Source organism: Edaphobacter sp. 4G125 (assembly GCF_014274685.1).
Classification (GTDB): Bacteria; Acidobacteriota; Terriglobia; order Terriglobales; family Acidobacteriaceae; genus Edaphobacter.
On sequence record NZ_CP060393.1, the window covers coordinates 4,210,914 to 4,254,614 of the forward strand.

Below are 43,701 nucleotides of genomic sequence, written 5' to 3' on the forward strand. Positions count from 1 at the left end.
TCCAACGGACGGACCATACTTTCTTGAACTCGACTTCTTGTTCGCCTTCTTCGATGTAGATTTTCTCGCGGTAGATTTCTTTGCCGAGGTCTTCTTACTCGCACTCCTGCTCTTCTTACTTGTGCTTCTCGTACTCTTCTTGCTTGGAGATTTCTTCGAAGACTTCTTGCTTGCCTTTTTGGTTGCCATAACTATCCTCCCAATTCATTTCAGAAGGCAGAAAGCATCCCATCAGTTGCATCTCATGTTCGGAGATTTCTTCACTCAATGCGTAGCGCGTCTCCGTCTCCTCAGCACAAGCCCGACAAGAAACAGCAACGCGGCAGCACCAAAGAGACGCACCAACATCCTATGCATCCACGTTGGTGTGCGTTGAAGTGTGTCCTCCTGCCACGCAGCCTTTACTCGTGCAAGATCGTCTGAGAGCCCCGGGATCGTAATTGCGTTTAGATCATCCGTCGGTAACGAGCCAAAGATTCGCTCGGGCGATGGTAGCCCTCCATTAACATCCTTTGGAATCGCAGTCATCATCGCATTCACTTCAGCATCGCGAGGGTCGTCGAAGAGCGATACATCCGCCGTGTTCGGAAATAGCGTGTCGGTGCCGGTCATCTTCTTCTCGATGGCCGCCACACCATCCTGGCATACACCCAGCGGATAATAGCCGCCAAAGGGCAAGTCAGGCCGCCGCAGATGCTGATGCGCAAACGCGATCACCATTCTGGCTACAAGCCGGGTCACTTCGACGGCATCCTGATCGCGGTACGTGTGCGCATGACGACCCAACACCCAGGCCTGGTCCAGCGTATCCATCGTGCGAAACTCACTCTTGCCGTCGATGCCGAAGTACCAGCTCACATTTGCATTCACCTTTGGCCCGCGAATCTCCCACTCGTACTCCGCGTGGCTCACCGGCACCAGGAGTGGCCGCTTCTCGCCAGGAATCCGAATCTGCGAGTCGATCCAGAAGGGCATCATCACTTCCTGTCCCTTGTAGTGGAAGTGTCCGAAGTTCGCGAAGTAGCGCGCATCGTAGACCTGCACTGTGTGGCCAGTCGTCATCAATGCCGTCATCAGTTGCTCTGGCGTGGATACTGTATGTCCATCGATTGCTGCCAAAACCTGAGCCACCCCATTCAGCTCGTTCATGCTCAGCCGATTCAACACATCCGCCAGTCGCTGGCTTTCCGCATGCAGAGGTGCCAGTTGCGAATTCGGCCCATCTCCGCGCTGAACTCCAGCACCCAGATCGAAGACGATTCCCTCCATCGTGAATCCCGGCAATGTCGATGGCTTGTTCAGATCGACAGTCTCCGCCTTCTCCAGCGTGTACGGACCGAGATCGATGAAAGGTTTGATCCGCTCCGTCGTTACCGGTCCAGTCTCCAGCGCGGCATGCTCACTCGCACTCTCATGCATCGAAGCCGTTCCATCGTCCTTCTTCGCAAAGAACCTTCCCGCAATCTTGACCGTCGGATTGATGCCTTTGAGCGTCCACCCTGGAAAACGATCCAACCCGCGCCAATCTTTACCCAGAATCAATTCACGCAGCCGATGAATCAGCGCTGGCGACATCAGCGCCGGTCCTTGCTTTCCACCATTCAGCTGCGCCAATAGAGCGTCGGTGAATCCCGGCGTAGCCGAAAGCTCGCGCATCATCCCTGACAGCAGAATCGTGTTCGGCGGCATTGGCCCTTCCGGCACCACGTAGGTCGCGTCTCCCTTGCACCCAATCAGCGCCAACGATACTACAGAAGCCAACGTCCACATTCGCAGAAACGACACGCCCATCCGCATCCGCCTATTAAAACCTCAAGCGGCTTGCGGAGCAACAATCCCCCGCCTATTTTCTGAAGTGTCATCCTGAGCGGAGCCTCTCGCAGTTCTATCGCGAGAGGCGTAGTTGAAGGATCTGCGTCTGCTCTTTCTGCATGGCGCAGGTCCTAGCCATCCAGCTTCTTCGTCACTAGTTCATTCAACAGAGCTGGATTCGCCTGTCCCTTCGACACCCGCATCACCTGGCCCACGAAGAACGCCGCGACCGTCTTCTTTCCACCGCGATACTGCTCCACCTGTTTCGGATTCGCTGCAATCACCTCGTCGATCATCTTCTCGATCGCGCCCGCATCCGAGATCTGCTGCGGTTTATCGCGCTCGTAGATCTCCGGGAAGTCCTTGCCTTCAGCGAAGCTCGAATCCAGAAGCTGCTTCAGCTGCTTGGAGCTGATCGTCCCTGCCTCCATCAGATCAGCAGCCACTACGATGCCGTCCAGCGAAACCGGGGACTGATCGTCCTCAAGCTCTGCTGCGCGTAAACGCATCGTGATCTCCGATAGCAAAATCGAAGCTACGCGCTTCGGGGACTTCGCCTTCTTCGCCGCGACCTCAAAGCGATCGGCAAAGGCACGGGTCGCCGTAATGGTGGCGGCGTCCTGATCGTTCAGACCGTATTTCTCAATCATGCGTGCGCGCCGTGCTTCCGGAAGCTCCGGTAGCTGCTTCTCAATCTCGGCCTGCCACTCCTTGCCCACCACGAGTGGCGGAAGGTCCGGCTCCGGAAAGTAGCGATAGTCATGTGCCTGTTCCTTCGAGCGCATCGAGTAGGTGCGGCCCTCACCGCTATTCCACAGTCGAGACTCCTGCACCACGCGCCCGCCATCTTCAATTACACCGATCTGGCGCTCGATCTCGTATTCCACTGCGGCGCGAATATAGCGGAAGCTGTTGACGTTCTTGACCTCGGCCTTGGTGCCGAACTCCTTCGCACCCTTCAGCATCACGCTCACGTTCGCGTCGCACCGCAGCGATCCTTCTTCCATGTTGCAATCGCTCACGCCGGTGTACAGCAGAATCTCCTTCAGCTTCGTTAAGTACTCGAAAACCTCGTCGGGAGTGCGCAGATCCGGCTCGCTCACGATCTCTATCAGAGGCGTTCCGCAACGATTCAGGTCGATATACGTCCGATTAATCGAATCCGCAAAGCCGTCATGAATGCTCTTACCTGCGTCCTCTTCCATATGCAGACGGGTAACACCAATGCGCTTGGTGATCGGAGCACCGCTCGCGTCAAAGGCCGGAATTTCAATCGCCCCATGCTCGGCAATCGGCTTGTCGAACTGCGAGATCTGGTAACCCTTCGGCAGGTCGGGATAGAAGTAGTTCTTCCGCGCAAAGATGCTCGTCTCGCGAATCTCGCAGTTGATCGCACGGGCAGCCAGCACCGCAAACTCCACTGCCTGGCGATTCAGCACTGGCAGCGCTCCCGGAAGCCCCAGGCAAGTGGGGCACACATGAGTGTTCGGCTCACCGCCGTACTGGTTCACGCAGCCACAGAAAGCCTTGGTCTCCGTAAGGAGCTGGACGTGAACCTCCAACCCGATCACAGGCTGGTACTTGGCAAGAATCTCTGGCGAAAGCGCAGTAGCGGTGGACATGATTACCACCGATTTTATCAAGTATGCCGTTCAGCCATCCGTCCTCACGCATACGGCAGAACTGGAGCTCCTCAAAAACCGCATAGCCTTCTCACTTTGGTCAGGATCTACTTACTCAAGCAGATATTTCTATCTTCTTTTGCATCACAGTCCTCATCATGGCTTTTCGACTTCGTCGCCGCCGATCGCCTGCTCCAGCTCCGCCTGGCTCAGATGCACCAGCTCATTTGAATGCATTCCACTGCCCTTCAGAGACGACCTCGACGGCACCGCCTTCCACTCGAATTGCCGTTTGATCGTCGATGACATACATCGGAACAGGCAGCTTCGCAGCCCACTTCTCTGCGCTCACAAAGGAGGCATCAGGACGATCTTCGTGGTTCGCGTGCGGAAGAATGGCGAAGTCTGCAAATCCCGCACCTTTGGCCGTGATGAAGTTCATTCTGACCTCACCCTCCGATGCTGCGAAGGTCATCTCCTCCAGCGTGAGTGGAGTACCAGTGCCTTTATAGGGCCTATGGTAGGTCTCGGCGAAGATGGGAGCTGCAATCATGCTGCCTGCGCTTACTCCGACATAGACCAGGTTTTGCAGCGACGGCAGGAATTCTGCCAGCCCGGACTGGCTCATCCAGTAGCTCAGATAAAGCGGGTCGCCGCCCCACACCAGCAGAGCGTCGGACTGCTCGAGCGACGAGACCCAGACATCTTTCGCAATACTAGGCAGCGCGGTAAGTTCAAGGACTCCAAGCGACTTCCAGCCTAATTCGCATAACGGAGTCGGTACTTTTCCGCATATCGCCTTATAGGCCATACCCGCGCCAACGGCAAAAGGATAGATCCCCGTGGGAATGAAGAGCGCGTTGGACTCTGCGATCGGTTTTCCGAGAAGGCCGATCAAAGCGCCACGGATGCTGGGATTACTGATGCCAGAAGAAGTCAGAAGAAGCTTCATCATGCCTGCCCTTTGGTATGGTTGGCCTGCATTACGAGTCTATCTTTGAATATGCCTTCTTCCGGTGCTAAGCGAACACGATCAGTTTTCGTAAAGAACACGCTTCGCTTTACTGAATGCGGTTCCAATGCGGTAGAAGCGTCCGTTGTCACTAACTCTTGCTTCGCTTGCCGTAAACTCCGAGCGCCAACAGCGGAAAGTAGTTCCGGTACAGGTGGTAGCTGATGTAGAACACGCCTGGGAAACCCGTCCCTGTCGTGATCGTCTCGTCCCATGTTCCATCCGGACGCTGATTCTCGCAGAGCCAGCGGACTCCATCCTGGACCGAATTGCTGCGGACTCCGCCCGCCGCCATCAGTCCTAGTAATGCCCACGCCGTCTGCGATGGCGTGCTCACAGCCCGTTCGAACCGCTCTGTGTCATATCCCAGGCAGCTCTCACCCCATCCGCCATCGGGATTCTGAATCTCGCGCAGCCAGTGTGCTCCACGAGCAATCGCCTCGACCGCACCGGGAGCTCCGGATGCAACCAAGCCACGTAGAGCCAGGAAGGTCCCGTAGATGTAGTTCACTCCCCAGCGGCCATACCAGCTTCCGTTCTCCTCCTGATGAGACAGCAGATAATGAACACCGCGGATAATCGCCGGATGCGTACAATCGAACCCACGTTTACATAGCGACTCGATCACGCGCCCCGTGATATCTGGGCAGGTTGGATCCAGCATGGCATTGTGATCGGCAAAAGGGACCTTGTTCAGGATCTGCCAGTTGTTATCCACATCGAAGGCGGCCCATCCACCATCGGAACTTTGCATCCCCAGCAGCCAGTCCACTGCTCTCCGCTCGGCGCGCTTCTGCCGCTCCGGATCACTTGCCTTGGCATGCAGCAGCGTCAATAACACCATCGCCGTGTCGTCTATATCGGGATAGAACTCATTGGCAAACTCAAACACCCAGCCCGAAGGTGTCAGGTTCGGACGCTTGGTCGCCCAATCTCCTCTGCGCCGAATCTCCTTGCTCAACAGCCAGTCCGCAGCAGCAGTCATCTGTTCCGGGTTCCCCTGCCCCGCCTCGCCCAGCGCAAAGGCCCCAATCGCCGTGTCCCACACTGGAGACTTCGCCGGCTGGAAGACCATCCCCTCTTCACTCTCCAGCATCAGGCCGTCGAAGTGACCAATCGCCTCCATCAGGTCTGGATGGTCGCGCTCGTATCCCAGAACATCCATTGCCATGATGGAGTACATGATTGAGGGATAGATCGCCCCCAACCCCTCGCTATAGTGCAGCCGGTCCAGCATCCAGTGCTCGGCCTCGCGAATCGCGCGATCGCGAATCTTCTTCACGCTCTGCCGCTCCCAGCGCTTGAACAGCTTATCGGCGCGGATAAACAGGTTGGCGATGCGGTCCTTGCGATGCAGCGCGATGCGCTTGTTCGGGTGGAACAGCTCTTCGATGCGCAGCCCTCCTGGCGTAGGCCGCGTGCCTCCCAGCGCCTGCACAATCGAAAGTGGAACAATGATCGTCCGAGTCCACGACGACATCTCGTACAGCACGCTGCCCGGAATAATCATGATCTCCGGAGGAATCGTCGGGCAATACTTCTTCGGAAACAGGTCGAAGAAGCTGTAGTTGATCCGCGTGTAGCTGTTGCAGGCCTGAATCCCTCCCATCTTCAGGATCAACGTACGGGCTTTTTGCATGCGCGGGTCCTCGGGACTCAGGCCCGTCATCTTCAGCATCGTGTAGGCCCGCACCGTAGCGTTGATCTCCGATGGGCCGGGCTCATAGATGTTCCACCCGCCGTCTGGACGCTGCGTCTCAAGCAGCGACTTCGCCGCTTTGCGAATCTTCGGCATCGTCGGCGGATCCCAGCTTCCATTCGCCGCCGGGGGATAGAGCCACATCTGCAACAGAATGTAGTCCGACAGCAGAGTCGTGTCCGCCGTAAGGTCGCCCACCCAATAGCCTTCAGGATTTTGCTGCGCCTGAAGCGTTGTAGCTGCACGGGCCGCGGTTTCCCTGGCCTCATGAACCGAGGTGTTGCGTACCGCTGCCTGCACAAAGGGTGCTAGCGCCTGGAGGTTATACGACGCCTGTCCGCCATCAAAAACAATTCCGGGCACTTCCTTCATTCCACCCTGCTCCTTCTCTAAAACCGTCATTTGAATACAGGTTTTCGCAAATATGAAAGTAGCAGAGATCCAGACAGAAATCCACCAAACCCGTCGCTGAATGACAGGTTTTCGCAAAATATCGAATTTCCATCTCAGTCTTGGGGGCAGACAGCACCGCAACCCGGTGTCGCGTTTCTGTGGCGACACATTTTTGGCAATAATGAAAAAACGCTATGTCTAAACGTGAATTTCAGACTGAAGTCTCCCAGCTCCTCCACCTCATCGTTCATTCCCTTTACTCGCATCCCGAGATCTTCCTTCGCGAGCTGATCTCCAACTCCTCCGACGCGCTCGACAAACTGCGCCACCTCACCCTCACCGACGACAAAATCAAGGCGCTCATTGGTAATGGCATCGACTCTCCGCGCATCGACCTTGAGCTGAACGAAGAGGCCAAGACCCTTTCCATCTCCGATACCGGCATCGGCATGAACGAGGAAGACCTCGTCTCGCACCTCGGCACCATCGCCCGCTCCGGTACCAAGAACTTCCTCTCGCAGCTCTCCGGCGACGCCCGCAAGGACTCCAACCTCATCGGACAGTTTGGCGTCGGCTTCTACTCTGTCTTCATGGTCGCCGACAAGGTTGAGGTCGTCTCGCGCAAGGCCGGAGAAGACAAGACCTGGAAGTGGACCTCCGACGGCAAGACCGGCTTCGACCTCGAAGAGGTGACTGGTGATGCCGCACGTAAAGTCGCAGGCACTACCGTCCACATCCACTTCAACGACGAGGGCGCGCAGTACGCCAACGGTTACCGCCTTACCGAGATCGTCAAGAAGTACTCCAATCACATCGCCTTCCCCATCTTCCTCACCCACGACAAGAGCGAGTGGAACGCCGAAAAGAAGGAATCCATCAAGACCCGCACCACTGAGCAGGTCAATGCGGCCTCCGCGATGTGGCAGCGTTCGAAGTCCGAGTTGAAGGACGACGACTACACCGGGCTCTACAAATCCCTCACCGGCAGCTGGGAGGATCCGCTCTTCTGGTTCCACACCCGCGCCGAGGGCACGCTCGAGTACACCACCCTCTTCTACATCCCGGCCAAGGCTCCGCTCGATCTCTACCAGGCTGACTACAAGACCGGCGTCAAGCTCTATGTGAAGCGCGTCTTCATCATGGATGATTCCAAGGAGTTGCTTCCGCCATACCTCCGTTTCGTGCGCGGCATCATCGACTCTGAGGATCTGCCGCTCAACGTCTCGCGTGAGATTCTGCAGCAGAACAAGGTGCTCACCGCTATCAAGACGGCGAGCGTCAAGAAAATCCTCTCCGAGCTGAAGGCCATCGCTACCAACGACCCCGAGAAGTACTCGACCTTCATCGCCGAATACAACCGCCCACTCAAGGAAGGGCTCTACGGCGACTATGCCAACCGTGAAACATTGCTCGACCTCATCCGCTTCAAGTCCACCAAGGTCGAAGGGCTCACCTCGCTCGCCGAGGCTAAGTCGCGTATGCAGCCCGAGCAGAAGGCTCTCTATTACATCACCGGCGGCAACGAGAGCATCCTGCGCAACTCGCCGCTGCTTGAGATCTACAAGAAGAAGGGCATCGAAGTTCTTCTCCTCGACGACGACATCGACGAGATCGTCTTCTCCACTGTCGACAAGTACGACGGCATCGATCTGAAGGCGGTCAACAAAGGCGCCGCCAGTGAAGATCTCAAGGACGAGAACGAACCCGCTAAAACCGCCGAACAGGCCGAAGCTCTGAAGCCGCTGCTCGAAAAGATCAAGGCCACGCTTGGCGCCGCCGTCAAAGAGGTCCGTGCCTCCACGCGCCTCGCCGACAGCCCCTCCGTCATCGTCTCCGACGAAGACGAGCCCTCTGCCCGCATGCGTCACATGATGCGAGCCATGGGACAGACAGAGATGCCTGAACCTCAGCCCACGCTCGAGATCAACCCCGATCACGAGATCATCAAGAAGCTCCTGGCCGACACCGCCAATGCAGGAGACGTCATCAAAAACGCAAAGATCGAAGATGCCGCATGGCTTCTCTTCGACCAGGCCCTGCTGCTCGAGGGCGTGCCACTCAAAGATCCGGCCACCTTCGTCCAACGCCTCAACCGCGTGTTGAATCAATCCATCTGAATGCGATAACAACTTCACAAACGTACAACGCCTTCCACTTGGAAGGCGTTGTACGTTTCATGCATTCCATTTGAATCCATGAAGAGGAAGCGCTTGTCAGCTAGCATCGGGCCGATCATGGGTGAGCCAGGCATAGAGGGTGAGGAACATTATGACTATGCGACCAACCATCGAGAAATAAGAACCCTAACAAAGATGCGGATTTGCTTACTCTCAAGTTGAATCTCCGCACCCAGCTTCAACAAATCTGCCAAACACATAAATCGGTAAACCAAAAGCATCGTCCTGTCTAAGCGACCGCTGTAGACTGGTGCCAACACTTTCGAGACCCGACGATCAGCATGAGCGTTACACTCAAACGAATGAGAATGAAGACTCTGTTTGCATCTATCCTGGCGACCGCGCTCATCTCGACCGCTGCCGCGCAAGACGTCAAAGAGTTTCTGGGCCGTTGGGATATGACCGTGACCCCCGCGACCGGCAAACCCTATCCCCAGTGGATCGAGCTGACCGATAACGGCGGCAAAATTGAGGGGAAGGTTCAGCCGAGAGGTGGTGCATGGCATCCTATCGTCGGCGCCCACGTGGACTCGGGCAAGCTGATCGTGGATTTGGGAGAAGCGCGACCCGGCACGGACATCAGTTGGGAGCTCACCTCCCCTAGTGCAGGCAAACTGACCGGCATCGAGAAACGTGGCGGCGACACCGGCCCGACGCTCGCTGGCATGAAGGCACCTTCGCTCGATCGACCCATGCCGAAGAAGTGGACCAAACCCCGGCCTCTCTTCAACGGCAAAGATCTTACCGGTTGGGAGCCGATCGGAAATGTCGAGAACAACAAATGGGTGGCACGCAACGGCGAGCTGGTGAATGACAATCCCGAGGTGCTCGGTCAAAAGATGCGCCCGGCCGCCAACATCATGACTACGGAGAAGTTCCAGGACTTCAAGCTGCACATCGAAGTGAACTGCCCGGAAGGTGGCAACAGCGGCATCTACATGCGCGGTCGTTATGAGCTGCAGATAGGCACCGAGGGTGGCAAGCTCCCGTCCCATGAGATGGGCGCGATCTACAGCTGGTACCCACCACCAGCAGGCGCAGAAAATAACCTCGGAAAGTGGACGAGCTACGATGTCACCCTCGTCGGCAGACATATAACGGTCTACCGAGACGGTAAGCTATACCACGACAATGTTGAGCTTCCCGGTCCGACCGGCGGCGCTCTTGACAGCAACGAAGCCGAACCAGGCCCCTTCTATCTGCAGGGGGACCACCATGGCGTCATCGCTTACCGCAACATCACTATCTCCGTTCCGAAGAAGTAAAGCTGTCTAGAAAGGTGAACATGACGAGCAGCAAGAACAAGCAGCCAGTCATGTTCGCCTGATAAGCAACCACGCAAAAAAACGGTCGATGTTGAGGTACATCCGGGCGTTGATTCTCCCCTTATCCAACCTAAATAACACAAAATAAATAGCATTTGGATTGTTGGATCCCCCAAAAATCGAGCAATTCATTGACCTGTCAACAGAAACAAGCTAAACTCATTAAGTTTGGCGCCGCAGCCAGCGTGTCTCCACTTCAGGGACGGCAGGTTTGGGCCAGGAGATTTCAGGTTCAGGGAAGCCGACTGGAATCACCACCCTGCAAGCGCCCCATGCAGCACAATTCATGAAGAAAGCGGAACGTTCTTCGGAGCGCGCTTAGAGGTTCTAACCATGTATGCAGTCATCCGCACCGGCGGCAAGCAGTACAAAGTCGCTCCCGGCGATACCCTGAAGATCGAGACCACGGCCCACCAGGACGGAGCCGTCGAGTTCGCCGACGTTCTCGCCGTCTCCGGCGCCGAGGGCAAGTTTGAGAGCGACCTGAAGGGCGCCAAGGTGACCGCATCGGTCGTAGGCGAAGGCCGCGGCGACAAGATCCTTGTCTTCAAGCTGAAGCGCAAGAAGCAGTACAAGAAGATGCAGGGCCACCGCCAGAACTTCGTCGAGGTCAAGATCAACGAGATCCTCGTAGGCGGAAAGTCGCTGAAGTAAACAAGTTAGATTTCAAGCGCCACGCTCGGTCCTGATCGACCCAGAACGGCGCGAAATGAGGCAATAGGAAATGGCACATAAAAAAGGTTTAGGTTCTTCCAAAAACGGCCGCGACTCAAATGCACAGCGCCTTGGCGTCAAGCGCTTTGCCGGCCAGACGGTTACCGGTGGCTCCATCCTCGTCCGCCAGCGCGGAACCCCGCTGAAGGCAGGCACGAACGTGGGCCGCGGTAAAGACGACACCCTCTTCGCCAAGATCGACGGCGTGGTCCGCTTCCAGGACCGTGGTCAGCATGGCCGCTTCGTCTCGATCGACCCGATCGCGACGGCATAAATCTTCCAGGCTCTCCTGGAACAAAAGCCCTGCCTGTGCAGGGCTTTTGTCGTTGTTTCAACAGAATCGTCACCGCATCGAGGGCAACTTTTAAACGGAAGAGCCTGGGATCTTTCCCAGGCTCTTCTTGTTGAGAGAACCTTTCAGGCTCGTGCTGCGGGTGCAAACCCATCGCATCCGCTGATTGGAGTCACTTTCAGGTGCAGCGTTGCATGTTTGGGGTGACCGCACTCGTCCACCATGTTCAAGGGAGCCTCATGGCTCTTCATGATCGTAATCAGCGCCGGTGCCGTACCGTGGCCCTCGCCAAAGTGGGTACAGAGTCCGCACTGTCCATTCTGAATATGTTCCATCGCCGCATCCTCCTTCTCTGTTGGAGTACAGAAACACAATGCCTGTTGCCCACCCAGGCCAAGGAACTTCCTTGCAGGACACAGTAGATTAGCGCCTCTTCCGCTGTAAAGCGCGGCCAGGCTGGTCCGTGCCGGAAAACAAAATGCGATCAATTAAGTCGCGTATGTACAAGACTCCCACTGATAATCGTGTTTCTGGAACAGAACGAGAAGTCGGACGTATCCTTATCAGCAATTGGAGGTCAGGCAGCTGTGGACTATACCGATCCTCTTTATACCGCCGGAATGACGGACCATCAGCGCGCGTGGTTCTACGCCGAATATGAACAGGCCCGCCGCGATGAGGTCATAGGAGTGCTTCTTGCCATCTTTCTCGGCAGCTTCGGACTCCATCACTTCTATTTACGTCGCAATGGAATCGGCGTTCTTTATCTTCTCTTCAGTTGGACAGGGATTCCAGCGATTCTCGGTTTTATCGAAGCCTTCTTTATGCCCGGTCGAGTGCGCGCATACAACGCGATACAAGCCAACTATATCGCCGGACAAATCCGTGCGACCAGCCCAACCGGCGCTCCTCTCGCAGCCTCACGAACGAACATTGTCTGCCCTGCCTGTGGAAACCCGCTTGCAGCGAGCGCTGGCTTTTGTTCGCGATGCGGTGCGCGGACTGCTTGAGACATCATGCCGCGCTTTCTTCAGGGAGAACGTAAATAAAACGCAGGAACGAATGGCGTGCTAATCCAAAAGATGGTGCGCCATTTGTTTTACGGGAGGAAGTTCAAAAGATGGCAGGGAACTATATGACTGAGTCTGCGGTCTAATATAACGAGTGAAGAAGAGGGGGATTGGATGACTCTGCTGAATGCGCCGAAGTACGACGCGAGCCGTGAAAAGCGCAGGACATTCTTGATTTTCGGAAGCATCGCATTGGTTCTGCTAGCCGCAGTGATTGGGGTTGGAGGGTACTTGTTCGGGCATGGATGGTTCTTCACGAACCTGCATGCGGAGCACAAAGTGAGCCAGTTCTTCGATGCGCTGGAAGCCAAAGACTATGACAAAGCCTATGCGATCTGGATGAACGATCCGGACTGGCAGCAGCATCCGCAGAAGTACGACTACAGCCTGAAGCGGTTTACTGAAGACTGGACGACGGAGAGTCCTGTCGGACCCATCACGTCGCACCATGTGGATATCTCCAAAACGGATGGGACCGGCACCTTCGGAACGGGGATCATCGTCGCCGTACGGGTGAACGGCGATCATAAGATCTTTATGTGGTATGAGAAGAAGGACGGAACACTAACTTATCCCGCACCGCATGAGCTGCAATATCAGTGAGACGATCTGGCGATCGCATTTTGAATCAGAGTTCAATTTTGAAAGAGATTGCAATGGTGGGCCCGGAGGGATTTGAACCCCCAACCAAGGGATTATGAGTCCCCTGCTCTAACCGTTGAGCTACAGGCCCGTGAGGTGCGATCCACAAGCCTGAGAGGCTGGAAGATTCAGGCGGTTGTCCTCAGTCTTTTAAGTTTCGCATAGTAAAGGCAATTTCGCTGCGCTCAGAATCAGGAACACACGAAACATCGTGATCTTCGCTGACTGTATCTCTACAGAGAAAGCCCCGCGCGTTTCGCATGCGCGGAAATTGCTTGGTTGATTTCGAGCGCCAGTTTGAGTGCCGCTCGTCCATCCTCGCCGGAGACCTCCGGCTTTGTCCTGTTGCGAACTGCGTTGAGAAAAGATGAAATTTCCAGCCGCAGCGGCTCTCCCGGTTCAACTGCAACTTTGTTGAGCGAGAGCCCGGGCGAAGGATGTCCGCCGTGCTGTTGCAGCATCTCAGCCATGGCGGCGAGTTTTGCGAGATCCATTCCCGCAGCCGCGGTCACGTCAATCATTAGCAGGTCCTGGCGAGCGAAGTCGAGCGAGAGATACTGGTGCGGCTGGAAGAAACGCAGCTTGCGCACGCGTTCGGTACTGACACGACTGGCAGTAAAGTTGGCGACGCATCCGCTTTCGAACTCTACGCGAACGTTGGCGATATCAACTTTGGGTGAGAGCACCGGCAAACCCACGGCCCGCACCTCGCGGACAGGCGAGCCGGTTAAGCTCAGCACAATATCAAGATCGTGAATCATCAGATCGAGCACAACATCGACGTCAAGCGAGCGCGGCGTAAAGACGCTGAGGCGATGCGATTCGAAGAACATCGGCTGGTTCAGAAAACGCTTCGCCGCGGTAACCGCTGGATTGAAGCGCTCCAGGTGTCCCACTTGCACGATGCGGTCATGTTTCCAGGCGAGTAATAAGATACTGTCCGCATCCTCCAGGGTTGGAGCCAGAGGTTTTTCGATCAGTACATCGACGTTCGAGACGATGAGCTGTTCCGCAGCGCCACGGTGATGGACCGTCGGAACACAAACCGATGCAGCGTCAATCTTTTCGATCTTCGCTAAACACTCTTCGATCGAGGAAAACGCCGGAATGCCGAACTTCGCGCCCGCCTCAGCAGCTGCGCTGGCGTTCTGATCGACAACAGCAGCAAGCTGTACAGCTTCGCCCGCAAGCTCAAGTTCGCGATAGACACGAAGGTGATTGCGGCCGAAGGCTCCGGCTCCAATGACCGCAACGCGGAGTGGATTAGCGATGGACACTATTTGACGGGGACTTCGACTGCCTGACGGCAGCGTGCGTACAGCTCCAGCAGCTGTGTGACCTGATCTTCGGGCTTGGCTGAAGTAGCCGCGACAAATCCGGTTGTGGAACCGGTGCTTTTGCTGCCGAGATTCGCATGCGAAGCGACGAACTTCAACAGGTCAAGAGCGATATCTTCTGTGCGGCGCGCGGAGGTTGCGTTGACTTCCATGAAGGGGGTTCCTCTCGTTTCTCTTAGTCTGAATCTTAATGTCCGCACATGGGCCTGCGCAAATCATCACAGATTTAGCTCAGTATGCGGGGCGATTTCACGCCGCAAAGAATCTCGTAGGGGATCGTTCTGGCAATGCAGGCATGATCGTCGGCGGTGATGCCTTCGCCAAGAAGGATTGCCTCATCGCCAACCTTGATCGAGGGAATGGCAGTTACATCGACAGTCGTCAGGTTCATCGAAACGCGTCCAACAATAGGAGCGCGCTCCTTGCCGAACATGACCCATCCGGCCGGACTTGTATTGGTGGCTGACAGGTCGCGCCTGAGCCCATCGGCATAGCCTGCGGGAAGCAGCGCCAGCCTCATGCGGCGCTCCGCCATGAAGATTCCGTTATAACCGATCCTTGCGCCAGGCTCGATCTCGCGCAGGCCGGTCACGCGGGTCTTCCACGTCATCACGGGTTTGAGGCTGGGTCGAATGCGAGCTTCGTGAACTCCTGCATATCCCTGTTGGACTTCGATGGGAAGACTGTAACCGTAGAGCGCAAGACCGCTTCGCACCATGCAGCGTGCGGACACATCCTTCGCTACATTCCTCAGCCAGCAGAATGTTCCCCCATCTTCTGGAAACGGATTGTCGACCGTGGAGGAGTTGCCTGCGTGGATCCACGCGGGTCTCAGCCCGGCGTCCTGCACCTGGTGCAATGCCTGCTCAAAGCAACGCTGTTGCTGAAGAGTCTGGTGCGATCCGGCGATCTCGGCAGAGGCGAAATGCGTCATCACGCCTTCCAGGTGAATTCTGTTTTGCAGATTCAGCCATCGCAAAACCTCATCCAGACTGGCGCCTATGGCGACTCCCTGTCGCGACATACCCGTGTCAATCTCAAGATGCACGGCAAACGAGCGCGCGGAATCGCCATCGTTCAGAGCGTGGGCCAGGGCTTCCATCTGAGAGATCGTCGAGACAACAGGAGTCAGTTCGGAAGCGACCAGAACGTCGGCATCTTCATCGAGTGACTCGCTCATCACCAGAATGCGCGGCTGTTGGGCTGATGCAATCCCGGCCCTCTGAAGAGCGGTTCTTACGGCCGCGCCCTCACCAGCATCAGTAACTCCCAGCCACTCGGCTCCTGCTGCGGCCAGCACAGGAGCGCACAGCTCTGCGCCGTGGCCGTAAGCATCAGCCTTAACCACGGCCAATACGGTGATGTCTGCACCTGCAGCTTCTTTAAGGCAACGATAATTGGCGGTTAGCCGCTCTTCTGAGATCTCCACCCAGCTCTTCACTCTTCTATCCTACGGCCCGATGCGTCTTCTCTTGATGGAGCCATGTTGACTGAGAGGCTACAGCGAGCTGGAAGCGGGGGCCATCAGTTCGCGGCGCTCTTCGGCCGAGGGCACAACCTTCTTGATGTGATCTTCGAGCCGCTGACCTTTTTTCGGTGTAAAGGTTCGCTCGAGGATGGCTACCTCGTCCATGCGATCCAGGCGGAAGTCGCGAAAATCATTCCGCAGTTCGCACCATGAGGTCAGGGTCCACACTCCGCTCCAGAAAACGAGCGCCAGCGGCCATACACAACGCTCGCTCACTTCGCCGTCTTCGCGAATGTATCGGAAGCTGGCGACGCGGCGCATCTTGCAGGCCATGTGCAGCGAATCAAGCCGGGCGCGCAGATGCGGCTTCATCCTGTAGCCCGGAGCGTAGAGCAGAATGGAGTCGAACTCGTTGCGCAGATCGGCGGGCAGGACGGCCTCGATGCGTTGCAGGGCCTGAGCGGCCCCAAGCACATTCTCCTCGCCTCCCCAGGCCCGCACCAGGCGAGCGCCAAGGACCAGTGCGGTCAATTCTCCACGGGTGAACATCAACGGTGGCAGGTCCATATCGCGGCGCAGCGTGTAACCGACGCCGGCCTCACCTTCGATGGGGGTTCCGGCAAGTTGAAGGTCCTGAATATCGCGATAGATGGTCCGTTGCGAAACCTGCAACTTCGTAGCGAGCGTCTGCGCTGTCTGTAGCCGTCCCTGACGCAGGAACTGCACAATCCGAAAGAGGCGGTCTGCACGTCGCATGTGGAAAATTCTCAGCTAACGCTGTCAGTTACAGGTTGATTCTACTGACATCTCAAATCTGTAACTGACAATACGCTTTTTCAGTACGAGTGCAATCCGATGTGATTCCCTTCGGAATCACGCAGGCAGGCGAAGTGGCCGTGGCCGCCCGGGACGGGGGTTTTGGGCATCAGCACCAGGCCTCCGGCCTTGCGAACACGCGCCAGGACGTTGTCCAGTTCGCCATTGCAGTTCAGGTAGACCATCGCGCCGCCGCGGCCGGGTTTCTGGAACGTCCTTTTGACCAGAGTGCCGCCAGTTCCGGTCTGTTCAGAAGCGAACAACGCCATCGGACTTCCTTCGTTATAGCGCTCCATCTTGACGCCCAGCAGGGTTTCATAAAAACCGGTGGCCCTGTCCAGGTCTTCGCAGGGAATCTCAAACCAGTTGATAGCATTCTGTTTTACGGTCATTTGTTCGCTCATGGGGGCGCTCCTTGGTCCCTCTCGGGAAACACTCTTAGGCGACTACATTACGGAGCATAACGAACCCCTACTGACAGCATCATGTCAGTAGGAATGTCGGCAGGAAACATTGTGACGAACACCCGCATGAATCCCTCGAGATGAAGCTGCGAGCCGAGTGGGCCGCCGGTTCTGTCCCGAGTTACTTGCCGGAAGAAGTTGTCGCCGCGGGGGTTGAAGTTGCGGCAGGCGCGGCGGGGGTTGTGCTGGCGCTATCACTCGACGAAGATGGGGCGCTCGCCTTGGTCTCGGAAGACTTCGGCTTAGCATTGCCATAACCGTCGGCATACCATCCACCCCCCTTGAAGGCGACTGCGGGAGCCGAAAGAACACGCTCAAGGTGTCCATCGCAAAACGGGCAAACCGTAATCTCCGGATCAGAGAATTTCTGGATCTTTTCGGTTCGTTTGTGGCACTGAGTGCATTCGTATTCGTAGAGCGGCATAGAGGCTGGCGTTCCTGATCGTAACTTCCGGACAGATCTGGAGTGGGTTCTGTCGCATCTTCCATTCTAATCGAGCCTAAAAGTAAAAGCTCCTGCGGGGACGCCGCAGGAGCCAATCAGTGCAAGGCATAGAAGTTACAGCTTGCCCAGTTCGATCAGCCGAACGCTGGCGATTGCCTCCACCTTACGGAGCGCCTCGACGGCAGCGTTGGCTGTAGTTGCATTGGGGACGTCGATCTGGACGACGGCCAGGGCCTGTCCCTGTGGAACGCGCTGCGAGCGGGTGGAGCGTCCGAGAGCGAAATTGGCGATATTGACCGAGTGCTCGCCCAGGATAGTTCCGATGCGTCCGATCACACCGGGAACATCGTGGTTGCGAATCGCCACCAGGGTTCCGGTCAACGGAGCTTCGATATCAATGCCATCGTAGGACAGCAGACGTGGCGAGTTGCCGTGCAGAACGGTGGCGGAAGCCGAAGCGTCTCCTGCGGAGGAATGCAGCGTCAGCTTAAGGACCGACCCCGCGCCTCCAGTAGTGAACTCCTTCTTGTCCTCCTGCACCCGGATTCCGCGCTCTTCTGCGATGGCCGCCGCGTTGATGCGATTGGCGGTTCCCTTCGATTCGCCATTGCCTTCCGAGCCTGAGAAGATCCCGGCCAGGGCGGCGTTACGTACCAGATCGGTCTTTCCGGTTGCGAGGCGGCCGGTGTAGCTGATCTGGATGTTCTCCAGGTTTCCCGGCGTGGCGTGCGAGAGAAAGTGGCCAAGACGCTCGGCCATCTCGATATAAGGAGCGACCTCGGTGTACTCCTCGTGGGTGAGCGAAGGCAGATTGACCGCATTCTGCACGACACCCAGCTTGAGATAGTCGCTTACCTGACGGGCAAGCTGGATGCCGATAGCTTCCTGGGCCTCATCGGTGGAACCAGCAATGTGCGGTGAGAGGATCACGTTGTCGAGTCCGAAGAAAGCGGAATCCTTGAGCGGTTCCGAATGGAAGACGTCGAGGGCAGCTCCGCCGACGTGGCCGCTCTTGAGGGCATCGGCCAGCGCCTGCTCAACGATCAGCTCACCGCGGGCACAGTTGATGATGCGGACGCCTTTCTTCATGATGGCGAGCGAAGTAGCGTTGATCATGCCCTCGGTCTGCGCAGTGAGGCCGACATGCAAGGTGAGGTAGTCGGAGCGACGGAAAATCTCATCGATAGGAACAAGGGTGACGTCGTTTTCGCGGGCGATCACCGGCGCGATAAAGGGGTCGTAGCCGATCAGCTCCATTCCGAAGGCACGGGCGCGGCGAGCGACCTCGAGACCGATACGGCCCAAGCCGACGATGCCGAACGTCTTTCCGCGCAGTTCGCGGCCCTGTAGGGTCTTCTTTTCCCACTTGCCCTGGTGCATGGTGGAATTGGCACGAGGAATGGCACGGGCGAGCGACACCATCAGGCCGAGGGTCAACTCAGCGACGGCGATCGCGTTGGCTCCGGGAGTATTCATCACAACGATGCCGCGGCGGGTGGCAGCGTCGGTATCGATGTTATCCACGCCTACGCCAGCGCGGCCGATGACGCGAAGCTTCGGGGCGGACTCCAGCAGCTTGGCATCAGCCTGAACTGCGGAGCGCACGACCAGGGCGTCCGCGTCGGCAAGCTCGGCGGCAAGGCCGTTCTTGATCTGGTCGGCGGTAACGACCTGCCAGCCTGGTTCCTGCTGGAAGATGGCAAGGGTGGCGGGAGAGACTTTTTCAGCGAGAACGATCTTCAAGGATGACCTCAGGGGTTACAGGTGGTTTGGTTTTAATTTTAATAGACAGAGAACAAGGAGTGCTTTGAAAGAAGGGTCGTTGGTCTCATGAGCGCTTGCGCCGGCCCTCCCAGAGAAAGAAAAAGAGTGCTGCAAAAGCGACAACACCAACAACAGGCCAGGCTTGCCGTATCCGGTCGCGCCCGTTGACGGAGGCAACAGCATAGGTATGGCCGGCGTCTGGAACATAGGCGCCACCGCTGGCGATGGTTCCAGGTTCCGCGCTTCCCGTACCGCCGTAGTAGTAGCGGTAGGCTGTACTCTCCAGAGGCTTCTCTCCAAGAATGCGCTGCTCGCCACGGGCATGACATAGATCGTCGTCAACAACGACATGGTCCTGGTCAACACACCGTTTCATCTCGGGCTTGCTGCAACCGGTTGTGGTGGCAAACGAAGCCGCTGTAAGAAGGAAGGCTGCGAGTTGGAGAGAGCGTTTCATTTCGCTCGTTTCCATCCATAGGCTAGGCAATCTTCCTGCTGTTTCTCAGGAAGATTGCCTAGCCAGGTTGACTTGCTACTTTGTTCGCTCGGCGAAGACCTTCTGGGCAGCAATGAGGCCGTTACCGAAGGCGAAGCCGGGCAGTGGGAGTTTGGCTGCGATGGCGACCTGCTCAAGAGCGCCAATGATGGCGATCGTGTCCAGGTAGTCGAAGAAGCCGATGTGCGCGATGCGGAAGAGGTGTCCCTTCATCTCGCCCTGTCCGTCGGTGACGATAGCGGCGAACTTCGACTTGAGGCCCTTGACGATGACGCCGGAGTCCGTACCCTCGGGTGGCAGAATTGCAGTTGCGGCGGCAGCCTCATAACCGGCAGGCGCGAAAAGCTTTAGGCCCATCGCGGTTGCGGCTGCGCGAGTCATGGCGGCGCAGGTCTCGGCATTGTCGACCAGCTTCTTGCGGCCTTCTGCGAGATTTCCATCCGCCTGGCTGGCGATATAGTCGAGCGAGGCTCCAAGAGCTGCGATCAGAGCAACGGGAGGCGTATACGCGCTCTCACCCTTGGCAGCATTCTTGCGCTCCTTGCGGAGATCGAAGTAGTAACGCGGATTGTAGGTCGACTCCATGCGGTCCCATGCACGCTGGCTCAACGCGATATAGCTGAGACCGGGCGAGATCATGACGGCCTTCTGCGAACCACCAATCAACACGTCGATTCCCCAACCGTCCATGTCGAGGTGCGTAGTACCGAGTCCGGTGATCGCATCGACGATCAACAGTGCCTCGGACTTGGCATCTTTCAGCAGCTTCGCAATCCCTTCCACATCGTGGCGGACGCCGGTCGAGGACTCGGTCGCCTGTACGAAGACGGCGCGGGTCTCAAGCTTGAGCGCTGCCTTGACTTCATCGAGCGAGAAGGTCTGGCCATAGGGCTTTTCAATCACATCGACATGGCAGCCGAAGGCCTTGGTCAGCGCGCTCCAGCGCTCACCGAACTTACCGGCGGTCAGGACAAGGACACGGTCACCGGGCGAAGTCAGATTGGAAACCGCAGCCTCCATGGCTCCAGTACCGCCGCTCGAAAGAACCAGAACGTCGTTCTTGGTACCGACGAAGTCCTTCAGCTGCGACAGAACACGGGAAAACAGGGCGCGGAACTCAGGGGTGCGGTGGTGGATATCGGCGGCCGCCATGGCGAACTGGGCGGCGGGAAGCAGGGGCGTAGGCCCAGGAGTAAAGAGGCGCGTTTTGCGGATCATACCTCTATTGTAGAGGCGGCGACCGGACCGCCCGGCGTTTTATGATGGAGAGTCAGGGTTTAACGGTTGAACAACTGTGAAGGAGCATTCAATGACGATCGCCAGGAAGATCGATGTCGATATTGTCACCGCGATGAAGGCGAAAGACGAACACAGGCTGACAACGCTGCGTATGGTGAAGTCGGCATTGAAAAATAAGGCCATCGACAAGCGAGCGGAGCTCACCGACGCGGAAGAATCGCAGATCCTCTCGACGCTGATCAAGCAGCGGCGGGAATCAGTGGAGAGTTTTACCAAGGGCAATCGCCCAGAACTCGCCGAAAAAGAACGCATCGAAATCACGATGATTGAGGGCTATCTGCCCCAGGAGGCCAGCGAAGACGATATCCGCTCGGTCGTCCAGGCGGCGATTGCGCAGCTTGCAGAGGCAGGCGCAAAGCCCGGTCCGAAGGACATGGGAGCTGCGATGAAGATCGTCCAGCAACAAACCATGGCGAAGGGCTGGCGCGTAGATAACAAGCGGGTTAGCGAAATCGTCAAGACAGAACTGGCGAAGTAAACAGGCTCAGAGTCTCGCTCACCTGAGCACAGCCCTCATGCCGGAGCAGCCATGCCTTTCGCTCCATACCGCCACCATAGCCGGTCAATGAGCCATTCGCTCCGATCACGCGGTGACAAGGCACAACGACGCCAATAGGGTTTGCACCGTTGGCCGTTCCAACAGCCCGGACAGTATTCGAGCGCCCGATCCGCTTCGCAAGTTCCGCGTAAGAGATCGTTTTGCCACATTCGATAGCGCGAAGCGCACGCCAGACCTCCCTTTGGAAAGAGGTTCCCGCAGTCTTTACAGGTAAGGTGTCGATCACGGAGAGTTCACCCGCAAAGTACCGGGCCATCGTTTCGGAGAGACCATGAGGATTGCGAACTGGTTCAAGCCGGAAACCATCCTGACCGTAATGGAGCCGGAGCAGACGATGCATTCGCGCCTCATAGTCCGACCAGTCGATCGCACGAAGACTTCCTTCTTCGTCAGCAACAAGGAGCATCTCTCCGATTGGAGTAGCAAGCCGATCCAACGACAAATGCATGATTTGGCTCATTTAGGGCTCTCCAAAACAAGGATATGCTGCAAAAACCGGTACCGCTATGTGACGCGCGGGCGGGCGCAGGTGATTCATAGGACGGGCATAAAATCAGGACTGACGAGGACATCGGATCAATGATCAGGAATTATCAGGGAAAGACGCCGGCGATTCCAGCAAGCTGCTATGTGGATGTCTCGGCCCAGGTGATCGGTGATGTGGAGCTGGGAGAACAGGCCAGCGTATGGATGAATGCGGTGGTGCGAGGCGATGTAAACTCCATCCGGATCGGCGCCAAGAGCAATGTGCAGGACTGTGCCGTGCTACACGGAATGCGCTATGTATACCCCGTGATTGTGGGCGAAATGGTGACCATCGGACACAACGCTACGGTACACGGCTGCGTGATTGAAGATGCGGTTCTGGTGGGAATTGGCGCGGTGATTCTGAATAATGCGCGGATCGGTGAGGGCTCGATTATCGCAGCAGGAGCCGTGATCCCGGAGCAGGCAGTGATTCCTCCGCGATCGCTGGTGGTCGGCATACCCGGCAAGGTGAAGAAGTCGCTCGGTGAAGAGGACCACAAATTGATTCTTAAATATGCCCAGAACTACCTGGACTATACGGCAATCTACTTGGCAGAGATGAAGTCGGGTTCGATGTCTGCTGGCCAGTAAAAGTGCCGACGTTATCCATCCAGATGCGTCACTCTATAGCCTTTGAATCCACACCGTTTCCACACTCGAATCTGCGTAGAATCGCACTACTCCATGCAAGTTCCTACTCTCACTCGCCGCTCTGCCCTGGCCGTCATGACAGCCGCAGCACTCTCACCTCGCGCACTGCTGGCCACCTCCACACCTGACCTCTCCTCGACCCTCGCTGCTCTGGAAAAGAAGAGCGGAGGCCGCCTTGGTTGCGCCATCCTCTTTCCTTCGGGGAGACGCGTTACGCATCGCGCCGACGAACGATTCCCCATGTGCAGCACCTTCAAGTTTCTTGCTGCTGCATTGGTGCTTCAACGCGTCGATCAGGAAAAGGAACATCTGGATCGCTCCGTTGGCTTCTCGAAGAGCGACCTTGTCGCGTACTCACCCGTGACCGAAAAACACGTAGGCAGCAGCATGACAGTTGCCGAGCTTTGTAAGGCAGCGCTGACCTTCAGCGATAACACTGCCGCCAATCTCCTGTTGGCCAGTTTCGGAGGCCCACCTGCCATCACGGCCTTTGCTCGTTCCTTGGGCGACACGATGACAAGGCTCGACCGCACCGAAACTTCGCTTAACGAAGGCACTCCCGGCGACCCGCGCGACACAACGACTCCCACCGCGATGCTGGGGAATTTGCAACGCATTCTCTTCGGCAACGTTCTCAAGCCATCGTCACGTCAACAGCTTACGGACTGGATGCTCGCTAACACCACCGGAAAACTAAAGTTCGTTGCCGGGCTGCCGACAGACTGGAAGGTTGCGGATAAGACGGGCGCGGGCGACCACGGCTCAAATAACGACGTCGGCGTCCTCTATCCACCTGTGGGTAAACCGATCCTCATTACCTCGTACCTGACCGAGACCACAGTCCCCACCGAGGAGCGCAACGCGATCCACGCCGAGATTGCCCGTGCCATAGCCGCATCTTATCGATCATGAAAGCTGCCATTCTTCATGCCTCCGCCAGTTCGCTCTTAATCGAAGACGTCCCTTGTCCCGTCGTTACACCAGGCCACACTCTTCTGCGTGTCCTCGCCTGCGGAGTTTGTCGCACCGACCTGCACATCTTCGAGCGCGACTTGCCCACGATGCGCGATCCACTCATCCCGGGCCACCAGATAGTAGGTGAAGTTATTGATGGCGCAACCAAGGAGTTACCACTAGGCTCGCGCGCAGGTGTGTCATGGATCGGTGGCATCGATGGTACATGCCCTTTCTGCAAGCGTAGTGAAGAGAACCTCTGCGATGCTCTTAGCTTCACTGGCTACACAATCGATGGTGGCTATGCGGAATACGCTCTGGTACGTTCCGACTTCGCTTATCCCCTGCCCGATAACGTCGCTCCGCAGCACCTTGCACCTCTGCTCTGCGCTGGTATTATCGGCTTTCGCAGCCTTCGCGTTGCGGAGACCCGACCCGGCGAGCGCGTAGGGCTCTTCGGCTTCGGGGCCTCGGCCTCGCTCGCAATCCAAGTGCTGCGTCATTGGGGCTGCGAGGTCTACGTCTCTACGCGAGGCGAACAGCACCAGCACCAGGCTCAACAACTTGGAGCCGTGTGGGTCGGCTCGGAGATTGATAAGCCTCCCGTCGCGCTGGATTGTGCCGTCACCTTCGCTCCGGCAGGAGCCGTAGTGATTGCTGCATTGTCGAGTCTGCGTAAAGGCGGCATCGTCGCTATCAACGCGATTCATCTCGACCAGATGCCCGCCTTCGACTATGACAAGCTGCTATGGGGGGAACGACAAATTCGCAGCGTCGCCAATATGACCCGTCAGGACGCCCGCGACTTCCTCACGCTTGCACAGGAGATTGGCATTCGCCCACATGTACGCACCTTTCCACTCGATCAGGCGAACAATGCGTTGCAGGCCGTAAAACACGAGACAGCCGACGGCCCTGTCGTCATCCTTCCATAAGATCAATGCTCGCTGGCTCTGCTATCGTTTTCATGCGATGAAAACTTTTCCGGGAATGCGTTTTTATTCGGTGTGGCCTGTCCTGCGTAACATTCTGGGACTCTCTGTTCTGGTTACATCTCTCACCATGGCCTCGTCTGCACAGCCGCAGGATGCTGTCTCGTGGGTAAATCCGTACATCGGCACAGGCGACGGACCGATCGGTTATGGCGGCACCATGCCTTTTGTGACTCCGCCGTTCGGGATGACGAACTGGACCGCTCAGACACGGCAGAATCGCCTCAGCGTGGTCAGCTACGAGTACTCAGACACAGCGATTCAGGGGTTCATGGGAACACATCAGCCCGCGATCTGGATGGGGGACTACGGCTACGTGACAGTAGTTCCGCAGGTGGGTGAGTTGGAGACGACTCCCGAGGCGCGGCAAATGCGCTTTACCCACACTGACGAGATTGCGCGGCCCGACTACTACTCCGTATGGATGACCGCAAAAGACGGTGGACGTATCCGCGCCGAGATGACTGCAACGGAGCGTTGCGCTTACATGCGGTTCACCTTCCCGAAAGGCTCAAATGGGCGCGTTCTGGTGGAGGCCTCGCGACCTGGTATTGCAGGCGAGGCAAAGTTTGATGCGACCAAGCATGAGATTACGGGCTACAACCCGGACCGCATCGACCGCAACCTGGGGCCTTTTGCTCTGCCCAACTTCAAAGGTTACTTCGTCGTCGAGTTTCGCAAGGCATGGCACGATGCCAAGACCTATGGAATGGATAGTGCTGGCGCGCACGGAGCCTATGCCGATTTCGCTTCGGGCGAGGTCGTCGAAGTGCGTGTAGGCACATCGTTCCTGAGCATCGATCAGGCACGCAAAAACCTGCGGCACGAGATTCCCTCCTGGGACTTCGATGCCGTACAGAAAAAGTTGCGTTCCACCTGGAACGATAAGCTGAGCCGCGTGAGCGTAGAGGGTGCAACCGACGACCAGAAGAAGATCGTGTACACCGGGCTGTACCACGCGTTGCTGTATCCGCGCATCTTCTCTGAGTATGGTCGTTACTACTCGGCCTTTGACGACAAGATTCACGAAGGTGAGTCCTACACGGCTTACTCGATCTGGGACACCTTCCGCGCCGAGAATAGCCTGCTGACCCTGCTGGCTCCGGAACGCATCCCCGGCATGATCACGGCGCTGCTCCAGAACTACAAAGAAGGCGGATGGATGCCGAAGTGGCCGAACCCCTCCTACACGAACATCATGATCGGCACGCATGCCGACTCTCTGGTAGCCGAAGCGATCAACAAAGGGTTTACCGGCTTCGATCGCAAGACCGCGTGGGACGCTGTCTACAAAGATGCGATGGTTCCTCCTGATGGCGACACGACACGACGCTGGCTCGACCGCGAGCCGCACACACCTTATGAGGCGCGCGGCGGACTGACCTACTACAAACAACTTGGCTATATCCCCACGGACAAGACCGACGAGGCTTCTTCACGCACCATCGAAGACAGCTACGATGATTGGTGCGTTGCACAGGTTGCTAAAGCGTTGGGGCGCGAGAAAGATTACGAGTTCTTCCTGAAGCGCTCTCTGAACTATAAGAATCTCTACAATCCCGCGTTGGGGCTAATGAACGGCAGGACCTCCGACGGCAAGTGGGCTCCCATTGGAGGTACGCGAGACACACCAGGGAATCGCTCTGTCTCTGGATGGACAGAAGGCGATGCGTGGGTCTACACCTGGGCTTCGTTGCACGATCTCGGCGGGCTGAAGAATCTGATGGGCGGCGCAGAAAAATACAACGCAAAGCTCGATCAGCACTTCGCAGGCGGTCACAACAAGCATTCCAACGAACCCAGTCATCACTATGGTTATCTGTACGACTACAGTGGACAACCATGGAAGACACAGGCCAAGGTGCGCGAGATCGCCAACGCTGAGTACGCAAACAAGCCCTCGGGCATCGATGGCGACGACGATTGCGGGCAGATGTCGGCCTGGTATCTCTTTACTGCGATGGGCTTCTACCCTGTGAACCCTGCGAGCGGGGATTACATGATTGGTAGCCCAATGTTTGGAAAGATGTCGTTGCGGCTGGCGAATGGAAAGACCTTCACAGTAATCGCAAAGAATAATAGCTCTACAAATCTCTATATTCAGTCCGCAACACTCAATGGAAAATCGTTGGACAAACCAGTCCTGACCTACAACCAGATTATGCAGGGATCGACCGTTGAGTTCGTAATGGGACCACAACCTTCCAAATGGGCCAGCCAGTGGGAGCCGAAAGCGATCGCAGTCAAATAGATGATTTAAATACCTTCACTCCGCACGGTACAATTTCGCCAGCTTCACGGGCCTGAATCTCGAACCTTGGAAGGCGAGGTCTCTCGATGAACGGTGTGCGTCACTATCCTCTGGCGATTATTGTTGCGACACTCTGCTACTTCGGTCTAGGCGCGGTGTGGTTCACGATGTTCCGTAACGCCTGGCTTGAAGGAATCGGCAAGACAATGGAGCAGCTTCAGGCCAGTGGCGTGAGTCCTGCTCTTGCCTACGGAGTCGCTCTGCTGCTGACGCTGGCTCTGGCGCTGTTTCTTTCGTGGCTCATCCAGACGACCGGCCCGGCGACTGTTGCCCGTGGGATCCAGGTCGCCATCATTTTGTGGTTCTGCACGGTCTTCGCGACCTTCGCGACGGAGTACATCTTTGAAGGCCGCGGCGTGAAGATTCTCGCAATTACTTCAGGCTACTGCCTGATCGGCATGGTGCTGATGGGCGCAGTACTGGGTGGATGGACGAAGAAACTGGAGTAATTCCGGTTCAAGTTCAAAATTGACTACTTCATAAACTGTCATTTCGACCGAAGCGGCGTTAGCCGCGGAGCGGAGAAATGACAGCGCATCAACTTGATGCTTTATCGCAACTCAATCTAAAGCGGCAACTACTTCTCCGATGCTTTTCGCGCTGCCTCGAACTCATCTCCCTTGAGCCATTCGATCGGCTTCGGTGCAGACACAGCTTGCCAACCTAGTTCCATACCGAAGCGAACGAGCTTCGCGTTCCCAGCAAAGTCCCACTCCGGGTGATAGTTGTCGGAGAAATTGTGATAGTCGTGATCCACAAAGTCTTTGCTCTTCGCTTCTCCCCAAGCCAAATCGTGTCCCTCGAATAACTCTCCCTGATCGATTGAGAAGGCTGGGATTCCCACGCGAGAGAGCGAGAAATGATCGGAGCGATAGTAGGTACCTGCCTCTGGATGCGCGTCCGGAACAATCGCAAGATCAAAGCGCTTCGCCGTGGCTTCCACAGCAGAATTGAAGGTAGTGCGTTGTGCTCCGTTCACACTTACCTGTCGCGGTATTCCGAGCGGCAGAATCATGTCGTAGTTGATGTCGAGCGCGATCTGGCCTGCCGGCACAGGAGGATGCTGGCCAAGGTATTCCGAGCCGAGCAGCCCCTGCTCCTCTGCAGCAACCGCTGCAAAGATCATCGAATGTGGAGGATGAATACCGGAGGAAGCCCAGGCCCGAGCCATCTCCAATAACATGCCGCAGCCTGTAGCATTGTCGGCGGCTCCGTTGTAGATGTTGTCGCCCTCTTTGCCCGGCACCATACCCAGATGATCGTAATGGGCCGTGTACAGAACTGCTTGATCAGGCTTGTGTTCTGCGACGTTTGCACCCGGCAGAATACCAATCACATTCGGCGACTGGAAGTTGCGCACCGTGCTTTCAATATGAGCTTCGAGTCGCACCGGGAGTTCCGCTGCTTTGAAGCCTCGCTTGCCTGCGGCAGTCATCTCGGTATCGAGATCGAGGTTCGCAGCCTTGAAGAGCTGCCGGGCCACATCAAGCTGAATCCAGCTGGCGGCTGCAAGCTGTGGGTCTTTGTTGTCGCGCAGATAAGTCTTCTCGCCGGTGTTCGAGTTCTTCACAACGTCCCATCCGTAGCTGGCGAGATCGGTGCGATGAATGATGAGCGCGCCTACTGCTCCCTGGCGGGCAGCTTCCTCAAATTTGTAAGTCCACCGGCCGTAGTAAGTCAGCGCCTTACCGCCAAAGAATTTCGGGTCGTCCGAGGGCGGATCGCCCACGATGCAGAGGACGACCTTGCCTTTCACGTCTACCCCCGCATAGTCGTTCCACCCGAACTCAGGCGCTACAACACCGTAGCCAACGAAAACAATGGGTGCGTTGATATCAACCGAAGGCGTCAGCGTGCGATTGTTGACTGTGTAATCGTCACCGAACTTCAGGTCGTAGGAATAAAGCATAATCCCCATGCCGCCTTCGGGCCGCTTCGGCACCAGGGAGAAATGCGTCTTGTCTCCGAGTGTCTTGGTTCCGACAAAGTTGACCTGCTGAAGGTAGGTTCCGTTATCGCCACCGGGCTTCAGGCCATAGAGCGCAAACTGCGTAGCGATGTACTGTGCGGCGATCTCACCACCGCGAGTACCGGGAGCGCGCCCTTCCAGCAAGTCATCAGAAAGAAACTTGACGTGTGCTCGAATCTTCTCTGCGTTGACGCTGGCTTCGGCAGACTTCACTGCCGGAGGAATGGTTTGCGCGAAGACGGCGCTGGAAAGCGCCAGAAGCGGAAGTATGGCAATACGAATAGTTCTCACCTGCGGACTCCTCGAGAACGGGACGATGGCTTCAGTTTAGCTTTTTTGCGTGGCGGATCAGGCTTCTTCTCGTCCTCGGGCAGTTGGATCGAACGGACCTCCATGATGTCGAGCCGTTGAAGGGTTTTTCGGGCCAGCCCTGTCAACGGAAGCGAGCTCAGCCGACCGGTGCGTACCCAATGAAGATCAGCGTTGGCCGCAGGAATCGCCTTTCGCAGAGCACGATCATTGCGACCCTGCGGTGTATAAACCTGAACATAGTAGTTCGTGTTTGTAATGGAGTGGCGAAGACGAAGGACCGGCTCACGGTCCTGAACGGCGTCGACAGGGAGTGGCGGCAGTTCATACATCCCCGCCATCAATGTAGCGTCCTCGGCGCGCCTCTCAAGTTGCACCTCCGTGACCGGGCCGCGCTTCCTCAGCAGCAACAGATAGGCGGCTGGGCGGCTCACCTGTGCCGCGCTTGGTAAGGTGATGTGTTCTCCTCGGGTTTTGCACATGGAGAAGACAGGACAGTTAGAACAAAGCGGGGCGCGAGGAACACAGAGAGTGGCTCCCAACTCCATCATCGCCTGGTTGTGATCGCCGGCAGCATTGGACCACTCGTCAACGCGGCGTCGCGGAACCAACTCAGCAGCCTGCTTCTGCAATGTGTTTCGCGTTGCGGCGGTTCCGTCATTGTTGAGCCCTAGCAGGCGAAGCAGGACGCGTTCGACATTGCCGTCGATGACCGGGATGCTCTCGCCGAAGGCGATGCTGGCGATCGCCGCGCAGGTGTACTCGCCGATTCCCGGCAACTTTCGCAGTTCGACCGAGTTCTTGGGCAAAGCGCCTGCATGTTCCTGGACGATAAACTTCGCGGCATGATGGAGCATGCGGGCGCGACGATAGTATCCCAATCCAGACCACGCCGCGAGAACCTCCTCTTCGGAGGCCAACGCGAGCGAAAAGATGGTAGGGAATCGTTGCAGGAAGGCCTGATAGTGCTCAATCACGGCCGCGACGCGCGTCTGTTGCAACATCACTTCGGAGACCCACGTATGGTACGGGTCCGATACGCCGCGCCAGGGAAGCTCGCGGGCGTGTTCGCGATACCAGTTCATCAGCAAGCGACGGAAGGCGGATGGCTCAAGTCGCTCGATAGGAATGGCACCGGCAGTCATATTCTGCTCAACGTTTGGCTGGGGGTGCTTTCGACCTTGCATGTGGAGGACAGTCTATCGTCCTTCGCAACCAACGTACTATGGAGAATATGGCATCGGCTCCTTTTTCATCACCGAAGGTAACCAGGCGACATCTTCTGAGGCTCTCAGCCGCAGTAGCTGGAGCGAAGGTTGCAGAGCCTTTTGTACATGCGATGCAGGCAGAACCGATGCCCTCACCTTCGAACACAGAGGTTCAATGGCAGGAGACGTGGAAGGCGGCCCTGACCTGCCTCTCCGGCAATGTGCGTATGGTTCCGCGATATGACCGCCCTGTTTTGTTTGAAGGCGCCGTATACCCAGGCATCTGGCAGGAGTGCGGACCCCACGAGGGATTAGTCTACGGAACATTGTCAAAATATGTCAGCGAAAGCGATCCCGCAAAAGTTCCTCTTGCCGTAGCCAGAAACAACCACATGGCCTTCTTTGCTCTGCAGCGTGAAGACGGCCAGCTTCCTGCTTCGGTCAAAACCTCCGAGACGGGATATGGGCAAATCCAGATGGTGGTTCCTATTGCAGCGACCGCGTGGGAGCTTGTACAGCTTACGAACGACGATGAGCTGCTGGTGACCGCCTACAAAGCATGCAGTCAATGGGATGCGTGGTTACGTCGCTATCGCAATACACGAGGCACAGGCCTGGTAGAGGGCTTCTGCACCTACGACACAGGACACGACAACAGTCCGCGCTGGAAGGGCGTTCCCAATCGCTGTCCGGATGCCGATGCAAAGAAGTTTCCCACGGGGGTAGGAGTTCCCAGGCTATGCCCCGATCTTTCGGCAACCGTATACGGCGGTCGCGTTGCACTGGCAGCGATGGCCAGGACTCTGGGAAAGCACGATGAAGCAGCCCGGTGGGAGTCTGATGCGGAAGAGTTGCGCCTGCTGATTCTGTCGAAGCTCTACGATGAGAAGGACGCAGCCTTCTACGATCTGGATATCGATAACAAGTTCGTGCGCGTGCGATCGGATGTAATCAGCCGCGTGCTGGGCGAGCATGTGCTGAAGCTGAGCGAAGCGCGCGACCGCGCCATCTTCGACGCAGTGTGGACGAAGCAGATCCACAACCCGAAGGCCTTCTGGGCTCCTTACCCGCTGACGTCGGTGGCCATGGATGATCCCGCCTTTGTGAAGCCGATCCCCCGAAATAGTTGGGGCGGTGCGACCCAGGCTCTGACGGCTCTGCGAACGCCGCGTTGGATGGAGCACTACGGCAAAGGCGCTGAGATGAAACAGATGATGCAGAAGTGGTGCGAGGCCATCATGCGCCATATTGAGTTTCGCCAGCAGATGGATCCGTGGACAGGAGACTTTACGCAAATCGATCCTAGCGGATACTCTCCTGCAGCCTTGGTATTTCTGGAGTTTGCCCGCAGATTAGGGAAAGCGCCAAAGGCTTAATCCTTACCGCAGACTGCGAAGACGCTTGCAAGCTTCTGCAAGATCCTCGTCTTTTTTGGCAAAGCAAAACCGCAACAGATCTTCGCCCTTGCCTGCGCGGAAGAAGGCCGAACCAGCTACCGCAGCAACGCCAGTCTTTGCCAACAGCGATCGCGCACGTTGCGCGGCTGTCTCTCCGCTAAGTACGCTCTCCAGTCCTTTCGTTGAAGCCAGGATGTAGTACGCACCATCGGGCACGTGCGGAGACAAACCAGCATCACGCAAAGCACTGACCAGCATCTCGCGCTTGGCCTCATGATCCAATGCCAGGCGTGCATAAAAAGTCGGTCCTAGTTGTTCGATTCCCGCTGCTACGCCATGTTGGAACGGCGCGGGAGCACAGACATAGAGCAGATCATGGAAGTAGGCGATTGCAGGAAGCCATTTGGCATCAGCGATCACGTAGCCGATACGCCATCCTGTAACCGAGAATGTCTTCGAGAAGCCCGACATTACGATCGTCCGTTCGCGCATACCGTGAAGCGTTGCCGGACTGATATGCTTCGCGTCGCCATACAGAAAGTGCTCATAGATCTCGTCCGTCAGCACAAAGAGGTCATGCTCACGTGCGATCTCGGCTAGCCCTTCCAGCTCTTCGCGTGTGAAGACCTTGCCTGCGGGATTTGAGGGAGTATTCACCACGACTGCCCGCGTCTTTGGAGTGATTGCAGCGCGCACTCTGTCCAGATCGAGCTTCCACTCCGCCCCCTCCAATTCCACTGCGACCGGAGTCACACGTAGCGAACGCAACGTCCCAACGTGATACCCATAGAACGGCTCGAAGAGCAACACCTCGTCGCCGGGATTGAACAAGGCCATAGCTACTGCATGGAACGCCCCCGTTGCTCCGCTGGCCACCAGGATCTCTCGCTCCGGATCGGCCACCAGCCCCAGCGTGCTCTCAACCTTACCTGCAATCGCACGCCGTAGTCGCTGAATACCGTCAAGACGGGTATAGATATTGTGGCCGTCACGAATGGCGGCGATCGCTCCTTCGGTTACAACCTGCGGAACCTCGGTGTCACAGACTCCCTGGGCCAGATTCACGCCTCCCACGCGGTCGCTCTCCACCGACATGGCGCGAATCTCCGACTGCGCCACCCGCGGAGCCAGTTCACTCAATCCCAACCCACGTCCCTTAGCGACCTCAGCCTGTACCATCCCTGCTCCTCCGTTCCTGAGTGCTTCTATCTTACGTCCGTTGTCCAAAACGCTTACGAAAAGGAGCTGCATTGAATTGAGAGGTCTCGCATCTTCAATCCAAATAGACTCTTACCAACTCCGGGTTCGCTTGTTATCCTCACTCCACACCGACATGCGCTCTATATTTTTCATTGCGGTTCTTGCTCTCTCTGCCTCCGCAAACGCACAGTTCCAGATCCAGGACTCCCACACCACCGCAAGCCTGCGCGGTATTCATAGCCTTGGAGATGGAGTCGCATGGGCTAGCGGGACCGAAGGCACGATCCTTCGCACCATCGACGATGGCGCCACCTGGCAGCATTGCTCCATTCCATCCGGAGCCGAAAAACTCGACTTCCGCGGCGTTCAAGCTTTTGACCCGGACACCGCCATCGCCATGTCTTCGGGTAAAGGCGACCTCTCGCGGCTCTATAAGACGACGGATGGCTGTAAGACATGGAAGCTCGTCTTCACCAACCCGGATAAAGATGGCTTTTGGGATAGCATCGATCTTTCTAGCAATGGAGCGTATTGGTCAAAGGATTCTCGTTATGTTGCAGGCGTTGTTTTAGGCGATCCGGTAAATGGTTTTTTTTCTATCTTTGCGACTCAGGACGGCGGCGAGACATGGCATCGAAGGGTCATCTCTAAGACGCGAACGAAGGACTTCGATTGCAAGACTGATCCATTTCCCTCCCAAGAAAATGAGAGCGCATTTGCTGCCAGCAATCAGTCTCTCCTGTATTACAACTACTATTCATTCTTATTCGTAACTGGAGGCTCTCATGCACGCTTAGGATATCTGGATCATTTCGATCTCGACTTTTCTTTCTGCCACGACTATGCAAAGTTCATTGAGCTTCCACTTGCACAAGGAAGCGACGCGGCTGGTGCATTCGCTGTAGCAACCAAACAGTTTCCAATTAGCTCACCTTTTCAACTGATGATTGTTGGTGGAAACTACAAACGTCCCGATGACCCTAACGGCACGGCAGTTTTCCTTTCTTATCGTGACGGATTTAAACTTCCGCTTACTCCCGACTTCGACGTAGTGAAACCTCAAACCCCACCCCACGGTTATCGAAGCTCCGTCGCCTATGACGCCTCCACAAAAACATGGATCACCGTAGGCCCCAACGGTACCGACATCTCCCGCGACGACGGCAAAAACTGGCAAGCCCTCAAACCCAGCCCCACGGATGCCCCAGACGCTGACAAGAACTGGAATGCGCTCTCACTTCCCTTCGTCGTCGGGCCCAAGGGTCGCATCGGAAAACTGCGCCCGGATGCGCTCAAGCCTACGAAGTAGCGAGTGATGATTAGTAGCCGCTGTAATCGCCTGTGCTCAGGTTTTCGAAGCGCGTGTAATCCGAAAGATACGCCAACTGCACGCTGCCCGTCGGACCATTACGCTGCTTGGCGATGATGATCTCGGCCTTGCCCTTCGACTCCGGATCTTCGTCACCGTTCTCATCCTTGTTGTAGTAGCTGTCGCGATGGATGAAGCAGACAACGTCGGCATCCTGCTCGATCGAACCCGATTCACGAAGGTCCGAGAGCATGGGCTTCTTATCGCCGCCACGTTGTTCGCTCGCACGCGAAAGCTGCGAGAGCGCGATCACCGGAACCTTCATCTCCTTGGCCAGCGCCTTCAAACCGCGCGAGACCGCCGCAACCTCCTGGTTACGGTTCTCGAAGCCCTTCTTGCCCGGCCCGCCGGAAGCGGTCATCAGCTGCAGGTAGTCGATCATGATCAGATCGAGCCGGCCTTCCTGCTGCCGAAGGCGACGAGCCTTGGCTCGCATCTCTGCCAGCGTGATACCGGGAGTATCGTCGATAAACATTTTTGATTCGATCAGACGTTCAAGCGCAGAGATCAGTTTGCCTTTATCTTCCTTGCCCAGAAAGCCCGTCTGAATCTTGCGCGAGTTGACCATCGCTTCGCTGGCGAGCATACGACGCAACAGACTCTCCTTCGACATTTCGAGCGAGAAGACAGCAACAACCTTGCCGTCTCTTACCGCAGAGTTCTGCGCGATATTGATCGCCCAGGCAGTCTTTCCCATCGAGGGACGCGCCGCAATGATGATCAACTCGGAGTCCTGCAAACCGCTGGTCATGCGGTCGAACTCGATGTAATGCGTGGCCAGACCCGTGACTTCGCGGCCCTGTTCATAAAGCGCATCGATAGAACCGAAGGAAGACTTTACAATCTCGCCGACATCGGAGAAACCGCCCGTAACGGCGTGATCGGAGATCTCCATCAGACGCGTGCTGACGTTGTTGAGGACGTCGATCGCCTCCTGGCTCTGATCGGCAGCATCAACCATGCCCATATCGCAAACGGTCATCAGCTGTCGCATCAGGCTCTTGTCGCGCACAATGCGAACGTAGCTCTCGACGCTCAGTTTGCGCGGAAGCCCCTCGCTCAACGAAGCGAGATACGGGACTCCACCAATGGAATCCAGCTCCTTCTGTTTCTTGAGCTCCTCAGCAACCGTGACGATATCGACCGCATGGCCCGCCTCAGAGAGCCGTAGCATCGCTGCAAAGATGCGCCGGTGCGAATCGAGCGCGAAGTCTTCGGCAGTAAGCAGCATCGTGGCGTCGGTGATCGCCAGGGGCTCGACCAGCATTGCACCGAGAATGGTCATCTCAGCGTGAACAGACGCCGGACGTTCCTGCTGATCGCCGACTAGATGGGGAATTGCTGCCATGAACTACTTACCTTAGCGAAGAGCGGACTGTGGATACTCTTCGCTCTTGTGGACGCCGTGGAAATCTAGGCTAAGTTTATAACTTTCAAGGCTTCCGCTACTAAGAGGCGTGCCTCTGTTGGTACTAGAGGTTTACCTTGGATATCAATCAAACCCATTCGATCAGTCTCAATACCCTTGAGGTAGTTGGCTATTTCTTCAACGCTTGCATTGCCCTTTAGAAGCAACAGTATGTCACCGAGGTAGCTATCATACTCATCAGCAGCATTTGGTTCGTCTTTGACACCGATTGGATCCCATTGATCCATCAGGATGCGACGAACCTCTACCCGCAGCTCTCGGGATTTCTGCTTATCGATCACTCGCTTACTTGTGTTTGTACTCCTGGAACAGATCCGGGAATTGCTGTTTCAGCGCGGCGATTTTGGGCACATCGCAGACCTGAATATAGGGATTATCCGGGTTCTTCTCGGCGTAGTCCTGGTGATAATCTTCTCCGTCATAGAAGGCTTCAAGAGGCACAAGCTGGGTCACGATCTTCCTGGGGAAGACGTGCTCGGCATCGAGTTGTGCAATGTAAGCTGCGGCAACCTTCTGCTGCTCCGGCGTGGTGTAGAAGATCGCCGAACGGTACGAAGTGCCTACGTCCGGTCCCTGACGGTTGAGTTGCGTCGGGTCGTGGACAACAGAGAAGAAGATACGCAGCAGAGTCCCGTAGCTGACCTTCAAAGGATCGAAGACGACCTTGACGGATTCGGCATGGGTCGTGCGCTCCGAGGAAACATCGCGATAATTTGCCGTGTCCTTCGTGCCACCGGAATAGCCCGCCGTCGTTGCGGTAACTCCCTTAATGCGTTGAAAGACACCCTGCACTCCCCAGAAGCAGCCTCCGGCAAAGACTGCCGTCTCGTTGCGCGGGCTTTGCACATGTTCATCGACGATCGGGGCCGGAATCGGTCCTCGTCCTGCTTCTGCTGCAATTGCCATCCTTCGTCCTCCCATCCACAGAACAATAGTCAGTACGGCGATAAATACCAGACTAAGGCCAACCCAGTAGGGCGCACTTTTCATTGGATCACCTGCTTCAACAGAGAATTAGATAGAGATGGCGGCAGGAAGGTCACAAGGGGACGGAGCATCGATGGATGCTTCCTCGGCTGCGCTCAGAATGAGCCAATCCTCCCGCCCGCTTGAAATCCTGTCAAGCCCCAGTAAATCGCAACTCGAACAATCTAAAAAAGATAAATCCAGAAAAAACTGCAAAAACATCCTACCCAATCTGCTACTCTTAAAATACAGATCGTAAAACACCCTTGCCCCTCATTGAGGGGCTAACTCTTTTGGAATCTATATTTTTAGGCTTAAACCATCTGGTTTCAATATTTTACCCTGTCTAAATCTCGTAAATTACTGAAATCAGACTTGTTGCGCTCCGCTCTCTAAGGGGGTGGGGTTAGGCCACACTCTGCTGTCTCGCCTGGATCTCGATATAGATATGGATCAGGCTGATCGCCGCAGGCGTAACTCCGGCGATGCGGCTGGCCTGGCCCAGAGTCTGCGGACGAACGCGGCCCAGCTTCTCCTTCATCTCACGCGAGAGGCCGGAGACAGCCGTGTAATCGAACCACTCCGGAATCACCTTCTGCTCGGAGGTGCGCAGTTTCTCCATCGACTTTCGCTGCTGGTTCAGGTAGCCCTCGTACTTGATCTCGGTCTCAACCGTCTTGATCTCGTTGCGCACCCAGACCGGGAGCTTGCTGCCCTCGTGAGAGGCGACGGCTTCTGTCCACGCTGAAAGCTCGGGCTTTGTAGCGATGATGGGAAGCAGCGCAGGCCAGATCGCCTCAATGGTGATAGCAGGCCGCTTGAGGAGTTGTGCAAAAGTGATGCCCTCGACGCTGGGACCGGTGAGATCGGACTGTAGCTCTTCAGGCAGCGCCTTAATGTCGGCCTTCACGGAACGCAGCATCTGTGCGAGCGCTACGGCACGCGCCTGCTTCGCCTCGTACTCAACCCAGGCATCGTCGGGGATCAGACCCAGCCGGCGTCCGTATGGAGTCAATCGCTTGTCTGCATTATCGATACGCAGGTGCAGGCGGAACTCCGCCCGCGAAGTAAACATGCGATACGGCTCGTTGGTGCCCTTCGAAATCAGGTCGTCAATCAGGATGCCTGTATAGGCCTCGGTGCGGTCGAGCGTAAAGGCAGGTTCACCTTTAACCCAGAGCGCGGCATTGATCCCGGCCATCAGACCCTGGCAGGCGGCCTCTTCATATCCGCTGGTGCCGTTGATCTGTCCGCCAAGATAGAGTCCTTCAAAGCTCTTCACCTTCAGCGCGCGATCAAGCTCCGTGGGATCGATGGCGTCGTACTCAATCGCATAGCCGGGGCGCAGCATCTCGGCGTTCTCAAGGCCGGGGATCGAGCGCACCATCGCAGCCTGCACGTCCATCGGAAGCGAAGTACTCATGCCATTGATGTAAACCTCGTGCGTGTTCAATCCTTCAGGCTCGAGGAAAAATTGGTGCTGTGTCTTATCCGGGAAGCGTACGATCTTGTCTTCGATCGACGGGCAATAACGTGGTCCGATGGCTTCAATCTGGCCGGTGTACATCGGCGAGCGATGCACGTTATCGCGGATTAGCTGCAACGTCTCCGGTGTTGTGAACGCGATATGGCAGTTGATCTGGCGCAGCGGAGGTACACCGGTACGCGTGAACGGCGAACGAAAGCTGAACGGCGTGGGCTCGGCATCGCCCGGCTGCTCTTCAAAGCGCTCCCAGTCGATGGTGCGGCCATCGAGCCGCGGCGGTGTCCCGGTCTTCAGGCGGCACTCGCGCAGACCAAGCTTCTTCAGGTTCTCGCCAAGCAGTACGCTGGCAGGTTCACCGCTGCGTCCTGCGGTGTATTGTTGTTCGCCGCAATGAATCAGCCCGTTGAGGAATGTTCCTGTCGTGACGACCGTCGCCTTCGCGCTCACCGCGCGTCCATCGCGCAGGCGTATGCCGCGAACAGCATTGCCGTCTTCAACGATCAGATCGACTACCTCGGCCTGCTTGATGAAGAGATTCTTCTGACCTTCCAGCACCTCGCGCATCTTTACGCGGTAGAGCGCCTTATCGCACTGCGCACGCGGCGACCACACCGCCGGACCACGCGAAGTGTTCAGCAGACGGAATTGGATGCCGCAGGCGTCCGCAACCTCGCCCATCACGCCTCCCAGAGCATCGACCTCGCGAACGAGATGGCCCTTGGCAATTCCGCCAATCGCAGGGTTACAGCTCATCTGCGCGATCAGATCGAGATTCAGGGTAAAGATCGCCGTGCGCAGCCCCATGCGCGCTGCGGCAACGGCTGCCTCGCAACCCGCGTGTCCCGCGCCGACCACCACGACGTCATATTGTTCCGTAAAAGCCATCTTCTCTATTTTACTGGGATTCCTTCGCTATCCCCATGACCCTTCAACAACAGGTGTTGAATCCGCCGGAAACCGCTCATCTAGAAGAACAAGCAACCGGCGGCCATCGCCTTGCCTCACAATGAAGCATGACCGTGCTTACCGCTGACGCTGTGCCCCATTTCAAACACACCTGGTTCTTCGCCATCTTTGTCTTCTGCGGCATCATCGTAATGGCCAATGTCGTCCATTACGTCTTGTTCCGTATTCTTAAGAAAAAAGAAGAGCAAAAGACCGGGGCCGGCTGGAGTATTAAACGCTATCTCAGCCACCCGGCGCGGGCCATCTTCTTTCTTACCTGCGCAGGGATTGTTCTTCCTCTGCTGCCCCCGCTCCCTGCGAATCTGAACGACATCCTCCGGCAGGGGCTTCTGATGGCGATGGTCGTGTGTCTCGGCTGGCTCGCTGTTGGATTCGTCTACGTTTTTCAAGAGTTCATGCTTCGCCGTTACGACCTGAAGGCAGATAACAACATTCGCGCTCGACGCATCCATACGCAGTTTCAGCTTTTCCGGCGCATCCTGATCACCTTCATCATCGTCATCACCATCGGCGGACTGCTGTGGAGCTTCAACGACCCTCGAATCTGGCACTACGGCTCCGGTTTGCTGGCATCGGCAGGAATCGCCTCGCTGATCCTTGCCACGGCTGCGAAATCCACCGCGTCCAACTTTCTCGCCGGACTCCAGATCGCCTTTACCGAACCGATCCGTATCGACGATGTCGTCGTCATCCAGGGCGAGTGGGGTCGCATTGAAGAGATCACCTCTTCGTATGTCGTCGTCCGCATCTGGGATCTTCGTCGTCTGATTGTCCCGCTCACCTATTTCATTGAAAACAGCTTTCAAAACTGGACGCGCGAATCCTCCGACATTCTCGGAACCTCGTTCCTCTACGTGGATTACTCCATTCCTGTGGAAGAATTGCGGGCCGAACTGACCCGCATTGTAAAGACCACCTCTCAGTGGGACGGTAAGGTATGCGGTCTCCAGGTGACGAACCTTTCAGAGCGCACTATGGAACTGCGCTGTCTGATGAGCTCGCGCAACTCCGGAGAAAACTTCGACCTTCGCTGTATCGTTCGCGAAAAGATGATCAGCTACATTCGCGAGCACTACCCCGATGCATTCCCCACCACACGCTTTGCCGCCATCTCGCAGATTCCGGTGAATATCTCCAGCCCCTATGGCACAGGAAACGATGTAAAGGTTGAGGCTGGCAGCCCGTCTCGGTTGTAGAGGCTGGCTGTCGGGAAGTTCGTCCACGCATAGCGCACGTAACGTGGCTCAGAAACGGAGGGACTGCTTGCGACAACGGTATCGCCTTCGATGCGTGCCGTAGCCGATACAAAGTTGCCATCCAACCCGGCCACTTCAAAGCCTGCAAGTGGGCCGTGCGCGGTAAGTCCGCCTTCTACGTGATCGAACCAGACATGCATCGCCCCATCCTTCGGATATGCAAGACGGAAGAGTGGGCCGGAGTCGGAAACCTTCTCTCCATAAACCGCATTGCGGGCCAGCAGGGCAAGGCGTTCTCCGACAACCTGTTTATTTGCAGGATGAATGTTGTGCTCTTCTCCAGCATCGATCGTGATGGCCATCCCCGTATTCGCAAGCGAAAGCGTACGACGCTGAGCATCGCGTAACAGCCCCCAATTGGAAGTCGGACCCGCTCCATAAGCAGAAAGCTGAACGAAGAAGAAGGGGAAGTCGCCCTGCTTCCATTGGCTGCGCCAGTCCTGAATCATCGTCGAGAAGAGACGGTGATACAGCTCGGCATAGCCCGGTTCCGTGTTGGCTTCGCCCTGATACCAGATGGCTCCGCGAATGGCCATTGGTGTGAGCGGTGCGATCATTGCGTTGTATAACCCTGCTGGTTCCCATGACGCAGGATCGGGATGCCAAGGGCGCGCCGGAGGTGCAGGCTTGCCGGCGGCCTTTGCCTCCTCGGCGATCTTCAGATAGCGGCGTTCGGTAGCTTCTCGGTCCATGTGTGAAGCGCGGCCGGCAAAGACGGGCATAAGGGAAGAATCTGCGGAGAGACTACCGAGGCTCGTCCATGCTTCGGCTGGTGTGCCGCCCCATGTGGTATCGACGAGACCGATCGGCACCTTCTCGTGCGCCTGAACATCGACTCCAAAGAAGTATGCTGCAGCGGAAAAATTACGCGCCGTCTCCGGAGTGCATGCCGACCAGCCTTGCACGGCTTTTGCATCGCCTTGCGGATATTCGGCAGAGTCCTTCTTGATCAATAACAGGCGAATCTGCGGATGGTCTGCTCCCGCGATCGCTTTTTCACCATCTTTGATCGGAGCACCATTGAAGCCTGCTAACGGCATCTCCATGTTCGATTGCCCAGAGGCAATCCAGACATCTCCCAGCAGGATGTCATCAAGCGTGAGAGTATTCGTTCCCTGCACGGTCAGGGTGTAAGGACCGCCTGCGGCCTCATGCGGAAGATAGACGCTCCATCGGCCTGAAGAGTCGGCCACCACCTTAGCAGAACTACTATGAAATCCGACTGAAACTTGTTCTCCCGGAGAAGCCGTGCCCCAGATGTGAATCGGCATATTTCGCTGAATCACCATGTGACTGGAAAGCACTTTGGGCAGCTGAACTTCGGCGTTAGCTGTAAAAACGAACGAACAGATGGCAGCGGCAGTCGCCAGGGAGGCGAAACGAAAGGTCATACGCATGTAATCTCCGGCGCGACCTTTATATCAGGCTCGATCTCCAGCACAATCTTTGATCGTGAATTGATCGAGGATCTACAGCCGTTTCTGGCGGAAGTTAACGTGTATCAGCAGAAAACGAAATAAGACCACCTGCTGCGACGAAAAAGAAAGTCAGCCTTGCATACCTACCAAGGGCGGGTTATATTGATATCGGACTAAATAAGTCCTATATCATTTGAACGAGATCAGGCCGTTGCAGAGTCTTTTGGCGAAGCGCTGCGCGGCCTGACGAGATCGACCTACCCGGGCCAGGTTTGCACACACCTGTCCGCAACCTCTGGAGAGCTGACGATGACCTCATCCTGATCCCCTTTTCCATAGTCCCTGATGCTCCGTCGCGGCCTGCTCTTAGACGGAGCAAGTTCGCGGTCTCGACTGCTTTGGTCGCCCGCTCATTGCCGAACTTTGAACCCTATGGAAGGTCGATATGCGCTCACATCAGTTCCTGGCGAACCTGCTTCGCATTGGTTTTCTCTCGCTCTTTTTTGCTTCACTCGCAACCAGCTTCGTACAGGCCGAGGAGAGTACCTCTTCCGGCATAACGAATTCTGCGGAGACTGCTGAGAGCGGGCCCGTATCCTGCACGAATACTGCTACCGGTCCCTTACGTCGACTTGTAGGAGTAATTACCGATCCCACCGGTGCAGGCATTGCGAATGCGCAACTCTCGTTGACCTGCGGAGACTTCCATATGGATGCAATGTCAGCGGCGAATGGAGTGTATTCGTTCAACGTTCCTGCCGGAAATTATCGACTCTTCGTTGAGGCAGCGAACTTCGGTGGCGCTAGTGAGGATGTGAAGATCGCGAATACCGAGACCGCTACCGAGCTGAATGTTTCCCTGAAGGTAGGGCAGATCAATAGCGCGGTAACGGTTTCGGCAGGCAACGAGTATGCCACCACAGAGAGCAGCGGAGGCACCAAGACCGACCTGCCGCTCTCCGAGGTTCCACAGGCCATCAGCGTAGTCAATCGCGACCTGATGAATGCGCAGAATGTTGTAAAACTCGACGACGCACTCAAAAATGTCGCTGGGGTAATGCCCGGTGGATACTACGATGGCTGGGATTACTACCGTATCCGCGGCTTCGATGCCTCGTTCAACACTTACATTGACGGCCTGCGTGGCGGAAACGGCATGTCAGAAGAGCCCTGGGCGCTGGAGTCCGTGGAAGTTCTCAAAGGACCCTCGTCGGCGCTCTACGGCCAGAGCGTTCTCGGCGGACTCGTAAACATCGTTACCCGCAAGCCCGTGCCGGATCGCTTTGTGCATGCACAGTTCACGGGAGGCACCTTTGCCTTTATGGACCCCGCTATCGATATGGGGGGATCTCTGAACTCTTCACGCACAGTGTATGGGCGCCTGGCCGCGCTGTATCACACGGCAAACTCGTACGTGGATTACGCCTACCGCCATCGCTACTACTTCGCTCCGTCATTGACGTGGAAGCCTGCGCCGGGAACCTCGCTCACGCTAATTGGCCGCATCCAGCGCGACAATGGGCGCAATGGAATGCCGTTGCCTGCATGGGGAACTGCGTTGCCGAATATCAATGGCCCGCTCTCCATCCATACCTATAACGGCGAGCTTGAAGCCCATGCCAATCAACTGGCACAGGCCAACCAGCAGTTCGGCTACCAGCTTCGCCACACTATCAACGAGCACCTCTCGCTGCGGCAGAATGCCCGCTTTGCGTGGTATCAACAGAACTGGAATCGCATCTACTATCCCAGCTTCCTTGGAGCAGATCAACGCACACTCTATCGATACCCGTTGAACTGGAACGGCACATGGGAGAACCACGAGGTCGACACCAGTGTTGAAGGCCGCGCTAACTTCTGGAAGATGGAACACAGCACCTTGCTTG

39 protein-coding genes, 1 tRNA gene and 1 pseudogene (1 of these 41 cut by a window edge) are annotated in these 43,701 nt (G+C 56.6%); 16 read left to right on the forward strand and 25 right to left on the reverse strand.

Annotated elements, in window-relative coordinates; genetic code table 11:
• The 5 genes from H7846_RS17690 to shc all read right to left on the reverse strand — a co-directional run.
• A protein-coding gene (locus tag H7846_RS17690) for a DUF6496 domain-containing protein (RefSeq protein ID WP_186694108.1) crosses the window boundary here: on the reverse strand, window positions 1-189 show its 5' portion. It extends 156 nt beyond the left edge of the window; only the first 189 of its 345 coding nucleotides appear in the window; its start codon is at window positions 187-189; its stop codon lies beyond the left edge, outside the window.
• Between the two features lie 75 nt (window positions 190-264).
• Window positions 265-1,791, reverse strand: coding sequence for a hypothetical protein (locus tag H7846_RS17695; protein ID WP_255460733.1), 1,527 nt, complete (start codon window positions 1,789-1,791; stop codon window positions 265-267).
• Between the two features lie 152 nt (window positions 1,792-1,943).
• On the reverse strand, window positions 1,944-3,434 hold the full coding sequence (gene gatB / locus H7846_RS17700) for an Asp-tRNA(Asn)/Glu-tRNA(Gln) amidotransferase subunit GatB (protein WP_186694110.1): 1,491 nt from the start codon (window positions 3,432-3,434) through the stop codon (window positions 1,944-1,946).
• Between the two features lie 223 nt (window positions 3,435-3,657).
• Window positions 3,658-4,389 carry a Type 1 glutamine amidotransferase-like domain-containing protein gene (locus H7846_RS17705; protein WP_222597528.1) on the reverse strand — a complete coding sequence of 244 codons (732 nt, stop codon included), beginning with the start codon at window positions 4,387-4,389 and terminating at the stop codon, window positions 3,658-3,660.
• Between the two features lie 148 nt (window positions 4,390-4,537).
• Entirely contained in the window at window positions 4,538-6,517 is a 1,980-nt protein-coding gene (shc, locus tag H7846_RS17710) for a squalene--hopene cyclase (RefSeq protein ID WP_186694112.1), read from the reverse strand.
• A 215-nt stretch (window positions 6,518-6,732) separates the two neighbouring features.
• Between shc and htpG the strand changes: the two genes are divergently transcribed.
• The 4 genes from htpG (at window position 6,733) to rpmA (ending at window position 11,028) form a co-directional block, all read left to right on the forward strand.
• On the forward strand, window positions 6,733-8,655 hold the full coding sequence (htpG, locus tag H7846_RS17715) for a molecular chaperone HtpG (RefSeq protein WP_186694114.1): 1,923 nt from the start codon (window positions 6,733-6,735) through the stop codon (window positions 8,653-8,655).
• A gap of 368 nt (window positions 8,656-9,023) precedes the next feature.
• A complete protein-coding gene (locus H7846_RS17720; RefSeq protein ID WP_255460734.1) occupies window positions 9,024-9,980 on the forward strand; it encodes a 3-keto-disaccharide hydrolase in 957 nt (318 codons plus the stop codon).
• A gap of 393 nt (window positions 9,981-10,373) precedes the next feature.
• On the forward strand, window positions 10,374-10,694 hold the full coding sequence (gene rplU, locus H7846_RS17725) for a 50S ribosomal protein L21 (protein WP_186694116.1): 321 nt from the start codon (window positions 10,374-10,376) through the stop codon (window positions 10,692-10,694).
• 70 nt (window positions 10,695-10,764) lie between these two features.
• Complete coding sequence (gene rpmA / locus H7846_RS17730; protein ID WP_186694118.1) at window positions 10,765-11,028, forward strand: 50S ribosomal protein L27; 264 nt, start codon at window positions 10,765-10,767, stop codon at window positions 11,026-11,028.
• Between the two features lie 143 nt (window positions 11,029-11,171).
• Here rpmA and H7846_RS17735 read toward each other — a convergent pair whose 3' ends face one another.
• On the reverse strand, window positions 11,172-11,381 hold the full coding sequence (locus H7846_RS17735) for a hypothetical protein (protein WP_186694120.1): 210 nt from the start codon (window positions 11,379-11,381) through the stop codon (window positions 11,172-11,174).
• Window positions 11,382-11,633: 252 nt separating this feature from the next.
• On the opposite strand from H7846_RS17735, the gene H7846_RS17740 reads away from it, so the two are divergent.
• Both H7846_RS17740 and H7846_RS17745 read left to right on the forward strand, forming a co-directional pair.
• On the forward strand, window positions 11,634-12,056 hold the full coding sequence (locus H7846_RS17740; protein ID WP_222597529.1) for an NINE protein: 423 nt from the start codon (window positions 11,634-11,636) through the stop codon (window positions 12,054-12,056).
• Between the two features lie 174 nt (window positions 12,057-12,230).
• On the forward strand, window positions 12,231-12,719 hold the full coding sequence (locus tag H7846_RS17745) for a hypothetical protein (RefSeq protein ID WP_186694122.1): 489 nt from the start codon (window positions 12,231-12,233) through the stop codon (window positions 12,717-12,719).
• A 54-nt stretch (window positions 12,720-12,773) separates the two neighbouring features.
• Here the strand turns inward: H7846_RS17745 and H7846_RS17750 are convergent.
• The 10 genes from H7846_RS17750 to H7846_RS17795 all read right to left on the reverse strand — a co-directional run bounded on the left by H7846_RS17750 (window position 12,774) and on the right by H7846_RS17795 (window position 20,766).
• Window positions 12,774-12,849: transfer RNA gene (locus tag H7846_RS17750), tRNA-Ile, on the reverse strand.
• 142 nt (window positions 12,850-12,991) lie between these two features.
• Window positions 12,992-14,035: a Gfo/Idh/MocA family protein gene (locus H7846_RS17755; protein WP_186694124.1), complete on the reverse strand. Its 1,044-nt coding sequence runs from the start codon at window positions 14,033-14,035 to the stop codon at window positions 12,992-12,994.
• On the reverse strand, window positions 14,035-14,247 hold the full coding sequence (locus H7846_RS17760) for a hypothetical protein (RefSeq protein ID WP_186694125.1): 213 nt from the start codon (window positions 14,245-14,247) through the stop codon (window positions 14,035-14,037). The genes H7846_RS17755 and H7846_RS17760 overlap by 1 nt, the downstream gene beginning before the upstream one ends.
• A gap of 74 nt (window positions 14,248-14,321) precedes the next feature.
• Entirely contained in the window at window positions 14,322-15,536 is a 1,215-nt protein-coding gene (gene alr / locus H7846_RS17765; protein ID WP_186694127.1) for an alanine racemase, read from the reverse strand.
• A gap of 57 nt (window positions 15,537-15,593) precedes the next feature.
• Complete coding sequence (locus tag H7846_RS17770) at window positions 15,594-16,319, reverse strand: helix-turn-helix transcriptional regulator (RefSeq protein WP_186694129.1); 726 nt, start codon at window positions 16,317-16,319, stop codon at window positions 15,594-15,596.
• An 80-nt stretch (window positions 16,320-16,399) separates the two neighbouring features.
• Complete coding sequence (locus H7846_RS17775) at window positions 16,400-16,783, reverse strand: VOC family protein (protein ID WP_186694131.1); 384 nt, start codon at window positions 16,781-16,783, stop codon at window positions 16,400-16,402.
• 181 nt (window positions 16,784-16,964) lie between these two features.
• A complete protein-coding gene (locus H7846_RS17780; protein WP_186694133.1) occupies window positions 16,965-17,267 on the reverse strand; it encodes an FmdB family zinc ribbon protein in 303 nt (100 codons plus the stop codon).
• 135 nt (window positions 17,268-17,402) lie between these two features.
• Window positions 17,403-19,031 carry a phosphoglycerate dehydrogenase gene (gene serA / locus H7846_RS17785; RefSeq protein WP_186694135.1) on the reverse strand — a complete coding sequence of 543 codons (1,629 nt, stop codon included), beginning with the start codon at window positions 19,029-19,031 and terminating at the stop codon, window positions 17,403-17,405.
• Window positions 19,032-19,116: 85 nt separating this feature from the next.
• Complete coding sequence (locus tag H7846_RS17790; protein WP_186694137.1) at window positions 19,117-19,509, reverse strand: hypothetical protein; 393 nt, start codon at window positions 19,507-19,509, stop codon at window positions 19,117-19,119.
• A gap of 75 nt (window positions 19,510-19,584) precedes the next feature.
• Window positions 19,585-20,766, reverse strand: a complete 1,182-nt coding sequence (locus H7846_RS17795; RefSeq protein WP_186694139.1) for a pyridoxal-phosphate-dependent aminotransferase family protein — start codon at window positions 20,764-20,766, stop codon at window positions 19,585-19,587.
• A gap of 91 nt (window positions 20,767-20,857) precedes the next feature.
• Here H7846_RS17795 and H7846_RS17800 point away from each other — a divergent pair, with 91 nt between their 5' ends.
• Window positions 20,858-21,325: a GatB/YqeY domain-containing protein gene (locus H7846_RS17800; RefSeq protein ID WP_186694141.1), complete on the forward strand. Its 468-nt coding sequence runs from the start codon at window positions 20,858-20,860 to the stop codon at window positions 21,323-21,325.
• On the opposite strand, the gene ogt is transcribed toward H7846_RS17800, so the two are convergent.
• The gene (gene ogt, locus H7846_RS17805) at window positions 21,303-21,866 is read right to left on the reverse strand and encodes a methylated-DNA--[protein]-cysteine S-methyltransferase (protein ID WP_186694142.1); all 564 of its coding nucleotides are present in this window, start codon (window positions 21,864-21,866) and stop codon (window positions 21,303-21,305) included. The genes H7846_RS17800 and ogt overlap by 23 nt on opposite strands.
• Window positions 21,867-21,985: 119 nt before the next feature.
• On the opposite strand from ogt, the gene H7846_RS17810 reads away from it, so the two are divergent.
• From H7846_RS17810 to H7846_RS17830, 5 genes are all read left to right on the forward strand, one after another.
• The gene (locus H7846_RS17810; RefSeq protein ID WP_186694144.1) at window positions 21,986-22,525 is read left to right on the forward strand and encodes a gamma carbonic anhydrase family protein; all 540 of its coding nucleotides are present in this window, start codon (window positions 21,986-21,988) and stop codon (window positions 22,523-22,525) included.
• A 135-nt stretch (window positions 22,526-22,660) separates the two neighbouring features.
• Window positions 22,661-23,497 (forward strand): class A beta-lactamase, encoded by an 837-nt coding sequence (gene bla, locus H7846_RS17815; protein ID WP_449240082.1) that lies wholly within the window; start codon window positions 22,661-22,663, stop codon window positions 23,495-23,497.
• Complete coding sequence (locus H7846_RS17820; RefSeq protein WP_186694148.1) at window positions 23,494-24,474, forward strand: zinc-dependent alcohol dehydrogenase family protein; 981 nt, start codon at window positions 23,494-23,496, stop codon at window positions 24,472-24,474. Before bla ends, H7846_RS17820 begins: the two co-directional genes overlap by 4 nt.
• 55 nt (window positions 24,475-24,529) lie before the next feature.
• Entirely contained in the window at window positions 24,530-26,782 is a 2,253-nt protein-coding gene (locus H7846_RS17825; protein ID WP_186694150.1) for a GH92 family glycosyl hydrolase, read from the forward strand.
• Between the two features lie 86 nt (window positions 26,783-26,868).
• On the forward strand, window positions 26,869-27,291 hold the full coding sequence (locus H7846_RS17830) for a DUF1761 domain-containing protein (RefSeq protein WP_186694152.1): 423 nt from the start codon (window positions 26,869-26,871) through the stop codon (window positions 27,289-27,291).
• A gap of 128 nt (window positions 27,292-27,419) precedes the next feature.
• Here H7846_RS17830 and H7846_RS17835 read toward each other — a convergent pair whose 3' ends face one another.
• On the reverse strand, window positions 27,420-29,102 hold the full coding sequence (locus H7846_RS17835) for a M28 family metallopeptidase (protein WP_255460735.1): 1,683 nt from the start codon (window positions 29,100-29,102) through the stop codon (window positions 27,420-27,422).
• Complete coding sequence (locus tag H7846_RS17840) at window positions 29,099-30,307, reverse strand: A/G-specific adenine glycosylase (protein ID WP_370561303.1); 1,209 nt, start codon at window positions 30,305-30,307, stop codon at window positions 29,099-29,101. Before H7846_RS17840 ends, H7846_RS17835 begins: the two co-directional genes overlap by 4 nt.
• A 47-nt stretch (window positions 30,308-30,354) precedes the next feature.
• Between H7846_RS17840 and H7846_RS17845 the strand changes: the two genes are divergently transcribed.
• Entirely contained in the window at window positions 30,355-31,704 is a 1,350-nt protein-coding gene (locus H7846_RS17845) for an MGH1-like glycoside hydrolase domain-containing protein (protein WP_255460736.1), read from the forward strand.
• A 3-nt stretch (window positions 31,705-31,707) separates the two neighbouring features.
• Here H7846_RS17845 and H7846_RS17850 read toward each other — a convergent pair whose 3' ends face one another.
• On the reverse strand, window positions 31,708-32,904 hold the full coding sequence (locus H7846_RS17850; protein WP_186694155.1) for a pyridoxal phosphate-dependent aminotransferase: 1,197 nt from the start codon (window positions 32,902-32,904) through the stop codon (window positions 31,708-31,710).
• Window positions 32,905-33,058: 154 nt separating this feature from the next.
• Between H7846_RS17850 and H7846_RS17855 the strand changes: the two genes are divergently transcribed.
• Window positions 33,059-34,234: a WD40/YVTN/BNR-like repeat-containing protein gene (locus tag H7846_RS17855; RefSeq protein ID WP_186694157.1), complete on the forward strand. Its 1,176-nt coding sequence runs from the start codon at window positions 33,059-33,061 to the stop codon at window positions 34,232-34,234.
• Between the two features lie 10 nt (window positions 34,235-34,244).
• On the opposite strand, the gene dnaB is transcribed toward H7846_RS17855, so the two are convergent.
• The 4 genes from dnaB to mnmG all read right to left on the reverse strand — a co-directional run bounded on the left by dnaB (window position 34,245) and on the right by mnmG (window position 39,060).
• Window positions 34,245-35,642: a replicative DNA helicase gene (gene dnaB / locus H7846_RS17860; protein WP_186694158.1), complete on the reverse strand. Its 1,398-nt coding sequence runs from the start codon at window positions 35,640-35,642 to the stop codon at window positions 34,245-34,247.
• A 65-nt stretch (window positions 35,643-35,707) separates the two neighbouring features.
• Window positions 35,708-36,004 carry a hypothetical protein gene (locus H7846_RS17865; RefSeq protein WP_186694160.1) on the reverse strand — a complete coding sequence of 99 codons (297 nt, stop codon included), beginning with the start codon at window positions 36,002-36,004 and terminating at the stop codon, window positions 35,708-35,710.
• A gap of 4 nt (window positions 36,005-36,008) precedes the next feature.
• A complete protein-coding gene (gene msrA, locus H7846_RS17870) occupies window positions 36,009-36,629 on the reverse strand; it encodes a peptide-methionine (S)-S-oxide reductase MsrA (RefSeq protein ID WP_222597530.1) in 621 nt (206 codons plus the stop codon).
• A 466-nt stretch (window positions 36,630-37,095) separates the two neighbouring features.
• A complete protein-coding gene (mnmG, locus tag H7846_RS17875; protein ID WP_186694162.1) occupies window positions 37,096-39,060 on the reverse strand; it encodes a tRNA uridine-5-carboxymethylaminomethyl(34) synthesis enzyme MnmG in 1,965 nt (654 codons plus the stop codon).
• A 128-nt stretch (window positions 39,061-39,188) separates the two neighbouring features.
• Here mnmG and H7846_RS17880 point away from each other — a divergent pair, with 128 nt between their 5' ends.
• A complete protein-coding gene (locus H7846_RS17880) occupies window positions 39,189-40,337 on the forward strand; it encodes a mechanosensitive ion channel family protein (protein WP_186694164.1) in 1,149 nt (382 codons plus the stop codon).
• Here H7846_RS17880 and H7846_RS17885 read toward each other — a convergent pair.
• Entirely contained in the window at window positions 40,283-41,794 is a 1,512-nt protein-coding gene (locus tag H7846_RS17885; RefSeq protein ID WP_255460737.1) for a sialate O-acetylesterase, read from the reverse strand. The two genes, H7846_RS17880 and H7846_RS17885, sit on opposite strands and share 55 nt — an antisense overlap.
• A 466-nt stretch (window positions 41,795-42,260) precedes the next feature.
• Here H7846_RS17885 and H7846_RS18045 point away from each other — a divergent pair.
• Window positions 42,261-43,046 (forward strand): annotated as a pseudogene (locus H7846_RS18045) (TonB-dependent receptor plug domain-containing protein); the annotation flags it as partial.
• Window positions 43,047-43,701 lie beyond the last annotated feature (655 nt).

Coding starts and splice junctions, on each gene's coding strand:
- H7846_RS17695 (WP_255460733.1), bottom strand. CDS start 1,791: ATGGGCGTGTCGTTTCTGCGAATGTGGACGTTGGCTTCTGTAGTATCG.
- gatB (WP_186694110.1), bottom strand. CDS start 3,434: ATGTCCACCGCTACTGCGCTTTCGCCAGAGATTCTTGCCAAGTACCAG.
- H7846_RS17705 (WP_222597528.1), bottom strand. CDS start 4,389: ATGATGAAGCTTCTTCTGACTTCTTCTGGCATCAGTAATCCCAGCATC.
- shc (WP_186694112.1), bottom strand. CDS start 6,517: ATGAAGGAAGTGCCCGGAATTGTTTTTGATGGCGGACAGGCGTCGTAT.
- htpG (WP_186694114.1), top strand. CDS start 6,733: ATGTCTAAACGTGAATTTCAGACTGAAGTCTCCCAGCTCCTCCACCTC.
- H7846_RS17720 (WP_255460734.1), top strand. CDS start 9,024: ATGAAGACTCTGTTTGCATCTATCCTGGCGACCGCGCTCATCTCGACC.
- rplU (WP_186694116.1), top strand. CDS start 10,374: ATGTATGCAGTCATCCGCACCGGCGGCAAGCAGTACAAAGTCGCTCCC.
- rpmA (WP_186694118.1), top strand. CDS start 10,765: ATGGCACATAAAAAAGGTTTAGGTTCTTCCAAAAACGGCCGCGACTCA.
- H7846_RS17735 (WP_186694120.1), bottom strand. CDS start 11,381: ATGGAACATATTCAGAATGGACAGTGCGGACTCTGTACCCACTTTGGC.
- H7846_RS17745 (WP_186694122.1), top strand. CDS start 12,231: ATGACTCTGCTGAATGCGCCGAAGTACGACGCGAGCCGTGAAAAGCGC.
- H7846_RS17760 (WP_186694125.1), bottom strand. CDS start 14,247: ATGGAAGTCAACGCAACCTCCGCGCGCCGCACAGAAGATATCGCTCTT.
- H7846_RS17770 (WP_186694129.1), bottom strand. CDS start 16,319: ATGCGACGTGCAGACCGCCTCTTTCGGATTGTGCAGTTCCTGCGTCAG.
- H7846_RS17775 (WP_186694131.1), bottom strand. CDS start 16,783: ATGAGCGAACAAATGACCGTAAAACAGAATGCTATCAACTGGTTTGAG.
- H7846_RS17780 (WP_186694133.1), bottom strand. CDS start 17,267: ATGCCGCTCTACGAATACGAATGCACTCAGTGCCACAAACGAACCGAA.
- H7846_RS17790 (WP_186694137.1), bottom strand. CDS start 19,509: ATGAAACGCTCTCTCCAACTCGCAGCCTTCCTTCTTACAGCGGCTTCG.
- H7846_RS17795 (WP_186694139.1), bottom strand. CDS start 20,766: ATGATCCGCAAAACGCGCCTCTTTACTCCTGGGCCTACGCCCCTGCTT.
- H7846_RS17800 (WP_186694141.1), top strand. CDS start 20,858: ATGACGATCGCCAGGAAGATCGATGTCGATATTGTCACCGCGATGAAG.
- ogt (WP_186694142.1), bottom strand. CDS start 21,866: ATGAGCCAAATCATGCATTTGTCGTTGGATCGGCTTGCTACTCCAATC.
- H7846_RS17810 (WP_186694144.1), top strand. CDS start 21,986: ATGATCAGGAATTATCAGGGAAAGACGCCGGCGATTCCAGCAAGCTGC.
- bla (WP_449240082.1), top strand. CDS start 22,661: ATGACAGCCGCAGCACTCTCACCTCGCGCACTGCTGGCCACCTCCACA.
- H7846_RS17820 (WP_186694148.1), top strand. CDS start 23,494: ATGAAAGCTGCCATTCTTCATGCCTCCGCCAGTTCGCTCTTAATCGAA.
- H7846_RS17825 (WP_186694150.1), top strand. CDS start 24,530: ATGCGTTTTTATTCGGTGTGGCCTGTCCTGCGTAACATTCTGGGACTC.
- H7846_RS17830 (WP_186694152.1), top strand. CDS start 26,869: ATGAACGGTGTGCGTCACTATCCTCTGGCGATTATTGTTGCGACACTC.
- H7846_RS17840 (WP_370561303.1), bottom strand. CDS start 30,307: ATGCAAGGTCGAAAGCACCCCCAGCCAAACGTTGAGCAGAATATGACT.
- H7846_RS17845 (WP_255460736.1), top strand. CDS start 30,355: ATGGCATCGGCTCCTTTTTCATCACCGAAGGTAACCAGGCGACATCTT.
- H7846_RS17850 (WP_186694155.1), bottom strand. CDS start 32,904: ATGGTACAGGCTGAGGTCGCTAAGGGACGTGGGTTGGGATTGAGTGAA.
- H7846_RS17855 (WP_186694157.1), top strand. CDS start 33,059: ATGCGCTCTATATTTTTCATTGCGGTTCTTGCTCTCTCTGCCTCCGCA.
- dnaB (WP_186694158.1), bottom strand. CDS start 35,642: ATGGCAGCAATTCCCCATCTAGTCGGCGATCAGCAGGAACGTCCGGCG.
- msrA (WP_222597530.1), bottom strand. CDS start 36,629: ATGGCAATTGCAGCAGAAGCAGGACGAGGACCGATTCCGGCCCCGATC.
- mnmG (WP_186694162.1), bottom strand. CDS start 39,060: ATGGCTTTTACGGAACAATATGACGTCGTGGTGGTCGGCGCGGGACAC.
- H7846_RS17880 (WP_186694164.1), top strand. CDS start 39,189: ATGACCGTGCTTACCGCTGACGCTGTGCCCCATTTCAAACACACCTGG.
- H7846_RS17885 (WP_255460737.1), bottom strand. CDS start 41,794: ATGCGTATGACCTTTCGTTTCGCCTCCCTGGCGACTGCCGCTGCCATC.